The sequence below is a fragment of the Mesorhizobium sp. B263B2A genome, assembly GCF_020165775.1.
In the GTDB taxonomy this organism is placed as follows: domain Bacteria; phylum Pseudomonadota; class Alphaproteobacteria; order Rhizobiales; family Rhizobiaceae; genus Mesorhizobium; species Mesorhizobium opportunistum.
Window position 1 is genome coordinate 1 of record NZ_JAIUIU010000029.1, and the last position, 55,747, is coordinate 55,747.

Sequence of the window (55,747 nt, forward strand, 5' to 3'; positions counted from 1 at the left end):
GGCGACGGATGAGGGGTGTTCCAGGGAACGCCAGCGTCTCATTCCGCTGGAACACCCCTCAACCGTCTCGGCGCTAACGCGCCGATCCACCTTCTCCCACAAGGGGAGAAGGGAAATCGCGTCAGCTGCCAACCGCCGCATTCGCCTCCCAGCCGTTGACCCAGACCTGCCGCAAGCGGTCGCCTTCGCCCTTGAAGCGTAGCCCGGTCGGCTGGCAATCCGCGATGCGGTCGCTACGGAAATTGCGGATCGCCTGGCGCAGCTCGCACCAGGCGACGATGTTGGCGGTTTCGGCGTAATAGATGAGCGCGATCGGCCGGACGAGGCGCTCGGAGGCGCGGCCCATCTCGTCGCGGTAGGAAAGGTCGAGCTTCTCCTCGTCGCGGATGGCGCGACGCACCAGCGCCAGATTGATCGTGCCGGCCGAGGGCGCGGCGAACCCCCAGGCATGCAGCGCGTTGGCGTCGAGCGTCTGCCGCAAAGGCGGCGGCACCGCACCGGCGATCTTGGCGCCGACACGCTTGGCCGCCTGCTTGAGCTCGTCGTCTCCCGTGCGCTCCAGCAGCGCCAGCGACAGGACGATCGCCTCCATCTCCTCGATCGAAAACATCAGCGGCGGCAGGTCGAAGCCGGGACGCAATATATAACCGATGCCGCGTCCGCCCTCGATCGGCACGCGCATCGCCTGCAGCGCTGCAATGTCGCGGTAGATGGAACGCACAGTCACTTCCAGCTGCGCGGCGATCGTTGCCGCCGTCACCGGCTGCCTTGCCAGCCGCAGGATCTGGATGATCTCGAACAGCCGCGACGCCTTGCGCATTTTCTCACCCACTCCGATCGCAACTGACACACCATCGTCAGTTGGGTTGACCTATAGGACTGCCTATCGGCTTGAAAATCAACAAATTCTTCTGCGGCACGCTGGCAGGAGGCGACGGGCAACTGACATGAATTATGCGGAAAATCCATGAATTATGCGGAAAATCTTTGGCTCTTCTTTATCCTCCTGTTCGGCATCATCGCCGTTCCGGGCATGGACATGCTGTTCGTGCTGGCCAATGCGCTGACCGGCGGACGCGACCGAGGTCTTGCAGCAACCGGCGGCATCATGGTCGGCGGCATGGTGCACACGCTGAACGGCGCGATCGGCGTCGGCCTGCTCATGCATTTCGTGCCGATCCTGTTCACGCCGCTGCTGATTGCCGGCGCCGCCTACATGGCCTTCATCGGCATCACGCTGATGCGCAGTTCGATCACCGTCGGTGATGGCGGGCCCGCCGGCAGCCGCTCCGCATGGAAGGCGTTTCGCCAGGGTTTCGCAACCTGCCTGATCAACCCGAAGGCCTACCTCTTCGTGCTGGCCGTCTACCCGCAATTCCTGAAGCCGGATTATGGTCCGATCTGGATGCAGGCGACCATCATGGGCCTGATGACGGTCCTGACCCAGGCCGCGATCTATGGCGGGCTCGCAATATCAGCCGGCCGCAGCCGCAAGCTTCTGATCGCCAATCCGTGGGCGACCGTTCTCGCCGGCCGGGCGGCCGGCTTGCTGTTGTTTGCGGTCTCGGTGTTCACCGCGTGGGAAGGGCTGAGGACGGCGTGATCCCCAGCTAAATCGGGAACCGCCGCCCTGCCTTGTGCCCGGCCAGATTAAGCAGCGCCCGGCCGGCTCTCCATCATGGCGCGGCGTGCCGACCGGCGCCATTCGACGGCGCCTGCAAGGCCGTGCAGCACGGTCTCGGTGGTTGCCCAGTCGATGCAGCCATCGGTGATGCTCTGGCCGTAGACGAGCGGCTTGCCTGCCACCACGTCCTGCCGGCCGGCGACGAGATTGCTCTCGATCATGACGCCGACGATGCGCTCGTCGCCCGCCGCCACCTGCCCCGCCACATCCGCTGCCACCTTGGGCTGGTTCTCCGGCTTCTTCGAGCTGTTGGCGTGGCTGACATCGATCATCAGCTTGGGTGCGACGCCGATGCGGGCGAGTTCCACGCTAGCCGCCTCGACGCTCGCCGCGTCATAGTTGGGCTGAACGCCGCCACGCAGGATGACATGGCAGTCCTCATTGCCGGTGGTGGTCGCAATGCCGCTGCGGCCGCCCTTGGTCACCGCCATGAAATGATGCGGCTGGGCGGCGGATTTCACCGCCTCGGCGGCGATCCTGAGATTGCCGTCGGTGCCGTTCTTGAAACCGACCGGGCAGGAGAGGCCCGATGCCAGTTCGCGGTGGATCTGGCTCTCGGTCGTGCGCGCGCCGATCGCGCCCCAGGCGACGAGGTCGGCAATGTATTGCGGGGTGGTCATGTCGAGGAATTCGGTTGCCGCCGGCAGGCCGAGATTGTTGACGGCGGAAAGCACATTGCGCGCCATCCGCAGCCCCTTGTCGATGTTGAAGCTGCCGTCGAGGTCCGGATCGTTGATCAGGCCCTTCCAGCCGACCGTCGTGCGTGGCTTTTCGAAATAGACCCGCATCACGATCTCCAGCCGGTCGGACAGGGCCTCGCGCAGCGCCGCCAGACGGCTGGCATAGTCGACCGCAGCGACCGGATCGTGGATCGAACAGGGGCCGACGACGACGAGCAGCCGGTCGTCGGTCCCGTTCAGGATGGCATGGATGGCGTTTCGTGACGCGCTGACGGTGCGCGTCGCCGTCAGCGTGCGCGGGATCTCCCGCATCACCTGGTCGGGTGTGCTCAGTTCGCGGATTTCCTTGACCCGAAGGTCGTCTGTGGTGGTCAACACGGCTTTCTGCTCCTTTTCTGGGAACCTGCCGGCTGAAACAAAAAAGCCGCCAGGTCTGGCGGCTGTTCGGATATTGTTGCTGCAATCTTCAGATCGAGCGCAATCCTCCCGCCGCCAGCGAGCTGCTAAAGTACCAATAGGTGGCGGTCAGGTGGATCATGCGGCTCATATAGTCGAAGCCGGGACGTTTGTCACGTGCCGTAGATGAGTTGGCGAAATCGCTGGCGAGAGCGCCCCTCTCCCCGTCACTATACGGGGAGAGGATGCCGGCAGGCAGGTGAGGGGCGGCGCGTGCGTCAACGGATAGGACGGGGGCGAAAAGCACCGGCTTCAATCGAACCATGTAACTATCAAAGTCGGCGCTGCCCCTCATTGCCCTGCCGGGCATTTCTCCCCGTATAGTGACGGGGAGAAAGGGGGCCGGCCGCGGCGCTGGCTCGTTACTCCGGCGACGCCCCCGCGACGCTCTGGTCGTAATCGACCAGCGATCCGGTCATGACACCGGACTGCGGGCTGACCATGTAGCTGATCAGGCGGGCAAGCTGGTCGGGCTTCACCAGCTGGCCCATCGGCTGCGTAGCTTCGGCCTTCGCCAGCCAATCATCCGGCGCGTCGTGCCATTTCTTCTGCACGATGTCCTCGCCCTCGGTGTCCATCCAGCCGGGCAGCACGGCGTTGCAGCGGATACGGTTGAAGCGGTAGGCGTTGGCGACGTTCTTGGTCAGCGTCATCAGCGCGCCCTTGCTGGTCGAATAGGGCGTCAGGAACGATTGGCCGGTATGCGCCGACATCGACAGCACGTTGACGATCGAGCCAGGCGCCTTCTTCTCCAGGAGATGCGCCACCACGCCCTGCATCAGGAAAAACGGGCCGCGCACATTGGTGTCGAAGATCGTGTCGAACAGCTCTTCCGAGGTTTCGACCAGCGAGCCCCGTGCGGACGTGGCGGCGGCGTTGACCAGCGCGTTGATGGTGCCGAAATGCGAGAGCGCGGCGGCGACCGCGCGCTTGCAGTCGGCCACTTTCGAAACGTCGGCACTGATGAAGATCGCGTCGACGCCTGACTTCTTGAGCGCGGCGACCGCCTTGTCGCCCTTCTCCTGCGAGCGGCCGATAAGCGCCAGCGCCCGGCAGCCTTCGTCGGCCAGTGCCGTGGCGACGGCAAAGCCGATGCCTTGCGCCCCGCCGGTGACGATGGCGCGTGTGTTCGAATTGCGATCGGCTGATGCGCTCATCGCTTTGCTCCTGTGGCTTGGGTCCGGGTTCTTACTTGTCGAGGCGAACGGTCTTGCCTGATGTCGCCGACTTCAGCGCCGCATCGGCGAGCTTCAGCGCCACCAGCCCGTCCGCGCCGCTCGGCGACGCCTTCTTGCCCGAGGTCGCGGCGGCAATGAACGCGGCAATCTCGATGGCATAGGCGTCGAGATAGCGGGTCATGAAGAAGTCGTGCAGCGGCGGGCGCGTATAGCCCTTCTCATTGGCCAGTTCGATCGACACCGGCCGCTGGTTCTCGGCGGCCACCATGCCTTTCGAGCCATGCACCTCGATGCGCTGGTCGTAGCCATAGGTGGCGCGGCGCGAGTTGGAGATGACGGCCTGCTTGCCGGAAGCGGTTTCGAGGATGACGCTGACCGAGTCGAAGTCGCCGGCCTCGCCGATCTTCTTGTCCACAAGCACCGAGGCATGGGCGCTCACGGCAACTGGCTCCTCGTTGAGCAGGAAGCGCGCCATGTCGAAATCATGGATGGTCATGTCGCGAAAAATGCCACCCGAGCGCTTGATGTAATCGATCGGCGGCGAGCCCGGATCGCGGGAGGTGATGGTGACCATCTCGACGGTGCCGACGGCGCCATCATCGATCGCCTTGCGCACAGCCGCGAAATGCGGGTCGAAACGCCGGTTGAAACCGACCATCAGCGTCGCCTTGGCCTTGTCGACTACGGCCAGGCATTTCTCGACGCGCTTGACGTCGAGGTCGATCGGCTTCTCGCAGAAGATCGCCTTGCCGGCCTTGGCGAAGCGCTCGATCAGATCGGCATGGGTGTCGGTCGGCGTGCAGATGACGACGGCGTCGATATCACCGGCTTTCTCGATGGCATCGATGCTGCGCACCTCGGCGCCATAGGCGCTCGCCAGCTCGGTCGCCGCCTTCTCGAAGGCATCGGCGACGGCCACCAGTTTGGCCTGCGGGTTGGAGCCGACGGCGCGGGCATGGACCTTGCCGATGCGGCCGGCACCGAGGAGGGCGAAACGAACAGTCATGGATATTTCCTCTAGGGGGATGGGGTTCGAGAATTGTGTCTCCACCTTCCCGTCGGGAAAAGGTGGCAAGTTGTTTGCGAGCGCTGCGGATCGTCCCGAAACCGGGTGACCACCCTGTTTTAGGCCGCGAGTTCCGCCTCTCCGGTCTTGGCGCCGGTGATGTAGGAGACGATGTCCTGCCCGTCCGTGTTCTCCTTGCGCAGATTGGCGACGATGCGGCCGCGCCGGAAGACGACGATGCGGTCGCAGAGGTCGAACACCTGGCGCATGTTGTGGCTGATCAGGATCAGCGGCTCGCCATTGTCCTTCAGCGTGCGGATGATGTTTTCGACCTGTGCGGTCTCCTGCACGCCGAGAGCCGCCGTCGGCTCGTCCATGATGATCAGCTTGGAGGCGAAGGTCGCGGTCCGGGCGATCGCCACGCATTGCCGCTGGCCGCCCGACATATGGCGGATGGTGTTGGACAGATTGGGGATCTTCACCGCGGTGCGGATCAGCGCAGCTTCGGTCGCCTTGCGCATGTATTTGCGGTCGAGGATCGAGAACGGCCCGAGGTTGAACAGCACCTTTTCGCGGCCGAGGAACAGGTTCGACGGCACGTCGAGGTCGTCGGCCAGCGCCAGGTTCTGGAACACGGTCTCGATGCCCGCCGTGCGAGCCTCGATCGGCCCGGCAAAATTCACTTCCTTGCCATCGAACCAGACCTGGCCGCTGGTGCGCTGTTCGACGGCGGTTATCTGGCGCACGAAGGTCGACTTGCCGGCGCCGTTGTCTCCCATGATGGCGACATGCTCGCCTTTGCGCAGCTCGAAATTGGCGCCTTCCAGCGCATGCACGCCGCCATAGCGCTTGGTCAGGTTTTCGGTCTTCAGGACGATGTCTGTCGTGGAGATATCTGGCATGGTCAAGCCCTCAATGCCCGCATACGCTGGCGCCATTGGTCGAGAACGACGGCGCCGACGATGATCACGCCCTTGACCATCTCCTGGTAATAGGCGTCGAGGCGCAGGAAGGTGAAGCCGGAGATGATGACGCCGAAGATCAGCGAGCCGATCACCGTGCCGATGATCGAGCCGCGGCCGCCCGACAGCGAGACGCCGCCGATGACCGCCATGGCGATGGCGTCGAGCTCGTACATCACGCCCATGCCGGACTGCGCGGTGAGGTTCTTGGAAGAAAGCACCACGGCGGCGAGCGCGGCGAGAATGCCGGCGATGACGTAGACCAGGATCTTGTGGTTGGCGATCTTGATGCCGGACATGCGCGCAGCGTCCTCGTTGGAACCGATCGCGTAACAATGCTTGCCATACCTGGTGTAGGTCATGATCAGCTGGAACAGGATAGCCAGCGACAGGAAGATGATGACCGGCATCAAGCCCTTGCCGATCGCCGCGAAACTTTCGGTGGGAAACGAGATCGGCTGGCCCTTGGACCACCATTTGGCGATGCCGCGCGCGGTGACCATCATGCCGAGCGTGGCGATGAACGGCGGAATGCGCGTGTAGGCGATCAGCGCGCCGTTGACCAGGCCGGCGAACAGGCCGCAGCCGATCGCCACCAGCACCGGCACGATGACCGGGAGGTCGGTCCAGCCTTGCGCCAGGAACATCGCCTTGGGATTGGGGTTGCCGTTGACCGTCGCCACCTGGGCGAAGCTCATGGCGATCATGGCGGTCGCGCCGACGATCGAACCCGAGGACAGGTCGATGCCGCCGGTGATGATCACTTGCGTCACGCCGATGGCGATGATGCCGACGATCGACACCTGCAGGATAATGATCTGCAGGCGTGCCTCGTTGAAGAGACCGCCGACGTCGCTGCGGGTGTTGAACAGGAAACTGTCGCCGAGAAAGATACGGCCGATCAGTTCGAAGATGACGACCAGGATGACGAGCGCCAGGAAGACGTTGAATTCGGCCGGCCAGTTGCGCTTCTTCGCGTCATAGCTGACCCCGCCGACGCCGTGAGATGTCTGTGCCAATCTTCTATCCTCCATCAGCCACGGTCGTCCTCGGCACCCGAAGGCGCCCGGGGGAAGAGGAGCGGCGCTGTCTTTGCGCGAGAGCGCCGCTCCGTGGATCCGTTGCTCAGTTCTTCTTCAGGAACTTGTCGATGTTGGCCGGCGTCACCAGCTGGAAGGGCACGTAGACCTTGTGCTCGACCTTCTCGCCCTTGGCGAGCTTCAGTGCCGCATCCAGCGCACCGGCGCCTTGGCCGGCCGCGTCCTGGAACACGGTCGCGTCGAGGTCGCCGGCCTGCATGGCCGCCAGCGCATCCTGGGTGGCATCGACGCCTCCGACAACGACCGACTTCATGTCGATGTTGGCGGCCTTCATCGCCTGGATGGCGCCGATGGCGCTTTCGTCATTGTTGGCGATGACGCCGTCGAACGGCTTGCCGGTCGACAGCCAGTTGGTCATCAGGTTCTGCGCTTCGTCGCGGTTCCAGTTCGACGTCTGCTTGTCGATGATCTTGATGAAGCTGCAGTCCGGCGTGGCGATGACCTCTTCGATGTCTTTGGTGCGCTGCACGGCGGCCTGGTTGGAAAGCTCGCCCATGATGACATAGACATTGGCTTCCTTCTTGCCGGTTTCCTTGAACAGGCGGCAGACTTCCTTGGTTTCGAGCGTGCCGGAATCGGCCTCGTTCGAGGCGACGAAGGCCTGGTTGTCCGGCAGCGTGTTCACATTGACCGGCTCGCGGTTGACGTAAACCAGCGGGATCTTGGCCGCCGCGGCGGCGTCCGACATGGCCTGCGTGGCCGAGGTGTCGACCGGGTTGACGATGATGGCGTCGACGCCCGAAGCGGCGAAGTTCTTGATCTGGTCGAGCTGCTTGGCAACGTCGTTCTGCGCGTCTTCGACCTGCAGTTCGACGCCGCTCATGCCCTTGGCCTGCTCGATCATGCCGTTGCGCAGCACGGTCAGGAAATTGTCGTCGAACTTGGCCATCGACACGCCGATCTTGGCGGCAAAAGCCGATGAACTCATCAGCGCCGCGAAGGCGACGCCCAAAAGCAGTTTCTTCATTGTAATCTCTCCTCCACTCTTGGTGTCCGGTTGCACCGATCTATCCGGAATCCCCGATCTCCCCGGGGAATCTCTCCCTGATGTCATTCCGTTCCGTGAGGCTCCCGCATCGGCTGGAATGCCAAACCGTCTGTTTGAAACAGATATTCCGGAACGAAAGAACCAAAATACACAGCTAGTGAAATATTTATTCCATTTCACATCAGGGCGTCAAGGGCCATTCCAAAACCGGATGCGCGATTTTGAGGTCGAGGCGCACAGGCCGCGATGAGCCGGCGGAGAGCGAACGCCGATTACGCCGGCGATGCGGATTAGCCGGACGCTCGGCTGCGGCCAGCGAGTAGGCCAGTGAGTAGGCCAGCGAGTAGGCATGAGCGTTTTGAGGGAAGCTTGCCGTTGGGCCAGCGTTCAGAAATGCCAGATGCCTCTTTGCAGCAAGAGGTCCAGCGGCCCCCGCCAGACTCTGTATGCGGCCGCCTGCTTGCGCAGTTGTGCGGCGTCGAGATTGCCATTGGCCTCGAAGAAAGCGTCGATCCGCCTTCGGGCGAACAGCTTTCTTCCCCGGGTGTTGTAATTGCGGATAGGCAGCCGGTGTCGGCGGATTTTCCGCCCGTCGTTTGACAGCGCCACGCCGATACAGAACTGTTCCGTGGTATGGGCTCTCACGACGCCGATCATTTGTTCCATGGCATGGTAGGCCTCGGTCAGCGCCGGTATGTTGGCGTTGTGAACGCCCAGGACGCCGCTGTTCCACATAGGCTCGCGCCCGGTCAGCCTGTGGTTTCCGAGCAGAAATCCCTTGTCTTCGATTTCGCGGTAGGCAGGCTTGGGCGTTCCTTCGCATTTTCTCATGGTTGAAAGCGATGAGGAAATGCCATCGAAGCAATGCGAGATATCGCCGGTCGGATACATGTCCGTATCCATGAAGAACAGGCGTTCGCATCGCCTCAACATCTCGATAATGCCGGCTGCCTTGATGCCAAATAGATACCGGTTGCCAAAAGACATCTCGGCTTTTGTGTCGGGGGTGAGTTCGATGGTTTCGATGGAGTAGCCGTCGAAAACGGACGGCCTGTCGGTCAGGACGGTAATCTTGGCGCCCGGGCAATAGTGCTGCAGTCGAAGAGCGCTGAAGAGCGCCCCCCGAGCATAAAGCTCATCCTTGCCGAACGCGATGTACCCAAACCTGTCCTCGCCCATCAGCGGTCTATATTGACGGCCGGATTCGGCGTCAACTCAACCGGCGATGCCTGCAAAGGCAGCGCTAGATATTTTCGGGCAGGTAGATCTCGAACGGCAGGAAGGTCTGGCCCGGCGCGTTCGCCGCGCCGGCCTCGATGGCATGCGCCATGAGATCGACCAGTTCGCGGCAAAGGGCGGCCAGCGGCGTCGAGATCACCATCGTCAGCACACCGTCGGCCAGGGCCGAGCGCGAGACCGCCGTGATCTCGTTGCAGACGACAGCCGGCATCTCGGCCGGCCTGGCTTGCCGCAGCGCCGCGACCGCGCCTTCCATGCCGCCGCCGGCGACGTAGCAGCCGACGAGATCGGGGTGGCGGTGGAGAAGCTCGAGCAGCGTGTCCTGCGTGATCTGGTTGGCTTCGAGATTGACCAGCGTTTCAAGCAGCGTGAATTCCTGCGCCTGTTCGCGGAAGAAGGAGCGAAAGCCGATCTCGCGCAGCTCGTGCCCGTGGAAGCGATGGCTGCCGACGAACAGCGCGACCTTGCCCGGCCGTTTCGCCGCCTTCGAGATCATCCAGGCCGCGGTGCGGCCGACCTTGCGGTTGTCGAGGCCGACATAGCCCTCGCGAATGCCGGCCGCGAAGTCGGATAGCAGCGAGAAGACCGGCAATCCCCTGGCCTTCATCTCCTCGACCGCGACTGTCAGCGTCGGGTGGTCCGGCCCGACGAGGGCGATAGCGCTGCATCTGGCCGCCAGCCTGTGCGTGCGCTCGACGATCTCGTCCGGCGTCAGTGAACTGGTGAAGTCGATGATCGCGACGCCGCGGAAGCGCTGCGATTGCGATACGGCGAGTTCGAGCTGCCGCGCGAACTCCGAGTAGAAAACGTCATTGCCTCGCAAAAGCAGGAAGCCGAGCCGGTATTCGGGCAGTTCATGGCGCATGCGCTGCTTGATCAGGCCGGCCGCGTGATAGCCGATCTCGGTCGCGGTCTCATAGACGCGGCGCGCGGTTTCCTCGCGCACCGGCAGGCGGTTGTTGAGCACGCGGTCCACCGTGGCGACGCTGACGCCGGAAATGCGCGCCAGATCGGTGATGGTCGGCCGTTTCGCCATGATCGCCTCGTTCGATTGCCGAATAATGATACATCACTCTGATAGGAAATGATAGAAACTATCTTTGTGACATTGAGTCTATCATGACTCGGCGGTATTTTCAGGCTCGAAGATTGGAATGTTCGGCATTCGCCTGGCCAATGCCTTGCCGAGGAGGCAACCATGACCACAGCGCCGTCCCGGCGTGACTACAGCCTGATCGGCCGCGACGCCAAGCTCGCCGTGGAGAACGGCCTGTCGGCGGCCGAGTGGTATCACACCGACATTCCGCGCAAGCAGATGAAGGAGCTGATGCAGCGCTCCGACGGTCCGGCGATCCGCGATACCGCGATCTGGATTGCAGCGCTCGTCGTCAGCGGCGCCGGCGGCGCCTGGTTCTGGGGCAGCTGGTGGTGCGTGCCGTTCTTCTTCGTCTATGGCGTGCTCTACGGCTCCTCGACCGATTCACGCTGGCACGAATGCGGCCACGGCACGGCCTTCCGCACGCAGTGGATGAACGACGTCGTCTACCAGATCGCCTGCTTCATGATCATGCGCAATCCGGTGACCTGGCGCTGGAGCCACACGCGCCACCACACCGACACCATCATCGTCGGCCGCGACCCGGAAATCTCCGTCATGCGGCCACCGGACCTGGTGCGCGCCATCCTCGGCTTTGTCGGCGTGCTCGATGCCTGGCATGCGATGTCAGACATGCTGCGCAACGCCGCCGGCAACATCAGCGCCGCCGAAAAGACCTTCATTCCTGAGCAGGAACAGGGCAAGGCGATCCGCATTGCCCGCGTCTGGACCGCCATCTATGCCGCGACCATCGCGCTGGCGCTCTATTCCGGCTCGTTCCTGCCCTTGATGCTGGTCGGCCTGCCCAGGCTCTATGGCGCCTGGCACCATGTCATGGTCGGCCTGCTGCAGCATGGCGGCCTGGCCGACAACGTCACCGACCATAGGCTGAACAGCCGCACCGTGTACATGAACCCGATCAGCCGCTTCATCTACTGGAACATGAACTATCATGTGGAGCATCACATGTTCCCGATGGTGCCCTACCATGCGCTGCCGAAGCTGCATGCGCTGATCAAGCACGATTTGCCGGCGCCGACGCCGTCGATCCTGGCCGGCTACCGCGAGATGATACCGGTCTTCCTGCGCCAGCTGCGCAACGAGGATTATTTCCTCAAGCGCGAACTGCCGCCGACCGCCAGGCCGTATCGCGAGGAATTCCACAGCGATGCCGTCGCCGCCGCGGCGGAATGACAATGCGATTTTTGGGGAGGAACAAATGAGCGACTGGGTCGAGGCCTGCGCCGCCGGCGATATCGACGAAGAGGATGTAGTGCGCTTCGACCATGGCGGCCGCACCTTCGCCATCTACCGCTCGCCGGATGACGAGTACTTCGCCACCGACGGGCTCTGCTCGCATGAGAAGGTGCATCTCGCCGACGGGCTGGTGATGGACGACATCATCGAATGCCCCAAGCACAATGGCCGCTTCAACTACAAGACGGGTGCGGCCAGGGGCGCGCCGGTCTGCGTCAACTTGAAAACCTATCCGGTCAAGGTCGACGCCGGCAAAGTCCTGGTTCAGGTCGGGTGATGGATATGGCGCGCGGAATGGTCATCATCGGCGCCGGCGAATGCGGCGGGCGGGCAGCGCTCGCGCTGCGCGATCTCGGCTATGACGGGCCGGTGACGCTGGTCGGCGACGAACCGCATCTGCCCTATGAAAGGCCGCCTTTGTCCAAGGACGCGATGGCCAGCGACGCGCCGGAAATCAAGGCGATCGCCAGCGACGAGATGCTGGCTGAAAAGTCGATCCGGCATATCCATTCCGTCCAGGCCGTGGCGATCGATCGCGCGGCACATGCGGTGCGCCTGTCGGATGGCTCGGTGCTGCCCTACGACAAGCTTCTGCTGGCCACCGGCTCGATCCCGCGCAAGCTGCCGATGCCCGGCCTTGGCGCGCGCTGCGTCTATCTCAGAACCTTCGCCGATGCGCTGGCCATCCGCGCCCATCTCAGCGCCGGCAACCGCATCGCCGTCATCGGCGGCGGCTTCATCGGCCTGGAACTCGCCGCCGCGGCTCGCAAGCTCGGCGCCTCGGTCACCGTCATCGAGGCGCAGCCGCGCATCCTGATGCGCGGCGTGCCGGCCGAGATCGCCGAAATCATCCATCAGGCGCACAGTGCCGAAGGCGTCGACATACTCTGCGGCGACGGCATTGCGTCGATTGCGGACGACGGCAGGCAAGTTCGCATCGCCCTTGCCGGCGGACATCAGGTATCGGCCGATCTCGCCATCATCGGCATCGGTGCCATGCCGGTGACCGCGCTGGCCGCCGAAGCCGGCCTGGCGATCGAAAACGGCATTGCAGTGGACGAGCAACTGCGCAGCAGCGATGCCGACATCTTTGCCGCCGGCGACTGCTGTTCGTTCCCGCTCGCCGTCTATGGCGGCCGTCGCGTGCGGCTGGAAGCCTGGCGCAACGCCCAGGAACAGGGCGCGCTGGCGGCCAGAAACATGCTGGGCGCCAGCGAGGCGCATGCGGCGGTGCCATGGTTCTGGTCGGATCAGTATGGCCTGTCGCTGCAGATCGCCGGGCTCTCGGACGAAGGCCGGAGCACGGTGCGCCGCGATCTCGGCGAAGGCGCCTTCATCCTGTTCCATTTGGCTGAGGACGGCAGGCTGGTGGCGGCGAGCGGCATCGGCCCCGGCAATGCGGTCGCCCGCGACATCAGGCTGGCCGAAATGCTGATCGGCAAACGGGCAAAGCCCGCGCCGGAAGCGCTGGGATCGCAGGACGTCAAGCTGAAGTCGTTGCTGGCGGCGTAGCGAGACTGGCCACCCTCCCCCTTGTGGGGAGGGTCGCTGCGAAGCAGCGGGGTGAGGGGCGGCACCGACCCCCACCCGGACCTTCGGTCCGACCTCCCCACAAGGGGGGCGCGCCCTAAAACAGCGCCTTCAGCTCCGACAATTTGTCGTTGACCAGCCAGCCGTAATAATTCTCTTCCGGCAGTTTCGCCGGTTCACCGGCGGCGCGGCGCTTGTCGTTTTCGGCCTTCAGCGCATAGGCACGCTGCTCCGGATTGCCGACATTGTAGAGCGTGGCGGTCAGTCCCGGATTGCCCGAAATGTCGAAGCCGGCAATGCTCTTGTAGGCGTCGATCGATTTCCGGATCGTCGCCGCCACGTAAGGCAGTGTCAGGTCCGGATCCATGATGGTCTTGTAGACCCCATTGGGATCGCCGACGTCGAGCTCCGGCAGTCCGGACACCTTGTGCACGAGATCGCTCATCTGCAGGGCTGTCAGCGGGTTCAGCTGGCCGAGCCCGAAAGTCTGGCCGGCATAGTAGGGCTGGAAGAAGGTGGCGCCGAAACGATCGTTGGGGAAGCTTGTCCCGCCAACGGTCTTGCCGCGAAAGGAGCGGTTCCACACCTGCTCGCGGCATTCCCACAAATCGTAGCTGTCCGACATTCCGGCGCATTTCCTGAATTCCGGCCGCTGCACGAAATCGGTGATGTCCTCGCCGTCATAGGCGAAGGACAGCTTGCTGGAGAGGTAGGAGATCGCCTTGACATAGTAGGTCTGCAGCCGGTCGTAGGCGTCGACATTGTAGGTGTGCTCGCCGACGATGGCGCCGACGATGTGCATCGGATCGATGCCGTAGGCGGAAGCTGCCTTCTTGATCTTGGCGCGCAGGTCGGCGTCATTCTGCAGCAAAGCGTAGACCTTGCGGTATTTCGCCTGGAAGGTGGTGTTGGTCGCCTGCGTGCGCCGGCTCGAGGCGCCCGGAATGTCGGGCTGCTCGGCATTGCGGTTTCCCGGCGGCACCAATGTCGCCGCCTGCGCGGCGAACAGCGTCGCCGCCAGCGTCAGGCCGAGAAGGACCAGGATGAGTTTTTTCATGCGCCGCCGCTGCCCAGGCAATTCCAGGAAAGTGTGAAACGGTTTTCCGTCCGGAATTGCGTCAAACCAAGAGATCGAGAATTGCCCAAGAGATCGAGAATTGCCGCGCAAACTAGGTAAAGCTCTTGGTCGAGTCGAGAGCGCCCCTGCACACGGCAAGACGAAAGGTGGCCAGATGGTACCATCTGGCCACACATGATGCTTTTGCCGGGACGTGTTGCCTGAACCGGCGCCGGATGAACCGGCGCCGCCTTTTAAAGGATGAATCGCGACAAATCCGTGTTTCGCGAGAGATCGCCGACATGCTTTTCGACATAGGCGGCGTCGATGGTGACCGATGTGCCATTGCGGTCCGGCGCGTCGTAGGAAATCTCGTCCAGCACCCGCTCCATCACCGTCTGCAACCGCCGGGCGCCGATATTCTCGACGCTGGCATTGAGGTCGACGGCAATGCCGGCGAGCGAATCGATGGCATCGTCGGTGAAGGTCAGGTCGACGCCCTCGGTCTTCATCAGCGCGATATATTGCTTGATCAGGCTCGCTTCCGTCTCGGTCAGGATGCGGACGAAATCCTCCTTCTCCAGCGCGCGCAGCTCGACGCGGATCGGCAGGCGGCCCTGCAGCTCCGGCAAAAGGTCGGACGGCTTCGAGACGTGGAACGCGCCGGAAGCGATGAACAGGATGTGATCCGTCTTCAACGGCCCGTATTTGGTCGCCACCGTGGTGCCCTCGACCAGTGGCAGCAGGTCCCGCTGCACGCCTTCGCGCGAAGGTCCGCCGGAAATATCGGATCTCGCCGCGATCTTGTCGATCTCGTCGAGGAAGACGATGCCGTCATTTTCCGCGGCATCGAGCGCCCGGCGCACAACCTCGTCCTGGTCGAGCAGCTTGTCCGACTCGTCGTTGACCAGGAGGTCGTATGATTCCTTCACCGTCGTCTTGCGCAATTTGGTCTTCTTGCCGCCCATCGCCTTCGACAGCATGTCGTTGATGTTGAGCACGCCGATATTGGCGCCCGGCATGCCGGGGATCTCGAAGCCGGGCATGCCGCCAGTGCCGGTGTCGGCCACCTCTATCTCGATCTCCTTGTCGTCGAGTTCGCCGTCGCGCAGCTTCTTGCGGAAACTGTCGCGCGTGGCCGGGCTGGCCGTCTTGCCGACCAGCGCTTCCAGCACGCGTTCCTCGGCGTTGACGTGGGCGCGCGCCTTGACGTCCTCGCGCATCTTCTCGCGCACCAGGCCGATGGCGATCTCGACCAGGTCGCGGATGATCTGCTCGACATCGCGGCCGACATAGCCGACTTCGGTGAACTTGGTGGCTTCGACCTTGACGAAGGGCGCCCCGGCCAGCCGCGCCAGGCGGCGCGAGATCTCGGTCTTGCCGACGCCGGTCGGCCCGATCATCAGGATGTTCTTCGGCATCACCTCTTCGCGCATCTGGCCTTCCAGCTGCTGGCGGCGCCAGCGGTTGCGCAAGGCGATGGCCACGGCGCGCTTGGCATCCTTCTGGCCGATGATGAAGCGGTCGAGTTCCGAAACGATTTCGCGGGGTGAGAAGGTGCTCATATCACTAAATTCCACTTTGCCACTGCTTGATGGCCTCGAACGGATGCAGCAGCATGATCACGTTGAGTGTCAGATTGTCCCGGATGAGATAGCCGGTGCCCAGTTCGAAGAGGACGGCGAGGCTGACGATCACCCATATAGGTAGCTTTCGCGCCATCACAAATCCCAGCACCATGGCCAGTGTGTCGGACACCGAATTGATGATGCTGTCGCCATAATAGTCGAGCGAGATGGTGCCCGCGCGGTACCGCTCGATGATGAACGGGCTGTTCTCGAGCAGCTCCCAGCCGCCCTCGATGAAGACGGCGAAAGCCAGCCTCAGGCCGATCGGCGAACGCGGGAACAGGAACTGGGCCAGCGCATAGAACAGGAAGCCGTGGATGATGTGCGAGAAGGTGTACCAGTCCGAAATATGCTGGGAGTTCTCCGAACTGTTCACCACGCCATGCCAGAGCTTGACGTAGCCGCAGGTGCAGATCGGCGGATGGCCCATTCCGTAGAGGGCGCCGGCCTGGAAGATGAGCAGCCCAAGGACGAGCAGGAAACCGATGCGCCAGCTGTCTTCGTAGGCCGAGTAGCGCTCGTCAACGCCGGGTGTGCTCATTTGATTATTCCCCCTCTTGTTCATCGTCGGCATCGATCGCCATCAGCACGGCGTCGCCATAGACCGATTGCCTGCGATCAATGGCCCGGAATCCGGCTTTTTCATAGGCCCGGATGGCCCTGAGATTGGCCGGATCGGGGTCGATGATGACGCGTGGCACACCTTCCTCGAACAATTGCTCGACGAACTGGCGCACGATCGCCGAGCCATGGCCGATGCCTACCAGCTCCGGCCGGCCGATAGACACGTCGATGCCGAGCGTGCCGAACGGCTGGTCGGCATAGGGATGATCGTCTTCCAGATGCGGGTCGTAACTCTGCAGATAGGCGATCGGCAAACCGTCGAGTTCGACGATCAGCGGCTCGACGGAAATACTGTCGATGTGCTCGCGGATCTCGGCGATTTCGGTCTCCGGATCGTCCCACCATTGCGCGACATGCGGCTCGGCGAGCCAGCCGGCGATCATCGGCAGGTCTTTCTCCGTCACCGGCCGAAAATCATAGAGCACGCCTGGTTCAGGCGGCATCGAGCGTTTCGACGACGAAATTGTTGTTGGTGTAGACGCAGATGTCGGATGCGATCTGCATCGCCTTGCGGGCGATCTCCTCGGCATCCTTGTCGGTGTCCATCAGCGCGCGTGCGGCGGCCAGTGCATAATTGCCGCCCGAACCAATGGCCATGACGCCATGTTCGGGTTCGAGCACGTCGCCGGTGCCGGTCAGTGCCAGCGAGACCGACTTGTCGGCAACCAGCATCATGGCCTCCAGCCGGCGCAGATAGCGGTCGGTGCGCCAGTCCTTGGCAAGCTCGACGCAGGCGCGCGTCAGCTGGTCGGGATATTGTTCGAGCTTGGCTTCCAGCCGCTCCAGCAGGGTGAAGGCGTCGGCGGTGGCGCCGGCGAAACCGGCAATCACATTGCCGCCCTTGCCGATACGGCGGACTTTGCGGGCATTGCCCTTCATGATGGTCTGGCCAAGGCTGACCTGGCCGTCGCCGGCGATCACCACCTTGTTGCCCTTGCGCACCGTCACGATGGTCGTGGCGTGCATGGTCAGATTGTCAGACATTTTTAGCTCCCATTCGCGCGATCCCAAAAGGCGATTGGCACGGTACGAGTGATTTTATCGGCCATATGTATGCACGGGACCAATGATTGCAAACGGCTGGATAGCGGCGGGGATGGCAACTGGCAATCGCCGGATCATGCTGATAGAAGGCTTTCGTTTTCAAGCCCGCGAGCGCTTGAGGCCCGTGAACCGGTCACCATGTGAACCAATGGGACAAGGATACAGCAATGGCGCCCCGTTCCGCCGAAGCCAACCGCAAGACCAGGGAAACCGACATCTCGGTGTCGGTCCAAGTCGACGGTTCGGGAAAATCCGAGATCGCCACCGGCGTCGGCTTCTTCGACCATATGCTCGACCAGCTTGCCCGCCATTCCCTGATCGACATGACGGTCAAGGCCAAGGGCGACCTGCACATCGACGATCACCACACGGTCGAGGATACCGGCATCGCGCTTGGCCAAGCCTTGACCAAGGCGCTGGGCGAACGGCGCGGCATCATGCGCTATGCCTCGATCGACCTCGCCATGGACGAGACGCTGACGCGCGCGGCGATCGACGTCTCCGGCCGCCCCTTCCTGGTCTGGAACGTTTCGTTCTCGTCGCCGAAGATCGGCACCTTCGATACCGAACTGGTGCGTGAATTCTTCCAGGCGCTGGCGCAGAACGCCGGCATCACGCTGCATGTCACCAACCACTATGGCGCCAACAACCATCATATCGCCGAGACCTGCTTCAAGGCGGTGGCGCGCGCGCTGCGCGCCGCACTGGAACGCGATCCGCGCCAGCCGGACGCGGTTCCCTCCACCAAGGGATCTTTGAAGGGATAGCGTCATGGCCAGCTATGTCGTGATGGAACCACCCGGCCGCAGCGAGAGAGCCGGCGCAACGGTCTTTGTCCGTGACGGCTTCACCTGGCTTGGCCTGCTGGTGCCGCCACTATGGTTCGCCTGGCATCGGCTGTGGATCGAGGCGGCGCTGACCTTCGTCGTCATGGGCCTGCTTTCGATGCTTGGTGAGAAGCTCGGCCTTGGCCTTGCCGGCTCGCTGCTGTCGCTGCTGGTCTCGCTCTATGTCGGCCTGGAAGGGCAGGGGCTGCGCATCGCTGCGCTCCGCCGCCGCGGCTGGCACGAATGGGGCGTGGTCCAGGCCGGCTGGCTGGATGATGCCGACATCCGCTATACGCTGGAGGCCGAGGCGCATGCGGAAGAAGCCGCACCTGCGCCGCGCATGGTCCCGGATGCCGCCTTGGCGCGCCCGGCGCAGCCGGGCATGGCGCTGGGACTGACCCACATTCCGGGACGGCGCTGACATGCGGGTGGCAATCATCGATTATGGTTCGGGCAATCTGCGCTCAGCCACCAAGGCATTCGAGCGCGCCGCGCGCGAAGCCGGCATCGATGCGCAGATCGACCTGACGGCCGATGCCGAGCGGGTACGCACCGCCGACCGCATCGTCCTGCCCGGCGTCGGCGCCTATGCCGACTGCGCGGCCGGCTTGCGCGCCGTCGACGGCATGTGGGAAGCGGTCGAGGACGTCGCCATCGCCAAGGGCCGTCCTTTCCTCGGCATCTGCGTCGGCATGCAGCTGATGTCGCAGCGCGGTCTCGAAAAGACCATCACCAACGGCTTTGGCTGGATTGCCGGCGACGTCAAGGAGATCACGCCGGCCGATCCGGCGCTGAAGATCCCACAGATCGGCTGGAACACGATCGAACTGAGGCGACAGCACCCGCTGTTTTCAGGCATTCCCACCGGGCCAGAAGGGTTGCACGCCTATTTCGTCCATTCCTACCATCTCGATGCGCGCAAGGCGGACGAGGTCCTGGCGGTCGCCGACTATGGCGGCCCGGTGACGGCCGCCGTTGCCCGAGACAATCTCGCCGGCACGCAGTTCCATCCCGAGAAGAGCCAGGCGCTCGGCCTGGCGCTGATCACCAACTTCCTGCGCTGGAGGCCCTGACGAGCATGAGCAAACTTGCCGCCTCATCAGGTCATTTCGTCATCGTCGAGGCGCCTAGATGATCCTTTTTCCTGCCATCGACCTCAAGGACGGCAAATGCGTGCGCCTGAAGCACGGCGATATGGCCACCGCGACCATCTACAACGATGATCCGGCCGCACAGGCGCGAGCCTTCGAGGAACAAGGCTTCGAGTGGCTGCACGTCGTCGACCTCAACGGCGCCTTCAAGGGCCAGAGCGTCAACAGTGCCGCCGTCGGCGCCATTCTCAAGGCGACGAAGAACCCGGTACAGCTTGGCGGCGGCATCCGCACACTGGAGCAGATCGAGGATTGGCTCGCCCGCGGCCTCGCCCGCGTCATCCTTGGCACGGTGGCCGTGCGCGATCCCGATCTGGTCAGGCAGGCCTGCAAGGCTTTCCCGGGCAAGGTCGCCGTCGGCATCGACGCCAAGGGCGGCAAGGTCGCCGTCGAAGGCTGGGCCGAGGCGTCGAGCCTCGGCGTCATCGAGCTGGCCAGGAAATTCGAAGGCGCCGGCGTCGCCGCCATCATCTACACCGACATCGACCGCGACGGCGTGCTGACCGGCATCAACTGGGACGCCACCATCGACCTCGCCGAGGCGGTTTCGATCCCGGTCATCGCTTCGGGTGGCCTCGCCTCGATCGCCGACATCGTACGCATGACCATGCCGGACGCGCAAAAACTGGAAGGCGCCATTTCGGGCCGCGCGCTCTATGACGGCCGCATCGATCCGACCGAGGCGCTGGCGATCCTGCGGGGCAAGCCGGCAATGGAGGCGCGGTCGTGAAGCTCACCATCATCCTGGCCTCCTATGACAGCGGCCATTATCATGGCGGCATGGGCCAGGGCCCCGATGCGCTGATCGCAGGCGGCCTCGTCGACGCCCTGACCATGGCCGGCCACGACGTGACCGTGGAGGATATCGGCAGGGTCGGCGATGCCCAGGAACGCGAGATCGCCACCGGCTTTGCCGTCTGCAATGCCGTCTCAGGCGAGGTTCGCATTGCCATCGACAGGGGCCGGTTCCCCATTGTGCTGGCCGGAAATTGCCTGACATCAGCCGGTGCGGTCGCGGGCGAGGGCGCCGATGCGATCATCTGGGCAGACCAGCATGGCGATCTCAACACGCCCGAGACATCCACATACGGCTTTCTCGACGGCATGGCGCTGGCGACGGTGCTCGGCCTGTGCTGGCGTCCGATGGCGGGCGCCATTCCGGGCTTCAAGCCGATCGATCCCTCGCGCTGCGTGCTCGTCAACGCGCGCGATCTCGATCCGGACGAGGAAAAACTTGTCGAGACGCTGCCGATCATCCGCACGGAATGCCCCGGCGTGGCACAAGCGACGGCAAAGCTGAAGGCTGCCGGCGCCGAACGCGTGCACATGCATCTCGATCTCGACGTGCACGATCCCGAGGAACTGCAGGCCAACCGCTACGTTACCCCCGGCGGGCCGGACCCGGAACAATTGCGCGACGCGGCTTGCGCCATCGCGCTTGCCGTGCCGATCGTCGGCATCACCGTTTCCGCTTACGATCCGGCCTTCGACGCCCAGGCCGACGTGCCGCCGCTGGTCGGCCAGCTGCTCAACGACCTTATCGCCACGATAGAGGGCCGCTGATGCTGAAAGCCCGCGTCATCCCTTGCCTCGACGTCAAGAACGGCCGTGTCGTCAAGGGCGTCAACTTCGTCGATCTCATCGATGCCGGCGATCCGGTCGAGGCGGCCAAGGCCTATGACGCGGCCGGCGCCGACGAGCTTTGTTTTCTCGACATCACCGCTTCGTCGGACAATCGCGAGACCATCTTCGATGTCGTTGCGCGCACCGCCGAGCAATGCTTCATGCCGTTGACCGTCGGCGGCGGCGTGCGCCAGGTCGCCGACATCCGGAAATTGCTGCTGGCCGGCGCCGACAAGGTGTCGATCAACACGGCAGCGGTGACGAACCCGGATTTCGTCGCCGAAGCCGCCGACAAGTTCGGCAATCAATGCATTGTCGTCGCCATCGATGCCAAGAAAGTGTCGGGCACCGGCGAAGCCGACCGTTGGGAGATCTTCACCCATGGCGGACGCGAGCAGACCGGCATCGACGCGGTCGAATTCGCCCGAAAAATGGTCGATCGCGGCGCCGGCGAGATCCTTTTGACCTCGATGGACCGCGACGGCACCAAGGCCGGCTACGACATCGCGCTCACCCGCGCGGTCGCCGACGCGGTGCGCGCCCCGGTTGTCGCTTCGGGCGGCGTCGGCACGCTCGATCACATGGTCGAAGGCATCCGCGACGGCCATGCCGGCGCGGTGCTGGCGGCCTCGATCTTCCATTTCGGCACCTACACCATAGCCCAGGCCAAGGCACATATGGCCGCGGCCGGGCTGCCGATCCGGCTGGACTCCTCGGGCGATCGGTCCTAGAGCAATTCGGAATTGCGTAAAAACAAAGAGATAGAGCGGTTCGCCGTTTCCGTGAAACGGTGAAATGCTCTAGAGGCTTTCCGGCTAAGAAAAGGGGCCTCAGGCGCCATGGCTGAATTTTCGCTGTCCGACCTGGAAAAAATCCTCCACGAGCGCGCCCATTCCGGTGACCCCGACTCGTGGACGGCGAAACTGTTCGCCCGTGGCATCGACAAGGCGGCGCAGAAGCTCGGCGAAGAGGCGGTCGAGACGGTGATCGCCGCCGTCAAGGGCGACAAGCAGGGCCTCGTTTCCGAAAGTGCCGATCTTATATATCATTGGCTCGTCGTTCTCGGCCTCTCGGGTGTTCCGTTGAGCGACGTGCTCAAGGAGCTTGAAGGCCGCACCGGGCGTTCGGGCATCGCCGAGAAGGCGTCACGGCCCAAGGGCTGACCGCGAGGAAGGGCAGGTATCTCGATGGATCAGCTCGCGCCGACCGAGAAATATTCCCCGTTTCGTTTCTTCTCCGCCGAGCAATGGTCGCAATTCCGCGCCGACACGCCGCTGACGCTGAGCGAGGACGAGTTCCGGCGCCTGCGTTCGCTGAACGACCCGGTCGACCTCGCGGAGGTCTCGCGCATCTATCTGTCGCTGTCGCGGCTGCTGTCCGCCCATGTCGAGGCGAGCCAGCTCTTGTTCCGGCAGCGCCAGGCCTTTTTCAACGCTGTCGATGTCGTCAAGACGCCGTTCATCATCGGCATTGCCGGCTCCGTCGCGGTCGGCAAATCGACCACGGCGCGCGTGTTGAAGGAGCTTCTGGCCCGCTGGCCGTCGAGCCCCAAGGTCGACCTCATCACCACCGACGGTTTTCTGCTGCCCAACGAGGTGCTGCGCCGCGAAAACCTGATGGAACGCAAGGGCTTCCCCGACAGCTACGATGTCGGCGCGCTGCTGCGCTTCCTCTCCGGCATCAAGTCGGCGCTGCCCGATGTCCGCGCGCCTGTTTATTCGCACCTGACCTATGACGTCGTTCCCGGCGAGTTCGTCACCATCGACCGGCCGGATATCCTGATCTTCGAAGGCATCAACGTGCTGCAGCCGGGCAAGCTGCCGCAGGACGGCAAGATCGTGCCCTTCCTGTCGGACTTCTTCGACTTCGCCATCTACATCGACGCCGACGAGAAGCTGATCCGCGAGTGGTATATTTCCCGCTTCATGCGGCTGCGCGAGACCGCTTTCCGCAATCCGGACTCCTTCTTCCACCGCTATTCCCAGCTCTCGGAGGATTCGGCGCGGGCCATCGCCGAAGGCCTGTGGACCAACATCAACCTGAAGAATTTGCGCGAGAACATCCTGCCGACGCGTGCCCGCGCCGACCTCATCCTGCGCAAGGGCGCCGACCACCTGGTCGAGGAAGTGGCGTTGCGCAAACTGTAGCTGGCGGTGGCCGCAAGGCTGGAACGCATGGCGGCTCGTCGTCGACAAGCCGCCACGCCGTTATTCAGGCCAGCATCACGTCTCAGCCATTGGCGAACGGCACGGCGACATAGATCTGGCTGCCGCCGCGTTCGACCAGCAACAGCACCGACTTGCGCCCTGATTTGCCTGCCTGGGCAACCGCTTGGGTCACCTGTTTGGCGCTCTTCACCGGAACCTGGTTGACGGCGACGATGATGTCGCCCGGCTGGATGCCGGCAGCGGCCGCTGCCTTGTCGGGATTGACGCGCGCAACCACCGCGCCGCGCTCGTTGTCGGCGAGGTTCATCTGCTGGCGAATGTCGGGCGTGATGTCCATCAGGCCGAGGCCGAGCGCTGGCGCACCGGAGCCCTGCTCGGCGCCCGGCGCGCCGGAGCCGCCGGTCGATGCCGTCTTCGCATCGTCGCTGTTGCGTCCGACATCGACTGAGATCTTCATGGCCTTGCCCTTGCGCCAGACGTCGAGCGTTTCCCTGGTGCCAGGGGCGACGTCGGCGACGGCCCGCGACAGATCCTTGGGATCCTTCACATCCTGCCCGGCGAAGCCGGTGATAACGTCGCCGGTTTCGACGCCGGCAAGGGCCGCCGGGGAGCCGTCATTGACCTGGGAAACCAGCGCGCCGCCGGGATGATCGAGCCCCATGGCGCTGGCAACGTCCGGCGTCACCGGCTGGATATCGACGCCGAGATAGCCGTACTGGATGGAGCCGCCCTTCTCCAGCTTGGCGACCACCTTCTGGGCCTGGTCGGAGGGAATGGCGAAGCCGACGCCGACGCTGCCGCCATTGGGCGAATAGATCGCCGTGTTGATGCCGATGACATTGCCGTTCACATCCACCAGCGGACCGCCGGAATTGCCATGGTTGATCGGCGCGTCGATCTGGATGAAGTCGTCGAACGGCCCGCTGTGCAGGTCGCGGCCGCGCGCCGAGACGATGCCCGCGCTAACCGTGGTGCCGATGCCGAACGGATTGCCGATCGCCAGCACCTGGTCGCCGGTCATCAGCCTGTCGGAATCGCCCCATTTGACCGTCGGCAAGGGCTTGCTGGCCTTGATCTTGAGCACCGCGAGATCGTTCTTGGCGTCGCTGCCGACGACCTTGGCCGGCAGCTCCGTGCCGTCGTCGAGCGTCACCTTGATCGAAGAGGCGCCGTCGACGACGTGGTTGTTGGTGACGATGGTGCCGTCGGCACCGACGATGAAGCCGGAGCCCAGGGCCTCGGTTCGCGGCGCCTGCTGTTGTGGCGGGGTCCTGGGCATGGGCATGCCCTGGTCGCCGAAGAACTGCCGGAAATAGTCGTCGAACGGGGAATTGTCCTGGAAGGGCGACGCTTCGTTCATGGCTTCCGGTTGTGCCTTCATGACGGTCGTTACCGTCACGACGGCTGGTTTGGTCGCGGCCACGACCGGCGCGAACGAACCGTTCGGCGCCGATATTCCGGGTACTGGGGTCTGGGTGGTCGCGACGATCTTGGCGATGCCGTTCGTGTTCTGGGCGAATGAAACGACAACAGGGGAGATAATCAGCGCGGCGCCCAGCAGGGCGGCGACGCGATGTCTGCGAAGGATGCCTAGAGGTGACATGGTCGTTCTGTCCGGGCGAGAGTTGATCCGGCGCCGCGAGCGTGCCTGGGCAGCGCCCCTCGGCGCGTCGAGGACCGGGAGTGCCTGTCTCGCCGTACATGGCGTCCGGCCGGATCGACAACCAACTATCTAGGGCGCGGATCGGCCCGATTTAGGGTTTTTGACCGACCTTACGAAGATTTAATTCAGCGAGCGCTCACAGACCGGCATGCGAGCGCAGATAGGCCGTTGCAATCGCACGCATGCGCTCGCCGTCGAAGCTTGGGCCGTGGCCGCCATGGCCGATGCGGATCGGCAGGTCGAGCAGGCGCCGCATGGTGCCGATATAGGCGGCGCGGTCGGAATCCGGCAGGCTGTCGATCAGCGTGTCGTCGTAGATGGCGTCGCCGCTGAAGAAAAGGCCGTCGGCCTCGTCGAACAGCGCGATCGAATCCGGCGAATGCCCCGGCAGGTGCAGCACGCGGAATTGGCGGTCGCCGAGATCGATCACATCGCCTTCGTCGAGGGTCCGCGTCAGGGGCGCCGAAGGGATCTTGTAGTCGGCGGCTTTCCATCCCGGCTCGGGCAGTTTCGAAACGGCGCCTTCGAGATCGTGGAACATGTAAGCGTAGGTCGCCGCCTCATCCATGCTTTCGAATTGCGCCGCACTCATCCTGGGTCCCGCCCGCCATGGAAATTCGTGCAGCGAGCCGACATGGTCGAGATGGATATGGGTGGCGACGACCAGCAGCGGCTTTCCATCGGGCGTTTCGATCTCCGGCGCCAGCGGACGGATGCCCATGCCGGTGTCGACCAAAAGATCGGCGTCGCGGCCGCGAAGATGCCAGATATTGGCGCGCACATAGTCATGCACGAACGGCTCGGTCAGCATCGTCGTCTCGTCGTCGACGATGCTCTTGCTGAACCATTCCATCAGACGAATGGCTTCCCGACCTTGTACTTTTCCGGCACCAGCCGCTTGAGATAGGCCATGCCGGCCTCGGACAGCTGGTTGACCTCGGGCTGCATGAAATCGTCGGGCATGTGACGGGTCTTGCCGGCTACGTTCTTCAGCGGCACCTTCTTCAGCACCGTTTTAGCGCCGTCATACTGCAGCGCCACCGAGCCGCCGCCTTGTTCGGCGACGGAGACGGCGAAGGCGCCGGCATCGAAGGCCTCTTGCGCGTCGACGGCGCTGATGGCGCCGACATAGCCGCGCGGCATGTAGCCGAGTGCATCGACCCGGGCGCGCTTGCCCGGCAGGCCCTCGGCCAGCGCACGCTCGAGCGCCGCCGGCAGGTCGCTGCCCGACAGCTTGACGTTGCCATGCGCATCACGCTCAAGCTTGTCCGGCGGCACCAGGCTTTCGACCAGCGCCTTGCCGTCGGCGGTGCTGACACCTTCCGACACGGCGACGATGCAGCGTTTGTGGCGGTCGAGCGTGGCGCGCACGTCGTCGATGAAGCCGGCGGCCGAGAACGGCCGTTCCGGCACGTAGACCAGATGCGGGCCGCTATCGCGATCGAGCTGCCAGGCGGCGGCGGCCGCGGTCAGGAAGCCTGCATGCCGGCCCATGACGATGCCGACATAGATGCCGGGCAGGGCGCGGAAATCCAGATCGACGGACAGGAAGGCGCCGGCGACGAACTCGGCCGCCGAGATGAATCCCGGCGTGTGGTCGTTTTCCTCGAGGTCATTGTCGATGGTTTTCGGCGCATGGACGAAAGCGATGCTGCCACCGGCCGCATCGGTCAGGATCTGCTGCGTACCCGACGTGTCGTTGCCGCCAATATAGATGAAGGCGTCAGCGCCGGCCTTTTTGAGGCCGTTGAGGATGACGTCGCAATAGGCGGCATCCGGCTTGTCGCGCGTCGAGCCCAGTGCAGCGCTTGGCGTTCCGGCGATCAGCCGCAGGCGGTCTTCGGGAATGGCCGAGAGGTCGACATAATTGCCATCACGAATGCCGCGCACGCCGTGGATGGAGCCCAGCACCTTGGCGCCCGGATGCCGCTTGCGGATCTCCAGTGTCGCACCGACCACCGTCTGGTTGATGACGGCGGTCGGGCCGCCGCCCTGCGCGATGACAAAAGTTCCGGTCATTCCTGGCGTCTCCCGAAGCGATGATTTTCAAGGCACCTTGGCCTGTCTTGCTGCATCGCGCAACGGGAGAGTCCGGGGCAGGACCCCGAACCGAAGGACCGCGTAAGCGAAAAGCGGACCGGTTTCGGAGAAGGTCCCGCTCAAAAATAGGACGGCCGCAAGCGGCGGCCACGATCACATGACGACGACCGGGTTTTTCTTCGAAACGCGGCTGTAGAGGTCGATGATGTCCTGGTTGATCAGGCGCACGCAGCCAGACGACATCGCCTGGCCGATGCTCCACCATTCGGGCGAGCCGTGAATGCGATAGCCGGTGTCCTTGCCGTCCTGGTAGATGTAGAGCGCACGCGCCCCGAGCGGATTGGTCAGGCCGCCGGGCTGGCCGCCCTGCCATTTCACCAGTTCCGGCTTGCGCTGGATCATCTCGGGCGGCGGCGTCCAGGTCGGCCATTCCCTGCCATACTGGATGTTTGCGCGGCCGGACCAGCGGAAGCCGTCCTTGCCGATGCCGACGCCGTAGCGGATGGCATCGCCTCCCGGCTGGACGAGGTAGAGCATGCGCTCCTTGAGATGTACGACGATGGTGCCGGGCGCCTCGCCTGTGGTGTCGACGACGATCTGGCGGCGGAATTCCGGCTTGACCTTCAGGTACGGCACTTCAGGCACGTTGAAGCCGTTGTCGGTCAAGGCGGCGTACATGACATCGGCGCCGGTGATGTTCTTGTCGACGCTGATAGCGGGCCGCATCGGCGGCACCGAACCGGTGACCGTATTGTCGAGATCCAGCACCGGCATGCCGCCGTCCCCGGAAGTCGAGCAGCCGGCGGCGCTGAGCAGCGCCAGCGCGCCTGCCCCGGTCAGGATGGCGCGGCGGGAAAGATGAAGATCGATATCGACTGCGCCGCCGTTTCGTGGCGGCGTCGGACCTTGCGGCAACTCACGCATGTACCCAAACCCTACGCTGTCGGCGGGAAGCACGGTCCGGCCGGATAGCGGGCATTTTCGTCATTCATGGTTGATAAAGCGTGAATATCCGTGTCGCCTGCGTTCGAGCATGGCTTGGCGGTGTTCGTCCGCTTCCGACGACGTCAGCCGAGCGGCGGCTTTCAGTCGGGAATGGCGCAAAAACAAAAAACAGGCCCCCTTTACATTCTCCCAGGGCTCAGGATTTATCCTTCTCTTTAACCCTAGGGAGACAAGCATGTCGTTCGAAAACTGGGCAGCTTTCGCCGCCGCGTCGAGCATCCTCCTCATCATTCCGGGTCCGACGATCCTGCTGGTCGTGTCCTATGCGCTGGGCCAGGGCTGGCGCACCGCCTTGCCGATGGCGGTCGGCGTGGCGCTCGGCGATTTCACCGCCATGACACTGTCGATGCTGGGCATCGGCGCCCTGCTTGCGGCCTCGGCGACCATCTTCACCGTCCTGAAGCTGATCGGCGCCGGCTATCTGATCTATCTCGGCGTAAAGCTGTTCCGCGCCGGCGGCACGCTGAAGGCCGAGCCGCGCACCGATGCAGTGTCGGCGGCCAAGATGATGGCGCATGCCTGGCTGGTCACCGCTCTCAACCCGAAAAGCATCACCTTCTTCGTCGCCTTCCTGCCCCAGTTCCTCGACCGGCATGCCAATTTCTGGACGCAGATGCTGGTCTTCGAGACGACCTTCCTGGCGCTCGCCTTCGCCAATGCCTTCGGTTATGCGCTGGTCGCGGCGCGCGCCCGCAATGTCGTGCGCAATCCCAAGGCGATCCGCATCTTCAACCGCACCGGCGGCACGCTGCTGGTCGGCGCCGGCATCGCCACGGTGGCGATGCGCTCGGGCAATTGAGGCAAGGTAAGTTCAAGGAGTCGCGGCACCGCGAGCCCTGAAGGGACGCGCGGTGCTGCCGGGTCACAGGCGTTACCATTTGACGCTGAAGCCGAGATTGCCCTCGAGGATGCGGCGCTTGTCGCCGCCGAGATTGGTGGTGTAGTCGCCGGTGGCGAAGATGCTGACCTTGTCGTTCACCTTAGCCACAACGCCCCCGCCGAATTCGAACGAGGTCGATCGGCCCTCGGTCGTGATGTCGGTGGTGTCGAAGCTGACGGTGTCGGTGCCGCCGAAATCGTGCCAGAAATTGGCTTTGAGGTAGGGCTGCAAGGCCATGCCGTTGATCGTTGTCTCGCCTTGCAGCCTCGCGCCCAGCCGGCCGGTGGCGCTGCTGTCGGTGCCGAACGAAACCGACGAGAAGCGGTCCTCGGTATCGTCCAGCGACAAATGCTGCCAGACCAGTTGCGCTTGCGGCTCGAGCGTCCAGCCCTGTCCCAGCGCTATGGGATAGCCGCCTTCCAGCGATGCCGTGACACCGGTGCCGTCGACATCGATGCCGACGCCGCGCGACGATGTCGCGTCGCCACCGAAGAACGTGGCCATCAGGACGCCGTCCAGGTACCAGCCGCCTTGGCCGATGCGGGTCCAGTAACCACCGACACTGGTGCCGTTGACGTCGAGCTTGCCGACGGACAGATCGTTTTGTCCCAGCGCCTGGCCGTTCACGTCGCCGCGCATGCTGCCATAGGCGACGAAGAGGCCCGCGCGATCGATTCCACCTGAAGCGGTCTCGCGTCCGAACACGTCGAAGCCTGCCTGAAGCCCGAACAGCGTGCCGTCGAAGGAGGGCGACACCGTTCCCGACCAGCCCATCTTGGCGTCCTGGCCGAAAATGCGGCCCCATACCGGCCACATCTCGGTGTCCGACAGCAGACTCTGTTCGCCGCGCCGCTCGTGGAAGGTGCCGAGTGTCGTCATCGCCAGATGTTCGGCCACCGGCGGCAAGGCCGAATAGACCGGCACCTCGATGCGATAGAGCAGGATCTGCTCACCCGGTGCCGGGGTTGGCAGGTCAGGCACGACGGTAGGCACAACAGGTGGGGGCGGCGGTGGATCCGCGGGCGGTGACGGTGGTGGTGGCGGAGGCGGCGCGGGTTCCGGGTCAGCGGCCTGCACCGGCGGCGTCGGGTCGACCGGCGGGTTGTTGATGTCGCCCTCGGTCGGCACAGGCACCGGTGGCAGATTTGACGGCGGTGGCGGTGGAGGCTCGGCCGCGGGCGGTTCGGGTTGGAGATTTGGCGCGGGTTCCAGCGCAGACGGCGCCGCCGCCGGCGATGTCGGCGTTATCAGCGTCGAGCGCAGATACCAGTTTTCCCCGCTACCGGCGCTGACGCCGCCCTTGAACAGATAATATTCGAAAGCGCCTGCCGCGACCGGCGCGTCGAGGGCAAAGGCACTGGCGCTGGATGTGGCACCGTTGATCGCCTGGACGACCATGATGCCGTCCGCGGTGGTCTCGGCGCCTGCGCCGCCGACATTGATCACCCCGATGCCGGTCGAGCCGGACGCCGTTCCTCCCGACAGGATCAGCTTGTCGGAAGCGGACGTGTCATCGCCAAGTTCGGTCTGGATGAGCAGCAGCCCGCCGAGTCCTGTATAGTTGCCTGATATCGTCAGCTGGTCGGTGGCGCCGGTTGTGCCGTTGGTCAGGTCGATACGGCCGGCATTGACCACATTGGCCAACTGGCCGGACGTGAAGGCCTGGATCGCCGAGTTGAAGCCGCCGCCATAGAGCGTGCTTGCCTGATCGACATTGAGCGATCCGGTGCCCGTGCCGCTGTCGCCGAGCACGAGATTGCCGTCCAACATCAATTGGGTGTCGTTGGTGGCGTTGATCGTCTCCCAGTTCTGGACCCTGGCGATCCCCTCCAGCTTGACGTTGTCGAAGGTGAGCGTGTCGGTGCCTGCACCGCCCGTGATCGCCTTGGTGTCGCCGAGATTGCCATTGGTGAGGTTGCTGAGCTTGGCGGTGTCGTTGTCGCCGCCCAGATCGACGGAACCATAGATGATGCCGCCGCCGTTCCAGACGAAATTGTCGGAACCAACACTCATCAGCACATCGCCGCCGACCGTGCCGCCGGTAACCGTCACGCTGTCGGCGCCGCCGCTGACACTGATGTTGCCGCCGATTATGCCGCCCGACAGGATGATGGTGTCCTTGTCGAAACCGGTGACGAGGTTGCGGTCGATGGTGCCGCCGGACATGTTGAAATAGTTCTGGTCGAGCTTCATGTTGACACGGCCGATGCGCCCGCCGGTCATCACGGCACGATCGCCGTCGTCGAAGAAATCGACGATGCGCCCACCGGTCATGGTGAACGTGTCCAGCCCGTCGCCCTGGTTGAGTGAGCCGATCAGGCCGTCGCTCATGTTGAAGTCGTCAATGCCGGCGCCCTGCTGCACATTGCCGGCGACAGTGCCGGCGCCAATGGTGAAGAAATCCGTGCGCCCTGGTCGACCGTGCCGGTGATGGTGCCGGACTGCATGTTGATGCGGTCCGTACCGATGCCGAAGGTGACATTGCCCGATATCTGCCCGGTTCCACCGGCGGGAAAGTTCAGCGTGTTGTTGCCATCGGTATCGGTGAGGCTTCCGCCCGAATCGCCGCTATCGCAGGTGTAGACGGTATTCCCCGCGGTTGGGCCCAGCATGCATGCCGCGAAGGCCGCGGAATTGGGCAGCAACGTCAGTGCTGTAGTTGCAAGAAAGCTAATAAGCCGTGGGTTGGTTCGTTTCGGCCCTTGCTGCAACAAAGCAACCAATTCGCTGGGGCACTCCGAACGACAGTTCGGAAGCTGTATTTCACTATGCCGCATCGCGTCCCCTCTCAGATCGCGATTTCAAGCCCGCCGCCGCGCCGCAATGAAGACACAATTCGTTCGATTTTACAAAGCCTAATCTGCACCGCATGGTTGATGAACTGCAAAAACTACTGGAACGGACCTGCGCGACATGCGGTTGGCGCGCCCGTGGCCCATGCGTTAAGATCGCTTTGGACCGAGGGGCAGCGTCCCCATGACGGTCCGATCGAGGGATTTCGCATGGCGATCAGGGATGGATTTGGCCTGGCATTTTCGGGCGCTACGGAAGCCGGGCTCACGCCTTACAGCCAGGCGGTGCGCGAATTGCAGTGCTTCATCGGCGATCCCGTAGCCTCGGTCGACCGCGCTATCGCGGAAAATCCCGGTTTCGTCATGGCCCATGTCTTCAAGGGCTATCTGTTTGGCCTTGCCACCGAGCAGGAGGCGACGGCGGTGGCCAGGGCCTGCCACGAGGCGGCACTGCCGCTTGCCGCGACAACACGCGAGCAGGCGCATGTCCTGGCCCTCGGCCACCTCGCCAACGGGCGCTGGCATGATGCCGCCGGCATCCTCGAGAACATCGCCATCGACTTCCCGCTCGATGCCGTGGCATTGCAGGTCGGTCACCAGGTCGACTTCTTCACCGGCAATGCCCGCATGCTGCGCGACCGCATCGCCCGCGCCTTGCCATCGTGGCAAAGCGGCATGCCCGGCTACCATGCCATCCTCGGCATGCAGGCATTCGGGCTGGAAGAGATGGGCGACTATGGCAGGGCCGAGAGGCTTGGCCGCGCGGCGGTCGAGATCGAGCCGCGCGACGGCTGGGCGCAGCACGCGGTTGCCCATGTCATGGAAATGCAAAGCCGGCAAAGGGATGGCATTGCCTGGATGCGCGCCGATCCCGAAGCGTGGACGAAAGAAAGCTTCCTGCAGGTGCACAATTGGTGGCACCTGGCGCTGTTTCACTACGATCTCGGCGAGACCGACGAGGTGCTGGCGCTCTATGACGGGCCGATCTACGGCACGCCGTCGGCGATGGCGCTGAACATGGTCGATGCGTCGGCGATCCTGTGGCGGCTTTATCTCGGCGGCGTCGATGTCGGCGATCGCTGGGCTGCGCTCGCCGCCAACTGGCCCAAGGTCGGCGCCGGCAACTATGCCTTCAACGACGCACACGCGATGATGGCTTTTGTCGGAGCCGGTCTCGACGCGGCAGCCCTTGGCTTGCTCGATGCGCAGCGCGAGGCCATGCATGGCAGCGACGACAATGCGGCTTTCACCCGCGATGTCGGCCATCCGCTGACGCGGGCGATCAAGGCATTCGGCGAGAGCAACTACACCGAGGCCATACGTTTGATCAGGCCGATCCGGGCGATCGCCCATCGTTTCGGCGGCAGCCACGCACAGCGCGACGTCATCGACCTGACGCTGATCGAAGCCGCCTTGCGAGCTGGTGACGCCGCGCTTGCCAGGGCGCTCACGGCCGAGCGTTCGGCGGCACGCCCGGACAGTCCGCTGTCGGTGCTGTTTTCGCGACGCGCCGCCGATTTGTCGGAGAATTGACCCGAAGCGGATCTTGCCTTAAAAACTGGCTCGGCCAGATTTTTTCGAGATCCGAAAAAAATAATGGCATGGGAGGATAACATGTATCTCGGCCTCGACCTGGGCACGTCGGGCGTCAAGGCGCTGCTGATCGATGCCGGACAATCCGTCATCGGCTCCGGCCATGGTTCGCTTGACGTCTCGCGGCCGCATCCCGGCTGGTCCGAACAGGATCCGTCGCACTGGATACGCGCCTGCGAAGAGGCGATCGCCGAACTGAAAGCTTCCCATCCCCGCCAGTTCGCGGCGGTGAAAGGCATCGGCCTGTCGGGCCAGATGCATGGCGCGACCTTGCTCGATGCGGCTGACGGGGTGCTACGCCCCTGCATCCTGTGGAACGACACGCGCAGCCATGTCGAGGCGGCAGCGCTCGATGCCGATCCGCGTTTCCGCGCGCTCACCGGCAACATCGTCTTTCCCGGCTTCACCGCACCGAAGCTCGCCTGGGTGAAGAACAACGAGCCCGCGGTCTTCGCGGAGGTGGCCAAGGTGCTGCTGCCGAAGGATTTTCTGCGGCTTTGGCTGACCGGCGAACACATTTCGGAAATGTCCGACGCGGCCGGCACGGCCTGGCTTGATGTCGGCAAGCGCCGCTGGTCTGCGGACCTGCTCGCCGCCACGTCGCTCGACGAGACGCAGATGCCGTCCCTGGTCGAGGGCACCGAGAAGGCTGGCGGATTGCGCGCCGAATTGGCGTCGAAATGGGGCATCGAGGCGGGCATCCCGGTTGCCGGCGGCGCCGGCGACAATGCGGCTTCGGCCTGCGGCATGGGCACGGTCGGTGCCGGCCATGCGTTTGTTTCGCTGGGCACGTCGGGCGTGCTGTTTGCCGCCAACGCGTCCTATCTGCCCAACCCGGCGAGCGCGGTCCATACCTTCTGCCATGCGCTGCCCAACACCTGGCACCAGATGGGCGTCATCCTGTCGGCGACCGATTCGCTCAACTGGCTGTCGGAGATCACGGGCAAGGGCGCGGGCGAGCTGACAACGGAACTCGGCGATGCGTTGAAAGCGCCGAGCGGCGTGTCGTTCCTGCCCTACCTTTCGGGCGAGCGCACACCGCATAATGATTCCGCCATTCGCGGCTCCTTCACCGGGCTGGCGCATGAATCGAGCCGTGCGGTGCTGACCCAGGCGGTGCTCGAAGGCGTCGCCTTTGCCTTCCGCGACAGTCTCGAAGCCCTGAAGACAGCCGGTACCGTGCTGACGCGCGTGACGGCGATCGGCGGCGGTTCGCGCTCGCGCTACTGGCTGAAGGCGATCGCCACCGCGCTGCAGCTGCCGGTGGATATTCCCGCCGACGGCGATTTCGGCGCCGCCTTTGGCGCCGCCAGGCTCGGCCTGATCGCGGCGACCGGCGCGGATCCGCTGGCAGTGTGCACGGCGCCGAAGACGGACGCCACGGTCGAACCGGATGCCGTGCTTAGTGGAGCATATGCGGATGCTTACCAGCGCTACCGTGCGCTGTATCCGGCGATCAGGGCTGTAACCGCGTGAGTCAGTGCGAGGCGCCCTCCTCTGCCCTGCCGGGCATCTCCCCCTCAAGGGGGGAGATCGGCAGCTTTGGCGGCTTTGCTCGTCTTGCAAGGTTGATAATTAGCGAAGGCGGGAAAGGCAGCCAATCTCCCCCCTTGAGGGGGAGATGGCCGGCAGGCCAGAGGGGGGCGCCTCGCACCTGCCTTACCCAGAAACCCTCACTGCGCCGGCACCTTGTCGAGAAAACCGGTGACGCTCTTCAGGCGTCCGTTCTCGATAATGCCGATATCCGTGCCTTCGATGACCGAAGGGACACCCTCCGGGCCAAGATTCCAGGAGAAGCGGATCTTGTCGGCAAACCCGTCCGGCGTGCCCTTCAACGAGAACCGGAAGCCGGCAAAGCGCTGCTGCACGCCGTCGATCAGGGCCGCGACGCCTTCGTGTCCGTCGCCCTGCATGATCGGATCGCGATAGCTGACGTCTTCGGTGAAGGTGGCCTTCAGCAATTCGGCGCGGCGGCTGGCATCGCTTTCGTTCCAGGCGGTGATGTAGCCCTCGGCGATTGTGTTGAGGTCGGTCATGGTCTGTCTCCTTTGCTTGACGGCTTTGACATGAGCCTTTTCGACCACCGCGGACCCGAAACCAATTACGCCTGAGGTAATCAAGGCGAATTACCCGAGACCTATTCGAGAGAGGACAGAAATCATGAGCAGCGGATTTTTCGGCGACATCCAGAAGATCAAATACGAGGGACCGGATTCGACCAATCCGCTGGCCTATCGGTTCTACAACCCTGATGAGGTGGTGGCGGGCAAGCGGCTGGAAGACCATTTGCGCTTCGCCGTCGCCTACTGGCATTCCTTCGCCTGGCCGGGCGGCGATCCGTTCGGCGGCCAGACTTTCGACCGCCCGTGGTTCCCCAAGGCCGGTGGCGTCGACACGATGGAACTGGCCAAGCTGAAGGCGGACGTCGCCTTCGAGATGTTCTCGCTGCTCGGTGCGCCCTATTTCTGCTTCCACGACGCCGATGTGCGGCCCGAGGGCAAGGATTTCTCCGAGAGCGCCGCCCGGCTGGACGAAATCGCCGATTATTTCGCGGGCAAGATGAAGCAGACCGGCGTCAAGCTTTTGTGGGGCACGGCGAACCTGTTTTCCAACCGCCGCTTCATGTCGGGCGCCGCCACCAATCCCGATCCGGATGTGTTCGCCTACGCGGCGGCGACGGTGAAAAGCTGCATCGACGTCACCAAGCGGCTGAAGGGCGAGAACTACGTGCTGTGGGGCGGCCGCGAAGGCTATGAGACGCTGCTCAACACCGACCTTGGCCGCGAGCAGGAACAGGCCGGCCGTTTCCTCAGCCTCGTCGTCGACTATAAGCACAAGATCGGCTTCAAGGGCACCATCCTGATCGAGCCGAAGCCGCAGGAGCCGACCAAGCATCAGTACGATTACGACGTCGCCACCGTTTACGGCTTCCTCAAGCGCTTCGGCCTGGAGAAGGAAGTAAAACTCAACATCGAGCAGGGCCATGCCATCCTGGCTGGCCATTCCTTCGAGCACGAGCTGGCGCTGGCCAATGCGCTCGGCGTGTTCGGTTCGATCGACATGAACCGCAACGACTACCAGTCGGGCTGGGACACCGACCAGTTCCCCAACAACGTGCCGGAAATGGCGCTGGCTTATTATCAGGTCCTGCAGGCTGGCGGCTTCAAGACCGGCGGCACCAACTTCGACGCCAAGCTGCGCCGCCAGTCGCTCGATCCGCAGGATCTGCTGATCGGCCATATCGGCGGCATGGACGCCTGCGCACGCGGCCTGAAGGCCGCCGCCCGCATGGTCGAGGATAAGGCACTGTCCGCGCCCCTTGCCGAGCGCTATGCCGGCTGGAACGGCGCCGAGGCCAAGGCAATGCTGTCGGGCAAGCGCACGCTGGAGGATATCGCAGAGCGCGTGGTGAAGAAGAAGATCGAACCGCAGCCGCGCTCCGGCCGCCAGGAACTGCTGGAAAATATCGTCAACCGCTACGTCTGAGATCGTTAGGCCGATTCGTATTGCTCGAGGGCGGCTGGATAACATTCCCGCCGCCCTGGAACGGGCTTGCGCCAACGCCCGTCCGTCGACAAGCTTTTGCCCCCAGACGCCGCTCAATGGCCTCGCTCTTGCCTTCAAACTGCCGTCACGTATCTCGTATAAGAATGACCTGTGGCGGGTGAAAAGGAAGGAGGCGAACCGATATGCAGAACGAACGTGAAATCGACGCCCTGCTCTCACCTGGCGAGGCCGGATCGATCATCGACCGGCTGATGGCGCTGCCGAGGCCGACCGACGACGTGAAAAACCAATGGGATCGCGCCGTCAGCAACCGTTTTGAAGTCCGGCTGGCGAGACAGATGCGCTCGCAGATCGACGCTGGCGGCGATCGTCAGAACGCCGCATAATCTCCCCGAACTAAAACTATCCTCGGCGCAGCCTGACCGGTGCTTCGCCGAAAGCTCTTGAAAACGCTCTGGAAAATGCCGCGGCGGACGAGAACCCTGTTCGCCCGGCAATATCCGCCATGGCCACGCGCGTGTCGACAACCAGCCGGCGTGCCGCAGCCAGCCGCAGCCTGAGATAATAGGCGCCCGGCGTCTCTCCGATCGATCTGCGAAAAATGCTTTCCAGCGTTCGTGCCGTCACCCCGGCGCGCTTGGCCACTGCTTCGATGGTCAGCGGCTGGTCGACATGTGATTCCATCAGCCGGATGGCCTGCGCCAGGCGCGGATCGTAGCCGTCGAGCCGGCCGAGCGAGACCAATGGCTGGGCATCGGTCGCGGCACGGGCCTGGTCGTAGATGAAGACGCTGGCGACATCGAGCGCCACCGCCATGCCGAGCCGCGTGCGAATCAAATGCAGCATCAGGTCGAAGGTCGGCGAGGCGCCGCCCGAGGTGAACACCGGCCCGTCGATGACATAGCGGTCCGGGCGGACATCGACGCCGGGAAAGGCCGACGAGAAATCCTCCATGTCTTCCCAGTGGGTGGTGGCGCTGCGCCCCTCCAAAAGGCCGGCGCGGGCCACCAGCCAGGTGCCGGCCTCGACGCCGCCGCATGCGCGGGTCGCGCGGGCCGCTCGCCGCAGCCCTGACAGCAGCGCTGTCGTGGCATAATTCTGGGTGCCGAAACCGGCGACGACGACGAGAACGTCGGTTGGCTCGGCCGCGTCGAAGCGCCCGCTGACCGCCACCGGCAGCCCGCATGTGGTGACCGGAGCCTCGCCGGTCACCGAGACCAGCTTGAAATCGAACAGGGTCTCGCCGGAGATGCGATTGGCGGCGCGCAGCGGATCGACGGCCGAGGCCACGCACATGATCGACGAGCCGGAAAACACCAGCAGCGTCACCTTGAGCGGCGAGCGCTCGGCGCGAAAGATCGTCGGTTTTTCGCTTTTGGTCATGGAAGCTTCGTAAAACGCAAAACAGTTTCCGGCAAGTCGGGCATTGTTGGGGTCTGTATCTATGGGAGGAGAGTTCCATGCCGCTCGCGATGAACCGTGAGGTCTTCATTACCTGTGCCGTGACCGGATCCGGCGGCTCGCAGGATCGCAGCCCGCATGTGCCGCGCTCGCCAAAGCAGATCGCCGATTCGGCCATCGATGCCGCCAAGGCGGGGGCTGCCATCGTCCACTGCCATGTGCGCGATCCCGAGACCGGCAAGCCTAGGCGCGACGTGCATCTCTACCGCGAAGTCACCGAGCGCATCCGCGAAGCCAATGTCGATGTCGTGCTCAATCTCACAGCCGGCATGGGAGGCGACATGGTGTTCGGCTCGCCGGAGGCACCATTGCCGCTCAACGAAAAGGGCACCGACATGGGCGGCGCCACCAACCGCATGGAACATGTGCGTCAGTGCCTGCCGGAGATCTGCACGCTGGATTGCGGCACCATGAACTTCGCCGAAGCGGACTACGTCATGACCAACACGCCCGGCATGCTGCGCGCCATGGGCGGCATCATGACGGCGCTCGGCGTCAAGCCTGAGATCGAGGCCTTCGACACTGGCCATCTCTGGTTCGCCAAGCAGTTGGTCGAGGAAAAGGTGCTCAATCCCGATGCGCTGGTGCAGCTCTGCATGGGGGTGCCGTGGGGCGCGCCTGACGACCTCAACACCTTCATGGCCATGGTCAACAACGTGCCGTCGACCTGGAACTGGTCGGCCTTCGCCATCGGCCGCAACCAGATGGCCTATGCCGCCGCGGCGGTGCTGGCCGGCGGCAATGTCCGCGTCGGGCTCGAAGACAATCTCTGGCTCGACAAAGGCGTGCTGGCCACCAACGCGCAACTGGTCGAGCGCGCCGCCAGCATCGTCACCAATCTCGGCGCCAGGATCCTTGGCCCGGAAGAAGTGCGCAAGAAGCTGAACCTGACCAAGCGGGCACCGATCGCGGCATAGTTTGGAGGGCGTCGAACATGACAACCGTCAAATTCACCGCGATGGAGGATGGCGACAGGGACGATTACGAGTTCCTGACCGCCCATGAGATCGACTACGCCGCCAAAACCGGCGAGCGGCTGCTCGACGCGCTGGTTCAGCTCGACGAGGGCCTGTCCGGCTACAAGATCACCCGGCTCGGCCATTCGCTGCAGGCGGCGACGCGCGCCTGGCGCGACGGCGCCGACACCGACTGGATCGCTTGCGCGCTGCTGCACGACATCGGCGACATCTACGCGCCCTATAATCACGATGAATACGCCGCTTCGATCCTGAAGCCCTTCGTGCGTGAGCAATGCACCTGGGTGGTGGAAAAGCACGGCGATTTCCAGCGCCTCTACTACGCCCATCATCTGGGCGGCAATCGCCATGCCCGCGACCGCTTCGCCGGCCACGCCTATTTCGACGATTGCGACCAGTTTTGCGAACGCTGGGACCAGTCGAGCTTCGACCCCGACTACGAGACGCTGCCGATCGAGTTTTTCCGGCCCTTCGTGCTCGAGGTCTTTGCCCGCAAGGCCTACGACCCCTCGGTCATTCGCGCCGGCGAGCGCGTGCCCCTCGTCGATCCCACAACAGCTAAGACAAGAACCGGAGCATCCGCATGAGCATCGTCAACAAGGCAGCCGCCATCGGCGGCGGTGTCATCGGCGCCGGCTGGGTGGCGCGCCTGCTCTTGAACGGCATCGACGTGTCGATCTTCGACCCCGATCCCGAGGCTTCGCGCAAGGTTTCGGAAGTGATGAAGGGCGCGCGGCGCGCCTACAAGCAGATGGTTCCCGGCGGCCTACCGAAAGAGGGCAAGCTGACTTTCGCCAAGACCATCGCCGAAGCGGTCGCCGATGCCGATTTCATCCAGGAGAGCGTGCCGGAACGGCTCGACCTCAAGCACCGCGTGCTGGCCGAGATCGACACCCATGCGCCGGCCAACGCCATCGTCGGATCGTCCACCTCTGGCATCAAGCCGACCGACATGCAGGTTGCGATGAAGAAGCATCCGGAGCGGTTGGTCGTCGGCCACCCGTTCAATCCGGTCTATCTCCTGCCGCTGGTCGAGATCGTCGGCGGCGAGCAGACCTTTCCCGAGGCGATCGAGGTCGCCAGGGAGATCTATGCCTCGATCGGCATGAAGCCTGTCGTCATCCGTAAGGAGATCGAAGCCTTCGTCGGCGACCGCCTGCTCGAAGCGGCATGGCGCGAGGCTCTGTGGCTGATCAAGGATGGCATCTGCACCGTCGAGGAGCTCGACGATATCATGCGCTATGGCTTCGGCCTGCGCTGGGCGCAGATGGGCATGTTTCAGGTGTATCGCGTTGCCGGCGGCGAGGCCGGCATGCGCCATTTCATGGCGCAGTTCGGGCCTTGCCTGAAATGGCCGTGGACCAAGCTGATGGACGTGCCGGAGTTCAACGACGAACTGGTCGACCTGATCGCCACGCAATCGGACGACCAGGCCCACGGCCTGTCGATCCGCGAGCTGGAAAAGATCCGCGACGACAATCTGGTCGCGATCATGGATGCGTTGTCGAAGCAGAACAAGGGCAAGGGCTGGGGCGCAGGCGCGCTGCACAAGGACTATACCAGGCAACTGGCCAAGCTGGCGGCGAAGAAGCCGGCGGCCTCCAAGGCGGCCGAGAAGGCGAAGGCATCGAAGCCGGTGAAGAAGGCGGAAAAGCCGAAGAAAAAGAAGAAGGGCTGAGGTTATGGATTTCGGTCTGTCGGAGGAACAGAAGCTCATCGTCGAGACGACGCGCGCTTTCGTCGAGAACGAGCTTTACCCGCATGAGCGCGAGGTCGAACGCACCGGCGTGCTGCGCCGCGAGCTGATCGAGGAGATCAAGGCCAAGGCGATCGAAGCCGGTCTTTATGCCGCCAACATGCCCGCCGATGTCGGTGGCGCGGGCCTCGATACGGTGACCTGGCTGCTCTACGAGAAGGAGCTCGGCCGCGCCAACTATGCGTTGCACTGGACCTGCGTGGCGCGCCCCTCCAACATCCTGCTCGCCGGCACGCCCGAACAACGCGAAAAATACCTGTTCCCTTGCATCCGTGGCGAGAAATGGGACTGCCTGGCGATGACCGAGCCGGGCGCCGGCTCGGACCTGCGCGGCATGAAGGCGACCGCCGTGCAGGATGGTGACGACTGGGTGCTGAACGGCACCAAGCATTTCATCTCCCACGCCGACCTTGCCGATTTCGCGATTTGTTTCATGGCCTCGGGAGAGGAAGAAACGGCGCGCGGCAAACGCAAGAAGATCACCGCCTTCTTCGTCGACAAGGGCACCAAGGGTTTCACGGTGCGCGATGGCTACCGCAACGTCTCGCATCGCGGCTACACCAACGCCATTCTCGAATTCGACGATTGCCGTCTGCCCGCAAGCCAGGTCCTCGGCGAAGTCCACAAGGGCTTTGACGTCGCCAATTCCTGGCTCGGCGCCACCCGCCTGCAGGTCGGCGCCACCTGTCTCGGCCGCGCCGAGCGGGCGCTCGGCCATGCCATCGAATATTCCGCGCAGCGCCAGCAGTTCGGCCAGCAGATCGGCAAGTTCCAGGGCGTGTCGTTCAAGCTCGCCGACATGGCGACTGAACTCAAGGCTGCCGACCTGATGGTGTTCGAAGCCGGCTGGAAGTACGATCAAGGCACAGTCACCGACCAGGACATGGCCATGGCCAAGCTGAAGGCCACCGAAATGCTCGCTTTCGTCGCTGACGAGGCCATCCAGATCCATGGCGGCATGGGGTTGATGGACGACCTGCCGCTGGAACGCATCTGGCGTGACGCCCGCGTCGAACGCATCTGGGAAGGCACGTCGGAAATCCAGCGTCACATCATTTCGCGGGCGCTGCTGCGCCCGTTCGGGGCATGACATATGCATAAGCTTGAGCGCCTTTTACGCCCGAAATCGATCGCCGTGTTCGGCGGCGTGCAGGCCGCCGCCGTCGTGGCGCAATCGATCAAGATGGGCTTTGCCGGCGAAATCTGGCCGGTGCATCCCACTAAGGACGAGGTTGCCGGACGCAAGGCCTATCGGTCCGTGGCGGATCTGCCCGGCGCGCCGGATGCCGCCTTTGTCGGCGTCAACCGGCATTTGACCATCGAGGTCGTCAAGGCGCTGGCCGAGCGGGGTGCCGGCGGCGCCGTCTGCTTTGCCGCCGGCTTCCTCGAGACCGAGGCCTATGACGACGATGGCGAGCGGCTGCAGGCAGAGCTGGTGGCGGCGGCGGGCGAGATGCCGATCATCGGCCCGAATTGCTACGGACTGATCAATTATGCCGATGGCGCGCTGCTGTGGCCCGACCAGCATGGCGGTATCCGGCTGGAACAAGGCGGCAAAGGCGTCGCCATCATCACCCAGTCCTCCAACATCGCCATCAACATGACGATGCAGAAGCGCGGCCTGCCGATCGCCTTCCTGATGACCGCCGGCAACCAGGCGCAGACCGGCCTGTCCGAAATGGCGCTGGGCCTGATCGAGGACGAGCGGGTGACATCGCTCGGCCTGCACATCGAGGCCTTCGATTCGGTAGCCGGCTTTGAAAGACTGGCCGCGCGTGCCCGCGAGCTGAAAAAGCCGATCATCGCCATGAAGGTCGGCCGCTCCGAGCAGGCGCGGCAAGCGACGGTCTCGCACACCGCTTCGCTCGCCGGCTCGGACGCGGCCTCGGGCGCCTTCCTCAGGCGGCTCGGCATCGCTCGTGTCGATTCCATTCCAGCCTTCATCGAAGCGCTGAAGCTGCTGCACATCACCGGCCCGCTGCCCGGCTATCGCCTGTCGTCGATGAGCTGTTCGGGTGGCGAAGCCTCGGTCATGGCCGACAGCGCCGAAGGCCGCTGGGTCAATTTCCCGGTTCTGACGGAAAAACATCGCGCCCATGTCAAATCGACGCTCGGGCCGCTGGTCGCGGTCGCCAACCCGCTCGACTACCACACTTTCATCTGGAACAACGAACCGGCGATGACGGCCACCTTCACCGCCATGGTGTCGGGCGGCTTCGACCTCAACATGCTGGTGCTCGACTTTCCGCGCCCGGACCGCTGCTCGGTCACCGACTGGTGGGCAACGCTGCGCGCCTTCGAATCGGCGCTGAAGACCAACAAGGCGCACGGCGCCATCGTCTCCTCGCTGCCGGAAAACCTGCCCGAGGAATACACCGCCGAGCTGATGGCGCGGGGCATGGTGCCGCTGTTCGGGATTTCCGAGGCGATGGACGCCGCCCAGGCCGCGGCCTTCATCGGCTGGGCCTGGCGCGAGCCGCAGGCGCAGTCGGTCGACACCTCCGCCTCGGGTGCCGCCGGTGGCGAGCATGTCACGCCTGACGAGGCGCAAGCCAAGGCGCGGCTGATCATGGCCGGCTTGCCGGTGCCGAAGGGCGAGCGTGCCGGCAATGCCGTCGAGGCGGTGATCTCGTCGATGGCACTCGGCTTTCCCGTCGCCCTGAAGGCGCTGGGCGTCACCCATAAATCCGAGGTCGGCGCTGTCAGGCTGAACCTCAAGGATGCGGAATCGGTCAGCACGGCGGCGCATGATCTGCTGCCGCTCGGCACCGGGCTCTATGTCGAGCGCATGGTGCGCGACGGCGTCGCCGAACTGATCGTCGGCTTCACCCGCGATCCGATGTTCGGTGCGGTGATGACGTTGGGCACCGGCGGCGTGCTGGTCGAATTGCTGCGCGACAGCGTCACGCTGATGCTGCCGGCGACGCGCGACGACATCGAGGCCGCACTGCGCGGCCTCAAGCTGTTCCCGCTGCTCGAAGGCTATCGCGGCCGGCCGAAGGCCGATGTACAGGCCGCCATCGATGCCATCGCGGGCATCGCCGCCTTCGTGCAGATGAATGCCGGCGAGATCGAGGAACTGGACATCAACCCGCTGATCGTCTGCGCCGAAGGCAAGGGCGCCTGGATCGCCGACGCGCTGCTGGTGCTGGGAGAGAACAAGAATGTCTGACGTCATTTCGACCCGCCGCGAGGGCACCATCCTCGAGGTCACGCTCGACCGGCCCAAGGCCAACGCCATCGACCTGAAGACGTCACGGCTGATGGGCGAGACCTTCAAGGCGTTCCGCGACGATCCGGAGCTTCGCGTCGCCATCGTCAAGACCGCCGGCGACAAGTTCTTCTGCGCCGGCTGGGACCTGAAGGCGGCTGCCGGCGGCGACGCGGTCGATGGCGACTATGGCGTCGGCGGCTTTGCCGGCCTGCAGGAGCTGCGTGACCTCAACAAGCCGGTCATCGCTTGCGTCAACGGCATGGCGGTCGGCGGCGGCTTCGAGCTGGCGCTGTCCTGCGACCTCATTTACGCCTCCGACCATTCCTCCTTCGCGCTGCCCGAAATCCGCGCCGGTACGCTTGCCGACGCCGCGACGATCAAGCTGCCGAAGCGCATTCCCTACCATGTCGCCATGGACCTTCTGCTCACCGGCCGCTGGATGGATGTCGCCGAGGCGCATCGCTGGGGGCTGGTCAACGAAGTGCTGCCCAAGGACAAGCTCGAGGACCGCGTCTGGGAGATCGCAAGGCTGCTTGCCGGCGGCCCGCCGCTGGTCTTCGCCGCGATCAAGGAGACAGCGCGCGTGGCCGAGGCGCTGACCTTCCAGGACGTCATGAACAAGGTCACGCGCCGCCAGTTGGCGACGGTCGATGCGCTCTACGGCTCCGAGGACAACATGGAGGGGTTTCGCGCCTTTGCCGAGAAGCGCGACCCGGTGTGGAAGGGGAAGTGACGGTAGTTTGGAAATGATGGCGTTCCGTCACACCCCCCTCTGTCCTGCCGGACATCTCCCCCGCAAGGGGGGAGATCGGATGTTACTTTCGCTTTCGCCAATCACGAGCGCTGCTAGAAAAGCGTTGCAACCGAAGCTGCCAATCTCCCCCCTTGCGGGGGAGATGGCCGGCAGGCCAGAGGGGGGTGCCCGGGCTCAGCCTTTGCAGTCGGCGCGGCCAGCATGACCGACTACAGCACCCTCATCGACGCCGAGACCTGGGCCTTCATCGAGCGCACCAATTCCTATTACCCGCCAGATACGATCGATTATACGATCGCCGAACAGCGCGCGATCTACGACCGCATGTGCCGGGAATTCTTTGCCGGCTATCCCGAAGGTGTCTCGGCCGAAACCTCGGCCATAGCGACACCAACGCACAACATCCCGATCCGCCTTTACCGCAGCGCGCACCAAGCAGCGGCGACGGTGCTCTATATCCATGGCGGCGGCTTCATCCTTGGCGGGCTGGACAGCCATGACGATGTCTGCGCCGAACTCTGCACCCGCACCGGCTATGAGGTGGTCTCGGTCGACTACCGGCTGGCGCCGGAGCACCTGCATCCGGCCGCCTTCGACGATGCGATGAGCGCCTTCGAATGGACTGCCGCAAATCGCGACCATCCCATCGTGCTTTGCGGCGACAGCGCCGGCGGCAATCTCTGCGCCGCCGTCAGCCATGCCACGCGGGGTCACGCGAAAAAGCCGTTTGGCCAGGTGCTGATCTATCCCGGCCTCGGTGGCGACAGCTCGCGCGGCTCTTATGTGACGCATGCCGAGGCGCCGATGCTGACGGCGCGCGATATAGAATTCTACAAGCATGTCCGTACCGGCGGGTTGGACCAGACCGGCGACATAACGCTGTCGCCGCTCGCCGACGCCGATTTCGCTAACCTGCCGCCGACGGTGCTGATTACAGCCGAGTGCGATCCGCTGTCGTCGGACGGCGAGGCCTACCGCGACCGCATCGTCGCCGCCGGCGGACGAGCGTATTGGTTAGAGGAACCAGGGCTGGTGCACGGCTATCTCCGGGCCAGGCACACGGTTGGCCGCGCCCGCGCCAGCTTCACCCGGATCGTCGACGCCGTGGCCGCCCTCGGCCAGGGCGCCTGGCTCTGGTGAGAAGCTTCCGTCACGCATCGCTGCCGGCAATGCCATAAACGCGACGTATATATTTCAGGCCAGAACCTCCTCTCGAATTCCTATGCGGCCAGCGACTATGTAGGTCCGACGCCCGGGCTGACAGACCGGCTTCAGGCGAACATGAAATCATATGAATCGGACTGGTGGACTCTGAGAATGGATTTCAGGGTGCACGCGTCTCATTGGGCAGCATCGGCGCAAGAGCTCCTCCCATCCCGAAATAAAGTGAGGGATTGGCCTCTATTTTGGCCAACTCGGTTGCAGATAGTGGCGACTGTCGGGTTGCGACGCAGTTATCCGTTGTCACAGTGAGGGTCAGGTCAGCATGGGCTGTGACGGCGACGATGGGGCCCCTGCAGGCAGGAAATGTAGAAATGTCAATTACGGGCGTGAGAAAAGTGCCATCCGACGTATTCACGATTCGGATCTGGCTAGCTGCACTGACGGCGAGTATTTCCCTATCCGGTGAGTAAGTGATCGCGATCTGCACGTTGACCGGCAATCCGACTTCGGGCGTGGTCCACAAGGTTGCCAACGGCGGCTGTGCTGGAGGAACTAACCATGGCAACACTGACCCGGCCCATGCCAGCATGCTTGTGTCTGAGGATATCTTTAGATCGGCAATTTCCTGGAAGATGGAAGCCAGAACGAACGACCCAGAGCTTGCGATCAATCGTGTCGCATCGTGGATATTTGTATCGCTATCTCCGGTGAACTCGAAACTTTCAGGTGGCTGAATGAGCTGGCGCGTAAGGAGTTCTGGGATACCGTCGGTAAATTTGTAAGCCCAGAGCTCCAAGGCGCCGCGGGGAGCTGCAGCCGGAGCCGCGACTAAGACGGCCTCATCGGTCATTGCAACCGCGCTAACGCGAGTAAGAGGGAAGACTGTCGGCGCGAGCACAACCATGTTCTGCAGGTCGATCAAAGACCACGAATTCCCTATACCCTCGCTAGCATCGTCTGCGAGAGCCAGATAGCGACGGTTAGGAGACATAGAGAGATCTCCTTTGGCCAGATAGTAGAACCCGTCCTCCACACACCGGCCAACGTCGACTTCCGTTCGAAGTTCACAAATGAGCCATTCGACCCACGCTTTGCCCATGACCTTGCTAAGTGCGATGTAGTGCTTAGCACCGGGCCCTTGAAAGGTGTAGAAGCAGTCCCCGTTATTGAACGAGAGGTCGTTGACCGAAGGGTCATCCGTCGTGCTGTCGTCGAACCGCAGCTTACCATTTTCCCGGCGATCGTGAGTAAAAAGCATCTCGCCATAGGCGCATCCGGAGGTCGACGTATCATCCTTGGGAACCGGGGTGCTGGCGACGAATGACCATACGTTTGACTCTGACGAAACTGCTGGAAAACGAAATGACGGGGGAACTTCTATCGACAGCGGTAGAAGACAGGTTTTCGTGCGTGCGGTTTGCTCATCCAACTTCGCTTGAGCTGTCTTGTATTGCTCCGGTGTCGGGTCATCATCATCATTGTCCGGCAACTCAAGTGCAGGCTCGATCGTGGCACAGTCTAAACCCGCCGCCGGGTGGCCACCAAAATAGGTCCCATCGCCCCCATCCAAATTTACATCAATCACATAGTGAGGAGTGTTATCCTCTTCTGGCTGCGCGACGTCAAAATCGAGGGCAACATGGCTGCTGCCCTTCAATCGCCACATGTGCACATTCGATGCGTCGTATCCTTCTTCGTCAATCGACGTCTTCCACTTGACCTTCCCCGTCCGATCGTCGATCACCCACACGGACCGTCCTTCTCCGACCAGAATGAACAAATGAAAGTCGGTCGAGTGGTACTCGACGATAGGTCGGCGCACCGAAAGTCTGATTGGCTGATCCCGGATCAGATAAGAGCCGTCGCCCCACTCATAGACAGTATCCGTTCTTAAGCTGCGGCTGGCTTTATCAAACGAGTTGAGCCGCTGTCCTGCGAACCGCGCGAGAATGTGCGCTGGGTCGCTTTCGCTCTGCGAATGGGCAAGCCTCAGCAGGGCCAAGAACGCTGTGGGAACCGACCGGTCAGATTGCATCTGGGTTGCGGCTGTTTGGTATTGCCGCCGGTAACTTTCCTCGGCAGCCGCTCGGCGCGGTTCCAGATAGGCAATGTTCCAAACCAGGAGAAAGGTCATCAGATAGACACAGATCTTGACGGGATCGGCTAGGCGCAAAAGAGCGTAGAAAATGCCTTTGGGTATCGTGTTTGGGGGAAACGGCAACCCGTCACGCGGTTTGGCTGTCGCGGCCAAAACCGGTAGCCACCATTCGCGCATAAAGGCGTCGGCATCGACGCCTGCTGGCTTAAAATAATGCCCATGCCCGCCAGGGAAAAACCGGTTTTTCACGTCAACGCCTATAAAACCGTAGAATCCCACTCTTCCAGCCATGCCCGTGAAGAGTACGAAAAGCTGGCTCAGAATCAGGACCTTGTCATCCCAGCCACAGTCATTGAGGACCCGTTGGATGCCTTTTCCATTCATCCGACTTCTGGCGATCACCGCAGACCAGTCGAAAGAAGACCGCAGGACGCTGGCGGCCAGAATGATCGTTTTTATTCGCGGAATATCCGGCGGCTTCATGCCGCGAATGGCGTGAGCAACGATATGTGTACCGAAAGAATGCGCCACTAGGGAGAAATGAGCCTCGGGATTATCTTTCACCAGTTGCTCAAAATGTCGGCGAAATGCTCTAACGGCCAGCCAGCGCGCAAACGGTATAAGGAACGCAAGGACGCTGAAATATCCAAAACGATATCGTTCGGTAACAATTGAAGGATTAACAGCTAAAATATCGCCGAGACGGTCCTGCCATTGACCAAAATCTCGAATCCCATGTACCGCAATGACTATGTGTTTTTTGCCCATTGCCATCCCCAGAAAACACAACAGATTAGCCTACGGGCGCCGCGCTGTCATCAGCGCGCTATTAAGTAATTGCTCACTAGCATTTCCTGGAAATAAGCACCTAGTCGGCGCTGTCAACATACTCGACTTGACTGTACGTCTCTATGAGATTGCCAAGCGAAGAAATGAACAGCGCTGTTCCGGTATAGTGAGCTCGGTAGGCTTTGGACCTCTCACGCCACCGAACGTGCCGCCGCCCGGCCGGCGCCGCGGCCGGAAAAGATGCAGCCGCCGAGGAAGGTGCCTTCCAGCGCCGCATAGCCATGCACCCCGCCGCCGCCGAAACCGGCGGCCTCGCCAACGGCATAGAGCCCTGGCACCGGCTGGCCATCCTCACCCAGCACACGGCTGTCGAGATCGGTCTGCAGGCCACCCAGCGTCTTGCGGGTCAGGATGTTGAGACGCACCGCGATCAGCGGGCCATTCGCCGGGTCGAGCATCTTGTGCGGCTTGGCCGTGCGGATCAGCCGGTCGCCGAGATAGGCCCGCGCGCCACGCAGCGCGGTGATCTGCATGTCTTTGGAGAACGGGTTGTCGAGCTGCCGGTCGCGGGCGCGGATTTCGCGCTCGACCTGGGCAGGCTCGAGCAGCGGCTCGCCGCCGGCCAGCGCGTTCATGCGGGTGACCAGCTTCGAAAGATCGGCCTCGACGATGAAATCCTCGCCCTTCTCCATGAAGGCTTTCACCGGTCCTGGTATGCCTGAGGTGGCACGCCCCAGCACCTGACGCCAGCTCTTGCCGGTCAGGTCCGGGTTCTGTTCGGAGCCCGACAGGGCGAACTCCTTCTGGATGATTTTCCTGGTCAGGATGAACCAGGAATAATCGAAGCCGGTGCCCATGATTTGGCTGAGCGTGCCCAGCGTGTCGAAGCCGGGATAGAGCGGTACCGGCAGGCGTTTGCCCCGCGCATCGAGCCACAGCGACGACGGGCCAGGCAGGATACGGATCGCGTGGTCGGTCCAGATCGGCGCCCAGTTCTTGATGCCCTCGACATAGTGCCACATGCGGTCGCGATTGATGATCGAGCCGCCGGCCTGCTCCGTGATCGCCAGCATGCGGCCGTCGACATGATCGGGCACGCCGGTGATCATGCGCTTCGGCGCCGCGCCAAGCCGCTTGGGCCAGTTTTCCCGGACAAGCGGATGGTTGGCGCCGATGCCGCCGGAAGCGACGATCACCGCTTGTGCATGAAGTTCGAAATCGCCTGATATTTCGCGCGAGCTCTTATGGCCGCGCTCGACCGTGCTCGGCTCAAGGATATCGCCGCGAACACCGGTGACGGCAGCGCCCGTCCGCGTCAGTTCGTTGACGCGGTGGCGGAATCTGAAGCTGATCAATCCGCGCTTCTGCGCCTCGCGCACGCGCAGGACGAAGGGTTCCAGCACGCCGGGACCGGTGCCCCAGGTGATATGGAAGCGCGGCACCGAATTGCCGTGGCCGATGGCATTGCCGCCGCCGCGCTCGGCCCAGCCGACCACAGGGAAGAACTTCAGGCCGCGCTCCATCAGCCAGGAGCGCTTCTCGCCGGCGGCGAAGCCGACATAGGCTTCCGCCCATTTGCGTGGCCAGTGATCTTCCGGCCGGTCGAAAGCGGCGGTGCCCAGCCAGTCCTCGAGCGCCAGATCATGTGAATCGCGGATGCGCATGCGCCGCTGCTCGGGCGAATCGACGAGGAAAAGCCCGCCGAACGACCAGAACGCCTGACCGCCCAGCGACTGCTCCGGCTCCTGGTCGACGGTGATGATCTTCTTGCCGGCCTCGGCAAGTTCGGCGGCGGCAACCAGCCCGGCAAGGCCGGCGCCCACAATGATCACGTCCGCATCGTCAGCCATTGCCCCTCCCAGAATTAGCCGGCTATTTTAAAGCAAGCAGTTAGACAGCCTCCCAGCCGTCCTTGCCGCCGGCGCGGAAGATGGCGTCGATGACCTTCTGGTTGAGCACGGACTCCTCCAGTGTGAAGACGCGCTCCTTGCCGCCCGCCGCTGCCCGCGCGAAGGTCTCGACCTCCAGCCGGTATTGCTGCGTGCCCGGAAAGCGGAACACCTGCGCCTCGGTGTGGTTCTGGTTGTGCAGTTCGACGCGGTGATGATCGTAGAGGCCGGCATTGAACGGAGAAAAAACCTCGATGAAACCCTTCTCGCCGTGGAACACCATCACCTGCCGCGCCGCCATCTGCGTCGACAAATAGAAGGACAGTTCGAAGTCGCCGAAATCGGCGCGGATCGAGGAGTAGATATCGGTGCCGAATTTCTTGTCGCGCTCGATCGTCGCCTGCACGCGCAGCGGCTCCTTGCCGGTCGAAAAGCGCGTCGACACGGTCGGGTAGACGCCGATGTCGGGCAGCGCGCCACCGCCGAGATCGAGCTGGTTGCGCATGTTGTTGGGGTCGACATTGTAATAGGAAAACGCGCCCTGCACGTGGCGCAGCCGGCCGATGGCGCCGCTGGCGATGAGATCGCGCACCTTGATCCACTGCGGATGATAGATGACCATGAACGCCTCGCAGACCAGCACCTTCTTCTGGTCGCGCAGCTGGATCAGCGGCGGGATGTCCTTGGCGTCGAGCGCCAGCGGCTTTTCCACCAGCACATGCTTGCCGGCTTCGATGGCCTTCGCCGTCCATTCGACATGCTGCGAGGTCGGCAGCGGGATGTAGACGCCGTCAATGTCCTTGGAGGCAAGCAGTTCCTCATAGGAGCCGAAGGCATGGCGTGCGCCGAAGCGCTCGGCCAATGCCTTGGCCTTCGACAGGTCGCGGCTGGCGATCGCCGACAGCACGCCGTTCTCCGCCTCGACAATTGCCGGCAACAACTGCTCGCGGCCGATCTTGGCCGTCGACAACACACCCCATCGGAACATCACGCTTCTCCATGCCGATTTTTACAGGCGACGAGGTTTGCCTGAAATCGCCGGAAAAGCCAATGCGATGTGCCGTAGCAACTAACCCCGCTTACCCCAAGGTCAGCCCCGCTTACCCCCGGGTCAGCCCCGCTTACCCGTCAGCGACATGTCGAAGTCGACGATATTGGAATAGAGCGGCGTGCCGACATCCATGCCGTAACGCGACCTCAACACCTTGCCAGTGACATGGAATTTGATCGTGCCGCCCTTCGATCCGTCGAACTCGGCGGTGAACTTTTCCGCAAACGTCTTGCCGCGCGCCGTCAGCCGGCCGGTGACAAGGGCTGATGTGTCGCCGGTGCGGGTCACGCTGGTCGAACGAAACTGGATCTCCGGGCTGTTGGCAGCGTCGAACACCGCGTCGGAGCGCAGGAAGGCATCGATGCGGCCCTGGCCGGTGCCGACGCTTTCCGGATAGATGGTAAAGTCGACCTTGGAGCGCCCGACATCGGAATTGTCGATGCGGATCGTGCCCTTGAAGCGGCCGAAGGCGCCATCGAAGCCCCCGCCACCGGCCTTGCCGATGGTGAAACGGATGCTGGAGGCCGCCGGATTGATCGTATAGCTGCCGGCAGCCTCGCCAAGCGAAATGGCCGCTGAAACAGGCATGGCAAGGCAAGCGGTAACCGCCGCAAATCCGAAGATGCGTGCATACATGGGGAGTAATCCTTTTTGGAGGCAACGCTGGTCGCGTCCTCGCCCCATCAACGAACCAACTGCCGGTTCTATTCCCGGCCAGATCTATTCCCGGCCAGATCTATTCCCGGCCAGGTCTATTCCCGGCCTGACGAAGGCGTGATCATGCGCGTGAGCACGCTGTCGCGCAGCAGGAAGTGATGGCGCAACGCGGCAGCGACATGCAGCGCGACGAGCGCGATGCCGGCATAGGCGAGGTACCAGTGCACAGATGCCCAGAGGCTTTCGGCAAGGTCGGACTCGGCGAGCGGCAGGTTGGGCATCACGAACAGGTTGAACGGCATGGTCGGGATTTCCAGCGTCGACACCGACACCAGTGCCCAGCCTGACAAGGGCAGGGCGATCTGGAACGCATAGAGCGCCAGATGCGCGAGCGGTGCTGAACGCCGCTCCAGGGCGCCAACCGAGGCCGGCAGGGGCGGCGCCGCATTGCCGAGCCGCCAGGCGATACGCAGGATGATCAGGCCAAACAGCAGGAAGCCCAGGGATTTGTGCAGTTGGATCAGCTCGAAGGCAGCGCGCTGGCTGGTGAGCCGCACCATGACGAAGCCGAGCCCAAACTGGCCGATGAAGATGATCCCGATCAGCCAGTGAATAAGAATGGTTGCCCAGCCGTAGCGGGTTCGGGTGTTGGTGATTGACGCCTGCATGGGAGGCGAACGAACGGCAGGGCAGGTTTCTTCCGACGCTCTTCACCCTCCCCTTGTGGGGAGGGTCGATCCGCGTAGCGGATCGGGGTGGGGTCTCGTAGGGCGCATCCCTCCCGGCTCGCAATCTCCGCTTCGCTCCGACTGCGAGCCGACCCTCCCCACAAGAGGGAAGGTAAAGCGCGCCTCATGCGCTCACCTTGAAGAAATCGACGAAAGCCCTGAGTGCCGGACGCATCTGGCGGCGGCTCGGATAGTAAACGAAGAACCCGTCGAAGGACGGGCACCAGTCCTCCAGCACGCGGATCAGCCTGCCGTCGGCGAGCGGCGCGCGGACATAGGGCTCGAAAACGAAGGCCAGCCCGGCGCCGTCGACCGCGGCCTGCGCGATCAGATGGTCCTCGTCGAGGATAAGCGGTCCTTCCACCGCCATCTCGATCGCCTCGCGCCCCTTCTCGAATTCCCAGCGATAGAGGATGCCGCTGGAAAAGCGGAAACGGATGCAGCGATGATCGGCAAGGTCGCGCGGATGGCGCGGGATCGGCATCGCTTCGAAATAGGACGGCGCGCCGACCACCGCACCGCGAATATCCGGCCCGATGCGCACCGCGATCATGTCGCGCTGCAGGCTCTCACCCAGTCGCACGCCGGCATCGAAGCCACCTTCCACCACGTCGGTGAAGCGATCCTCGACGACGATCTCAAGCACGATGTCGGGGTAGGCTGCCGCAAAAGCGCCCAGCCTTGGCGTCAGCACCAGATGCGCTGCCGTGCGCGGCACGCTGAGGCGCAGATTGCCGGCTGGCCGGTCGCGCGCCTCGACCGCCGTCTCCAGCGCCAGGTCGATCTCGGACAGCGCCGGCCGCAGCCGTTCCAGCAGCCGCGCACCTTCTTCGGTGGGCGCGACACTGCGTGTGCTGCGCGACAGGAGGCGAACACCAAGCCGGGCTTCCAGGCTGGACACCGCGTGGCTGACCGCCGACGGCGCGATCGCCAACTCCTTGGCGGCGCCGCGGAAGCTGCCGCATTGGGCGACGGTTGCGAGCACGGCCAGTTGGGAAAGGTTCGCTCGGTTCATTGATCTATATTCTAGAACAGCCCGTGCGAATGAGAGCCGATTATCGAACACAAGGCAAGACGCTATTTATCCCGCATTGCAACAAGGAGACGCGTTATGCAAACCCGCAAGCTAGGAACTGAATTGAACGTCTACCCCGTCGGCCTCGGCTGCATGGGCATGAGCTTCGCCTATGGCGGCCAGCCGGAGGCTGAAGCGATCGCCACATTGCGCCGCGCCGTCGACATCGGCGTCAATTTCTTCGACACGGCGGAGGTCTACGGCCCCTATGAGAACGAGGTTCTGGTCGGCAAGGCGCTGAAGCCGGTGCGCGACAAGGTGACCATCGCCACCAAATTCGGCTTCAAGATCCTGGAGGAAGGCACGGGCACCGACCGCATGGCCGGCGTCGACAGCCGCCCCGAGCACGTCAAGGCTGTCGCCGAGGCGTCGCTGAAGCGACTGGGCACTGATGTGATCGACCTCTACTACCAGCATCGCGTCGACCCCAACGTGCCGATCGAGGACACGGTCGGCGCCATGGCCGAACTGGTGCGCGAGGGCAAGGTACGGGCGCTCGGTCTGTCGGAAGCGAGTGCCGCGACCATCCGCCGGGCGCACGCCGTGCATCCGATCGCGGCCGTGCAGAGCGAATATTCGCTGTGGAGCCGCGACCCGGAAGACGAGGTGTTCGCCGTCTGCCGCGAACTCGGCATCGGCTTCGTTCCCTACAGCCCGCTGGGTCGTGGCCTGCTGACCGGTACGATCGCCAAGCCCGAGGCCTTGAGCGACGATGACTGGCGCCGCACCTTGCCGCGTTTCCAGACCAACGCCATGGAAGCCAATGCCAAAATTGTCGCCACGCTGGAAAAGCTGGCGGCGGAAAAAGGCGTCACCTCGGCGCAGCTGGCGCTCGCCTGGGTGCTGCACCAGGGCGATTTCATCGTGCCGATCCCCGGCGCAAGAAAGATACGTCATCTGGAGCAGAACACGGCGGCGGCCGGGATCGAGCTGAGCGCGGCCGAGGTGGCGGCGATCGGTGACGCGCTGTCGCCCGATAAGGTGGTCGGCAAGCGTTACACGGAGGAGTTGCTGGCGCTGGTGAATGGGTGAGGAGCGCTTCGGCGCTCCTTCTTCAATGCCGCGCGATACAAATGACTGGGAAAAATTGGCGCGAGGCACCCCCCTCTGCCCTGCCGGGCATCTCCCCCGCAAGGGGGGAGATCGGCAACTTCCCGGTCCCGCCTCGCCTTCTGCGCCGAAGATCGGCGAAAGCCTGGATCAGGGCCGATCTCCCCCCCCCTTGCGGGGGAGATGCCCGGCAGGGCAGAGGGGGGTGCCTCGCACCGGCATCTCTTATCCCTGCCTGTCACCAAGGCACCACCGCAATCTCCGGCCAACATTCCCTCGCCCGCGCCCCCTTCGCATCATGCGTGC

51 protein-coding genes and 1 pseudogene are annotated in these 55,747 nt (G+C 63.6%); 25 read left to right on the forward strand and 27 right to left on the reverse strand.

Annotation, left to right across the window (positions count from 1 at the left end):
- Nucleotides 1-121: 121 nt before the first annotated feature.
- On the reverse strand, nucleotides 122-820 hold the full coding sequence (locus LB568_RS28970; RefSeq protein ID WP_224731919.1) for a helix-turn-helix transcriptional regulator: 699 nt from the start codon (nucleotides 818-820) through the stop codon (nucleotides 122-124).
- Nucleotides 821-967: 147 nt separating this feature from the next.
- On the opposite strand from LB568_RS28970, the gene LB568_RS28975 reads away from it, so the two are divergent.
- Entirely contained in the window at nucleotides 968-1,603 is a 636-nt protein-coding gene (locus tag LB568_RS28975; RefSeq protein WP_224731920.1) for a LysE family translocator, read from the forward strand.
- Between the two features lie 47 nt (nucleotides 1,604-1,650).
- On the opposite strand, the gene LB568_RS28980 is transcribed toward LB568_RS28975, so the two are convergent.
- The 8 genes from LB568_RS28980 to LB568_RS29015 all read right to left on the reverse strand — a co-directional run bounded on the left by LB568_RS28980 (nucleotide 1,651) and on the right by LB568_RS29015 (nucleotide 10,329).
- Nucleotides 1,651-2,742, reverse strand: coding sequence for a 3-deoxy-7-phosphoheptulonate synthase (locus LB568_RS28980; RefSeq protein ID WP_224731921.1), 1,092 nt, complete (start codon nucleotides 2,740-2,742; stop codon nucleotides 1,651-1,653).
- 440 nt (nucleotides 2,743-3,182) lie between these two features.
- Nucleotides 3,183-3,977, reverse strand: coding sequence for an SDR family oxidoreductase (locus LB568_RS28985; protein WP_224731922.1), 795 nt, complete (start codon nucleotides 3,975-3,977; stop codon nucleotides 3,183-3,185).
- 31 nt (nucleotides 3,978-4,008) lie between these two features.
- Nucleotides 4,009-5,004: an inositol 2-dehydrogenase gene (gene iolG / locus LB568_RS28990; RefSeq protein WP_224731923.1), complete on the reverse strand. Its 996-nt coding sequence runs from the start codon at nucleotides 5,002-5,004 to the stop codon at nucleotides 4,009-4,011.
- 119 nt (nucleotides 5,005-5,123) lie between these two features.
- Nucleotides 5,124-5,906: an ATP-binding cassette domain-containing protein gene (locus tag LB568_RS28995; protein ID WP_013891716.1), complete on the reverse strand. Its 783-nt coding sequence runs from the start codon at nucleotides 5,904-5,906 to the stop codon at nucleotides 5,124-5,126.
- 2 nt (nucleotides 5,907-5,908) lie between these two features.
- Nucleotides 5,909-6,985 (reverse strand): ABC transporter permease, encoded by a 1,077-nt coding sequence (locus LB568_RS29000; protein ID WP_023765674.1) that lies wholly within the window; start codon nucleotides 6,983-6,985, stop codon nucleotides 5,909-5,911.
- Nucleotides 6,986-7,091: 106 nt separating this feature from the next.
- On the reverse strand, nucleotides 7,092-8,033 hold the full coding sequence (locus LB568_RS29005) for a sugar ABC transporter substrate-binding protein (RefSeq protein ID WP_224731924.1): 942 nt from the start codon (nucleotides 8,031-8,033) through the stop codon (nucleotides 7,092-7,094).
- Between the two features lie 408 nt (nucleotides 8,034-8,441).
- A complete protein-coding gene (locus LB568_RS29010; RefSeq protein ID WP_013891713.1) occupies nucleotides 8,442-9,233 on the reverse strand; it encodes a hypothetical protein in 792 nt (263 codons plus the stop codon).
- Between the two features lie 64 nt (nucleotides 9,234-9,297).
- Nucleotides 9,298-10,329, reverse strand: coding sequence for a LacI family DNA-binding transcriptional regulator (locus tag LB568_RS29015; RefSeq protein WP_224731925.1), 1,032 nt, complete (start codon nucleotides 10,327-10,329; stop codon nucleotides 9,298-9,300).
- A 162-nt stretch (nucleotides 10,330-10,491) separates the two neighbouring features.
- On the opposite strand from LB568_RS29015, the gene LB568_RS29020 reads away from it, so the two are divergent.
- From LB568_RS29020 to LB568_RS29030, 3 genes are read left to right on the forward strand one after another with little or no spacing between them, the layout of a single operon-like run.
- A complete protein-coding gene (locus tag LB568_RS29020) occupies nucleotides 10,492-11,583 on the forward strand; it encodes a fatty acid desaturase family protein (RefSeq protein WP_224731926.1) in 1,092 nt (363 codons plus the stop codon).
- Between the two features lie 25 nt (nucleotides 11,584-11,608).
- Nucleotides 11,609-11,923, forward strand: a complete 315-nt coding sequence (locus tag LB568_RS29025; RefSeq protein WP_224731927.1) for a MocE family 2Fe-2S type ferredoxin — start codon at nucleotides 11,609-11,611, stop codon at nucleotides 11,921-11,923.
- A complete protein-coding gene (locus LB568_RS29030) occupies nucleotides 11,923-13,158 on the forward strand; it encodes an NAD(P)/FAD-dependent oxidoreductase (RefSeq protein ID WP_224731928.1) in 1,236 nt (411 codons plus the stop codon). The genes LB568_RS29025 and LB568_RS29030 overlap by 1 nt, the downstream gene beginning before the upstream one ends.
- Before the next feature lie 115 nt (nucleotides 13,159-13,273).
- Here the strand turns inward: LB568_RS29030 and LB568_RS29035 are convergent, their stop codons facing one another.
- The 5 genes from LB568_RS29035 to hslV form a co-directional block, all read right to left on the reverse strand.
- Nucleotides 13,274-14,233, reverse strand: coding sequence for a DUF1402 family protein (locus LB568_RS29035; RefSeq protein WP_224731929.1), 960 nt, complete (start codon nucleotides 14,231-14,233; stop codon nucleotides 13,274-13,276).
- A 254-nt stretch (nucleotides 14,234-14,487) separates the two neighbouring features.
- Nucleotides 14,488-15,798, reverse strand: coding sequence for an ATP-dependent protease ATPase subunit HslU (hslU, locus tag LB568_RS29040; protein ID WP_224731930.1), 1,311 nt, complete (start codon nucleotides 15,796-15,798; stop codon nucleotides 14,488-14,490).
- 4 nt (nucleotides 15,799-15,802) lie between these two features.
- Nucleotides 15,803-16,402 carry a DUF2585 domain-containing protein gene (locus LB568_RS29045; RefSeq protein ID WP_224731931.1) on the reverse strand — a complete coding sequence of 200 codons (600 nt, stop codon included), beginning with the start codon at nucleotides 16,400-16,402 and terminating at the stop codon, nucleotides 15,803-15,805.
- 4 nt (nucleotides 16,403-16,406) lie between these two features.
- Nucleotides 16,407-16,928, reverse strand: coding sequence for a GNAT family N-acetyltransferase (locus LB568_RS29050; protein ID WP_224731932.1), 522 nt, complete (start codon nucleotides 16,926-16,928; stop codon nucleotides 16,407-16,409).
- On the reverse strand, nucleotides 16,918-17,469 hold the full coding sequence (hslV, locus tag LB568_RS29055) for an ATP-dependent protease subunit HslV (protein ID WP_019862614.1): 552 nt from the start codon (nucleotides 17,467-17,469) through the stop codon (nucleotides 16,918-16,920). Before hslV ends, LB568_RS29050 begins: the two co-directional genes overlap by 11 nt.
- Before the next feature lie 227 nt (nucleotides 17,470-17,696).
- Between hslV and hisB the strand changes: the two genes are divergently transcribed.
- From hisB to coaA, 8 genes are all read left to right on the forward strand, one after another.
- Entirely contained in the window at nucleotides 17,697-18,296 is a 600-nt protein-coding gene (hisB, locus tag LB568_RS29060) for an imidazoleglycerol-phosphate dehydratase HisB (RefSeq protein ID WP_224731933.1), read from the forward strand.
- Between the two features lie 4 nt (nucleotides 18,297-18,300).
- A complete protein-coding gene (locus tag LB568_RS29065) occupies nucleotides 18,301-18,777 on the forward strand; it encodes a DUF2628 domain-containing protein (protein WP_224731934.1) in 477 nt (158 codons plus the stop codon).
- Between the two features lies 1 nt (nucleotide 18,778).
- Nucleotides 18,779-19,429 carry an imidazole glycerol phosphate synthase subunit HisH gene (gene hisH, locus LB568_RS29070; protein WP_224731935.1) on the forward strand — a complete coding sequence of 217 codons (651 nt, stop codon included), beginning with the start codon at nucleotides 18,779-18,781 and terminating at the stop codon, nucleotides 19,427-19,429.
- 58 nt (nucleotides 19,430-19,487) lie between these two features.
- On the forward strand, nucleotides 19,488-20,237 hold the full coding sequence (gene hisA / locus LB568_RS29075) for a 1-(5-phosphoribosyl)-5-[(5-phosphoribosylamino)methylideneamino]imidazole-4-carboxamide isomerase (RefSeq protein WP_013891700.1): 750 nt from the start codon (nucleotides 19,488-19,490) through the stop codon (nucleotides 20,235-20,237).
- A complete protein-coding gene (locus tag LB568_RS29080) occupies nucleotides 20,234-21,070 on the forward strand; it encodes an arginase family protein (protein WP_140574089.1) in 837 nt (278 codons plus the stop codon). The genes hisA and LB568_RS29080 overlap by 4 nt, the downstream gene beginning before the upstream one ends.
- Complete coding sequence (hisF, locus tag LB568_RS29085) at nucleotides 21,070-21,861, forward strand: imidazole glycerol phosphate synthase subunit HisF (protein ID WP_224731936.1); 792 nt, start codon at nucleotides 21,070-21,072, stop codon at nucleotides 21,859-21,861. Before LB568_RS29080 ends, hisF begins: the two co-directional genes overlap by 1 nt.
- Nucleotides 21,862-21,969: 108 nt before the next feature.
- Entirely contained in the window at nucleotides 21,970-22,293 is a 324-nt protein-coding gene (locus tag LB568_RS29090; RefSeq protein WP_224689481.1) for a phosphoribosyl-ATP diphosphatase, read from the forward strand.
- Between the two features lie 24 nt (nucleotides 22,294-22,317).
- Nucleotides 22,318-23,277, forward strand: a complete 960-nt coding sequence (coaA, locus tag LB568_RS29095) for a type I pantothenate kinase (protein WP_224731937.1) — start codon at nucleotides 22,318-22,320, stop codon at nucleotides 23,275-23,277.
- 82 nt (nucleotides 23,278-23,359) lie between these two features.
- Here coaA and LB568_RS29100 read toward each other — a convergent pair whose 3' ends face one another.
- The 4 genes from LB568_RS29100 to LB568_RS29115 form a co-directional block, all read right to left on the reverse strand.
- Nucleotides 23,360-24,901, reverse strand: a complete 1,542-nt coding sequence (locus LB568_RS29100) for a DegQ family serine endoprotease (protein ID WP_013891695.1) — start codon at nucleotides 24,899-24,901, stop codon at nucleotides 23,360-23,362.
- A 196-nt stretch (nucleotides 24,902-25,097) separates the two neighbouring features.
- Nucleotides 25,098-25,814, reverse strand: coding sequence for an MBL fold metallo-hydrolase (locus LB568_RS29105; RefSeq protein WP_224731938.1), 717 nt, complete (start codon nucleotides 25,812-25,814; stop codon nucleotides 25,098-25,100).
- Nucleotides 25,814-26,980 carry a diphosphate--fructose-6-phosphate 1-phosphotransferase gene (locus tag LB568_RS29110; RefSeq protein WP_224731939.1) on the reverse strand — a complete coding sequence of 389 codons (1,167 nt, stop codon included), beginning with the start codon at nucleotides 26,978-26,980 and terminating at the stop codon, nucleotides 25,814-25,816. Before LB568_RS29110 ends, LB568_RS29105 begins: the two co-directional genes overlap by 1 nt.
- A 174-nt stretch (nucleotides 26,981-27,154) precedes the next feature.
- Nucleotides 27,155-27,925 (reverse strand): L,D-transpeptidase, encoded by a 771-nt coding sequence (locus LB568_RS29115; protein WP_224731940.1) that lies wholly within the window; start codon nucleotides 27,923-27,925, stop codon nucleotides 27,155-27,157.
- Nucleotides 27,926-28,181: 256 nt separating this feature from the next.
- On the opposite strand from LB568_RS29115, the gene LB568_RS29120 reads away from it, so the two are divergent.
- Nucleotides 28,182-28,805 (forward strand): LysE family translocator, encoded by a 624-nt coding sequence (locus tag LB568_RS29120; RefSeq protein WP_023775997.1) that lies wholly within the window; start codon nucleotides 28,182-28,184, stop codon nucleotides 28,803-28,805.
- A gap of 72 nt (nucleotides 28,806-28,877) precedes the next feature.
- Here LB568_RS29120 and LB568_RS29125 read toward each other — a convergent pair.
- Nucleotides 28,878-31,663 (reverse strand): annotated as a pseudogene (locus tag LB568_RS29125) (autotransporter outer membrane beta-barrel domain-containing protein).
- Between the two features lie 225 nt (nucleotides 31,664-31,888).
- Here LB568_RS29125 and LB568_RS29130 point away from each other — a divergent pair.
- Nucleotides 31,889-33,211 (forward strand): tetratricopeptide repeat protein, encoded by a 1,323-nt coding sequence (locus LB568_RS29130; RefSeq protein WP_224731941.1) that lies wholly within the window; start codon nucleotides 31,889-31,891, stop codon nucleotides 33,209-33,211.
- A gap of 81 nt (nucleotides 33,212-33,292) precedes the next feature.
- The gene (gene xylB, locus LB568_RS29135; protein ID WP_224731953.1) at nucleotides 33,293-34,747 is read left to right on the forward strand and encodes a xylulokinase; all 1,455 of its coding nucleotides are present in this window, start codon (nucleotides 33,293-33,295) and stop codon (nucleotides 34,745-34,747) included.
- Nucleotides 34,748-34,944: 197 nt separating this feature from the next.
- Here xylB and LB568_RS29140 read toward each other — a convergent pair whose 3' ends face one another.
- Entirely contained in the window at nucleotides 34,945-35,307 is a 363-nt protein-coding gene (locus tag LB568_RS29140; RefSeq protein ID WP_140574063.1) for a nuclear transport factor 2 family protein, read from the reverse strand.
- Nucleotides 35,308-35,431: 124 nt separating this feature from the next.
- Between LB568_RS29140 and xylA the strand changes: the two genes are divergently transcribed.
- Nucleotides 35,432-36,757 (forward strand): xylose isomerase, encoded by a 1,326-nt coding sequence (gene xylA, locus LB568_RS29145; protein ID WP_224731942.1) that lies wholly within the window; start codon nucleotides 35,432-35,434, stop codon nucleotides 36,755-36,757.
- Nucleotides 36,758-36,960: 203 nt separating this feature from the next.
- Nucleotides 36,961-37,164, forward strand: a complete 204-nt coding sequence (locus tag LB568_RS29150; RefSeq protein WP_224731943.1) for a hypothetical protein — start codon at nucleotides 36,961-36,963, stop codon at nucleotides 37,162-37,164.
- Between the two features lie 16 nt (nucleotides 37,165-37,180).
- Here LB568_RS29150 and LB568_RS29155 read toward each other — a convergent pair whose 3' ends face one another.
- Nucleotides 37,181-38,161, reverse strand: coding sequence for a GlxA family transcriptional regulator (locus tag LB568_RS29155; RefSeq protein WP_140574059.1), 981 nt, complete (start codon nucleotides 38,159-38,161; stop codon nucleotides 37,181-37,183).
- Nucleotides 38,162-38,238: 77 nt separating this feature from the next.
- Here LB568_RS29155 and LB568_RS29160 point away from each other — a divergent pair, with 77 nt between their 5' ends.
- From LB568_RS29160 to LB568_RS29190, 7 genes are all read left to right on the forward strand, one after another.
- The gene (locus LB568_RS29160; RefSeq protein ID WP_224731944.1) at nucleotides 38,239-39,156 is read left to right on the forward strand and encodes a 3-keto-5-aminohexanoate cleavage protein; all 918 of its coding nucleotides are present in this window, start codon (nucleotides 38,239-38,241) and stop codon (nucleotides 39,154-39,156) included.
- 17 nt (nucleotides 39,157-39,173) lie between these two features.
- Entirely contained in the window at nucleotides 39,174-39,803 is a 630-nt protein-coding gene (locus tag LB568_RS29165; RefSeq protein WP_224731945.1) for an HD domain-containing protein, read from the forward strand.
- Nucleotides 39,800-40,894: a carnitine 3-dehydrogenase gene (locus LB568_RS29170; protein ID WP_013891681.1), complete on the forward strand. Its 1,095-nt coding sequence runs from the start codon at nucleotides 39,800-39,802 to the stop codon at nucleotides 40,892-40,894. The genes LB568_RS29165 and LB568_RS29170 overlap by 4 nt, the downstream gene beginning before the upstream one ends.
- Before the next feature lie 4 nt (nucleotides 40,895-40,898).
- A complete protein-coding gene (locus LB568_RS29175; protein WP_013891680.1) occupies nucleotides 40,899-42,062 on the forward strand; it encodes an acyl-CoA dehydrogenase family protein in 1,164 nt (387 codons plus the stop codon).
- A 3-nt stretch (nucleotides 42,063-42,065) separates the two neighbouring features.
- Nucleotides 42,066-44,144, forward strand: a complete 2,079-nt coding sequence (locus tag LB568_RS29180; protein ID WP_224731946.1) for an acetate--CoA ligase family protein — start codon at nucleotides 42,066-42,068, stop codon at nucleotides 44,142-44,144.
- A complete protein-coding gene (locus tag LB568_RS29185) occupies nucleotides 44,137-44,919 on the forward strand; it encodes a carnitinyl-CoA dehydratase (protein ID WP_224731947.1) in 783 nt (260 codons plus the stop codon). The genes LB568_RS29180 and LB568_RS29185 overlap by 8 nt, the downstream gene beginning before the upstream one ends.
- A gap of 222 nt (nucleotides 44,920-45,141) precedes the next feature.
- Nucleotides 45,142-46,080 (forward strand): alpha/beta hydrolase, encoded by a 939-nt coding sequence (locus LB568_RS29190; protein WP_224731948.1) that lies wholly within the window; start codon nucleotides 45,142-45,144, stop codon nucleotides 46,078-46,080.
- A gap of 184 nt (nucleotides 46,081-46,264) precedes the next feature.
- Here LB568_RS29190 and LB568_RS29195 read toward each other — a convergent pair whose 3' ends face one another.
- The 6 genes from LB568_RS29195 to LB568_RS29220 form a co-directional block, all read right to left on the reverse strand.
- The gene (locus tag LB568_RS29195) at nucleotides 46,265-48,970 is read right to left on the reverse strand and encodes a hypothetical protein (RefSeq protein WP_224731949.1); all 2,706 of its coding nucleotides are present in this window, start codon (nucleotides 48,968-48,970) and stop codon (nucleotides 46,265-46,267) included.
- 212 nt (nucleotides 48,971-49,182) lie between these two features.
- The gene (locus LB568_RS29200) at nucleotides 49,183-50,841 is read right to left on the reverse strand and encodes an FAD-binding dehydrogenase (protein WP_224731950.1); all 1,659 of its coding nucleotides are present in this window, start codon (nucleotides 50,839-50,841) and stop codon (nucleotides 49,183-49,185) included.
- Nucleotides 50,842-50,881: 40 nt separating this feature from the next.
- Nucleotides 50,882-51,868 carry a Gfo/Idh/MocA family protein gene (locus tag LB568_RS29205; RefSeq protein ID WP_224731951.1) on the reverse strand — a complete coding sequence of 329 codons (987 nt, stop codon included), beginning with the start codon at nucleotides 51,866-51,868 and terminating at the stop codon, nucleotides 50,882-50,884.
- Nucleotides 51,869-51,991: 123 nt separating this feature from the next.
- A complete protein-coding gene (locus LB568_RS29210) occupies nucleotides 51,992-52,567 on the reverse strand; it encodes a YceI family protein (protein ID WP_013891674.1) in 576 nt (191 codons plus the stop codon).
- A 116-nt stretch (nucleotides 52,568-52,683) separates the two neighbouring features.
- Nucleotides 52,684-53,256: a cytochrome b gene (locus LB568_RS29215; protein ID WP_013891673.1), complete on the reverse strand. Its 573-nt coding sequence runs from the start codon at nucleotides 53,254-53,256 to the stop codon at nucleotides 52,684-52,686.
- Between the two features lie 184 nt (nucleotides 53,257-53,440).
- Complete coding sequence (locus tag LB568_RS29220; RefSeq protein WP_013891671.1) at nucleotides 53,441-54,331, reverse strand: LysR family transcriptional regulator; 891 nt, start codon at nucleotides 54,329-54,331, stop codon at nucleotides 53,441-53,443.
- 96 nt (nucleotides 54,332-54,427) lie between these two features.
- On the opposite strand from LB568_RS29220, the gene LB568_RS29225 reads away from it, so the two are divergent.
- Nucleotides 54,428-55,423 (forward strand): aldo/keto reductase, encoded by a 996-nt coding sequence (locus LB568_RS29225; RefSeq protein ID WP_224731952.1) that lies wholly within the window; start codon nucleotides 54,428-54,430, stop codon nucleotides 55,421-55,423.
- Nucleotides 55,424-55,747: the final 324 nt, after the last annotated feature.

What these genes read in the sequence shown, in the direction of transcription:
- iolG (WP_224731923.1), bottom strand. Translation starts at nt 5,004, where the DNA reads ATGACTGTTCGTTTCGCCCTCCTCGGTGCCGGCCGCATCGGCAAGGTC.
- LB568_RS28985 (WP_224731922.1), bottom strand. Translation starts at nt 3,977, where the DNA reads ATGAGCGCATCAGCCGATCGCAATTCGAACACACGCGCCATCGTCACC.
- LB568_RS29140 (WP_140574063.1), bottom strand. Translation starts at nt 35,307, where the DNA reads ATGACCGACCTCAACACAATCGCCGAGGGCTACATCACCGCCTGGAAC.
- LB568_RS29160 (WP_224731944.1), top strand. Translation starts at nt 38,239, where the DNA reads ATGCCGCTCGCGATGAACCGTGAGGTCTTCATTACCTGTGCCGTGACC.
- hslV (WP_019862614.1), bottom strand. Translation starts at nt 17,469, where the DNA reads ATGTCTGACAATCTGACCATGCACGCCACGACCATCGTGACGGTGCGC.
- LB568_RS29225 (WP_224731952.1), top strand. Translation starts at nt 54,428, where the DNA reads ATGCAAACCCGCAAGCTAGGAACTGAATTGAACGTCTACCCCGTCGGC.
- LB568_RS29175 (WP_013891680.1), top strand. Translation starts at nt 40,899, where the DNA reads ATGGATTTCGGTCTGTCGGAGGAACAGAAGCTCATCGTCGAGACGACG.
- LB568_RS28970 (WP_224731919.1), bottom strand. Translation starts at nt 820, where the DNA reads ATGCGCAAGGCGTCGCGGCTGTTCGAGATCATCCAGATCCTGCGGCTG.
- hisF (WP_224731936.1), top strand. Translation starts at nt 21,070, where the DNA reads ATGCTGAAAGCCCGCGTCATCCCTTGCCTCGACGTCAAGAACGGCCGT.
- hslU (WP_224731930.1), bottom strand. Translation starts at nt 15,798, where the DNA reads ATGAGCACCTTCTCACCCCGCGAAATCGTTTCGGAACTCGACCGCTTC.
- LB568_RS29130 (WP_224731941.1), top strand. Translation starts at nt 31,889, where the DNA reads ATGGCGATCAGGGATGGATTTGGCCTGGCATTTTCGGGCGCTACGGAA.
- LB568_RS28975 (WP_224731920.1), top strand. Translation starts at nt 968, where the DNA reads ATGAATTATGCGGAAAATCTTTGGCTCTTCTTTATCCTCCTGTTCGGC.
- LB568_RS29115 (WP_224731940.1), bottom strand. Translation starts at nt 27,925, where the DNA reads ATGCGTGAGTTGCCGCAAGGTCCGACGCCGCCACGAAACGGCGGCGCA.
- LB568_RS29105 (WP_224731938.1), bottom strand. Translation starts at nt 25,814, where the DNA reads ATGGAATGGTTCAGCAAGAGCATCGTCGACGACGAGACGACGATGCTG.
- LB568_RS29190 (WP_224731948.1), top strand. Translation starts at nt 45,142, where the DNA reads ATGACCGACTACAGCACCCTCATCGACGCCGAGACCTGGGCCTTCATC.
- LB568_RS29020 (WP_224731926.1), top strand. Translation starts at nt 10,492, where the DNA reads ATGACCACAGCGCCGTCCCGGCGTGACTACAGCCTGATCGGCCGCGAC.
- LB568_RS29015 (WP_224731925.1), bottom strand. Translation starts at nt 10,329, where the DNA reads ATGGCGAAACGGCCGACCATCACCGATCTGGCGCGCATTTCCGGCGTC.
- LB568_RS29185 (WP_224731947.1), top strand. Translation starts at nt 44,137, where the DNA reads ATGTCTGACGTCATTTCGACCCGCCGCGAGGGCACCATCCTCGAGGTC.
- LB568_RS29215 (WP_013891673.1), bottom strand. Translation starts at nt 53,256, where the DNA reads ATGCAGGCGTCAATCACCAACACCCGAACCCGCTACGGCTGGGCAACC.
- LB568_RS29165 (WP_224731945.1), top strand. Translation starts at nt 39,174, where the DNA reads ATGACAACCGTCAAATTCACCGCGATGGAGGATGGCGACAGGGACGAT.
- LB568_RS29155 (WP_140574059.1), bottom strand. Translation starts at nt 38,161, where the DNA reads ATGACCAAAAGCGAAAAACCGACGATCTTTCGCGCCGAGCGCTCGCCG.
- LB568_RS29210 (WP_013891674.1), bottom strand. Translation starts at nt 52,567, where the DNA reads ATGTATGCACGCATCTTCGGATTTGCGGCGGTTACCGCTTGCCTTGCC.
- LB568_RS29025 (WP_224731927.1), top strand. Translation starts at nt 11,609, where the DNA reads ATGAGCGACTGGGTCGAGGCCTGCGCCGCCGGCGATATCGACGAAGAG.
- LB568_RS29100 (WP_013891695.1), bottom strand. Translation starts at nt 24,901, where the DNA reads ATGTCACCTCTAGGCATCCTTCGCAGACATCGCGTCGCCGCCCTGCTG.
- LB568_RS29150 (WP_224731943.1), top strand. Translation starts at nt 36,961, where the DNA reads ATGCAGAACGAACGTGAAATCGACGCCCTGCTCTCACCTGGCGAGGCC.
- LB568_RS29205 (WP_224731951.1), bottom strand. Translation starts at nt 51,868, where the DNA reads ATGTTCCGATGGGGTGTGTTGTCGACGGCCAAGATCGGCCGCGAGCAG.
- LB568_RS29090 (WP_224689481.1), top strand. Translation starts at nt 21,970, where the DNA reads ATGGCTGAATTTTCGCTGTCCGACCTGGAAAAAATCCTCCACGAGCGC.
- LB568_RS29050 (WP_224731932.1), bottom strand. Translation starts at nt 16,928, where the DNA reads ATGCCGCCTGAACCAGGCGTGCTCTATGATTTTCGGCCGGTGACGGAG.
- hisB (WP_224731933.1), top strand. Translation starts at nt 17,697, where the DNA reads ATGGCGCCCCGTTCCGCCGAAGCCAACCGCAAGACCAGGGAAACCGAC.
- LB568_RS29045 (WP_224731931.1), bottom strand. Translation starts at nt 16,402, where the DNA reads ATGAGCACACCCGGCGTTGACGAGCGCTACTCGGCCTACGAAGACAGC.
- hisH (WP_224731935.1), top strand. Translation starts at nt 18,779, where the DNA reads ATGCGGGTGGCAATCATCGATTATGGTTCGGGCAATCTGCGCTCAGCC.
- LB568_RS29110 (WP_224731939.1), bottom strand. Translation starts at nt 26,980, where the DNA reads ATGACCGGAACTTTTGTCATCGCGCAGGGCGGCGGCCCGACCGCCGTC.
- LB568_RS29010 (WP_013891713.1), bottom strand. Translation starts at nt 9,233, where the DNA reads ATGGGCGAGGACAGGTTTGGGTACATCGCGTTCGGCAAGGATGAGCTT.
- LB568_RS29180 (WP_224731946.1), top strand. Translation starts at nt 42,066, where the DNA reads ATGCATAAGCTTGAGCGCCTTTTACGCCCGAAATCGATCGCCGTGTTC.
- LB568_RS29035 (WP_224731929.1), bottom strand. Translation starts at nt 14,233, where the DNA reads ATGAAAAAACTCATCCTGGTCCTTCTCGGCCTGACGCTGGCGGCGACG.
- LB568_RS29200 (WP_224731950.1), bottom strand. Translation starts at nt 50,841, where the DNA reads ATGGCTGACGATGCGGACGTGATCATTGTGGGCGCCGGCCTTGCCGGG.
- LB568_RS29065 (WP_224731934.1), top strand. Translation starts at nt 18,301, where the DNA reads ATGGCCAGCTATGTCGTGATGGAACCACCCGGCCGCAGCGAGAGAGCC.
- LB568_RS29030 (WP_224731928.1), top strand. Translation starts at nt 11,923, where the DNA reads ATGGATATGGCGCGCGGAATGGTCATCATCGGCGCCGGCGAATGCGGC.
- LB568_RS29005 (WP_224731924.1), bottom strand. Translation starts at nt 8,033, where the DNA reads ATGAAGAAACTGCTTTTGGGCGTCGCCTTCGCGGCGCTGATGAGTTCA.
- LB568_RS29220 (WP_013891671.1), bottom strand. Translation starts at nt 54,331, where the DNA reads ATGAACCGAGCGAACCTTTCCCAACTGGCCGTGCTCGCAACCGTCGCC.
- xylB (WP_224731953.1), top strand. Translation starts at nt 33,293, where the DNA reads ATGTATCTCGGCCTCGACCTGGGCACGTCGGGCGTCAAGGCGCTGCTG.
- coaA (WP_224731937.1), top strand. Translation starts at nt 22,318, where the DNA reads ATGGATCAGCTCGCGCCGACCGAGAAATATTCCCCGTTTCGTTTCTTC.
- xylA (WP_224731942.1), top strand. Translation starts at nt 35,432, where the DNA reads ATGAGCAGCGGATTTTTCGGCGACATCCAGAAGATCAAATACGAGGGA.
- LB568_RS29195 (WP_224731949.1), bottom strand. Translation starts at nt 48,970, where the DNA reads ATGGGCAAAAAACACATAGTCATTGCGGTACATGGGATTCGAGATTTT.
- LB568_RS29120 (WP_023775997.1), top strand. Translation starts at nt 28,182, where the DNA reads ATGTCGTTCGAAAACTGGGCAGCTTTCGCCGCCGCGTCGAGCATCCTC.
- LB568_RS28995 (WP_013891716.1), bottom strand. Translation starts at nt 5,906, where the DNA reads ATGCCAGATATCTCCACGACAGACATCGTCCTGAAGACCGAAAACCTG.
- LB568_RS29170 (WP_013891681.1), top strand. Translation starts at nt 39,800, where the DNA reads ATGAGCATCGTCAACAAGGCAGCCGCCATCGGCGGCGGTGTCATCGGC.
- hisA (WP_013891700.1), top strand. Translation starts at nt 19,488, where the DNA reads ATGATCCTTTTTCCTGCCATCGACCTCAAGGACGGCAAATGCGTGCGC.